A 57671-nucleotide genomic window follows, 5' to 3' on the forward strand; every position below is an offset into this window, starting at 1 on the left:
TTTCATAAAACCCTCCCTTACATTCTCTATAATAATCCATTAATTTTTTTCCGTAATAAAAAATTTCTTTTTTTAAAGAAAATTAATATTATTTACAATATAACAGTAAATTTCCTAAAACATAACTGCTAATAGATCGAAAAACAAAGCCCTTTCTCAATTTTTTTCTAGTAAAAAAAAAGATATTCAAGCCCCCTCGCCTGAATATCTTTTTTATTATTTTTCAGTTATTGCTACCCATTCAGAAGACCATTGTTCAATTGCTTTTAACACCGGAGCAAGTGCATATCCCTTTTCCGTCAGTTCATACTCAATGACGACTGGGGTAGAAGGAATGACCGTGCGTAATACAATTTCCTCGGTCTCTAGCTCCTTTAATCGCTCAGTTAATACGCGGCTGCTTATGTTTAACTGATTTTTAATGACTGAATATCGCTGTGGACCATCTAATAATTGAAATATAAGTAAAGTATTCCAGCGATGATTTAATATTTTTAGCGCCTTTTCAAATCGAGGACAAATTTTTTTTTGATCCACGTTACAAGCCTCCATTGTTAGTAGTTCATATACAACAGTATAACACTTATTTCGACATTCAGTTCTTAAAATACATTTAGTTACTTGACAAAAGTCGTTTTTAAAAATACACTAGGTTACGAAATGTAAGTTAAAGAAAAGGAGATACAATAATATGCAAAACATTGGTTCAACTATTTTACGTGTCGTTCTTGGCATTATTTTTGCAGTACACGGCTTTCAAAAATTCCAAGGAGGTATTAGCTATACGGCAGACTTTTTTGACAGTATAGGTATACCAGGATTTATGGCGTATATCGTTGCGATTATTGAATTAGTGGGAGGTATTGCCCTTATATTAGGTTTAGCAACGAGAATTTTTGGTGCCCTACTAACAATCACTATGATTGTAGCCATTTTCACAGCTAAGCTTAGCATTGGCTTTATTGGGGCTGATGGTTTAGCCGGTTACGAATTAGATTTAGCCTTAGGTGCTATTGCTCTATACTTTACTCTAGCTGGTGCTTCTAGCCTTTCGCTAGACGCCCAACTTTTTGGGAAAGAGTAATGAAAAAACCTGAAGTCTCCTCAAAATGAAGAGATTTCAGGTTTCCTATTTTTATCCAACCAAATATAACTATCTATAATGCTGAAGAAGAGCTTGTGTCCCATTATCACCATAGCCATCTTCCATCAATTTTTCATACATTTCATAGGCTAATGCCAATCCTGGTAAAGTGATTCCCATTTTCTTGGACTCATCCAAAGCTATTTTCATATCCTTCACGAAATGTTTGATATAAAAACCTGGTGCAAAGTCTTCTTTAATCATCCGTGGTGCTAAATTACTTAGAGACCAAGAGCCTGCTGCACCTGATGCAATTGACTGCAATACGGTCGGTAAATCCAGCCCTGCCTTAAGACCATAAGCCAGTGATTCGCATACCCCAATCATACCTGAAGCTATGGCAATTTGATTGCACATCTTTGCATGCTGACCAGCCCCTGCCTCACCCTGATAAACAATATTTTCCCCAAAATGCTTCATCAACGGTAAAACTTTATCGTAGGTTGTTAAATCGCCACCAATCATAATGGACAATGTACCATTTTGCGCACCGATATCACCGCCTGAAACAGGTGCATCTAAAGATTCTACACTAATAGATTGAGCATGCTCATAAATTTTCTTAGCTAAAGAAGGCTCTGAAGTTGTCATATCAATAACAATGTTGCCAGGTTCAACTGTTTTGAAAAGCCCATTATCTCCAAAATAAACCTCTTCCACATCTGATGGGTAACCAACCATTGTAAATGCAATATCTTTATTTTTAAATGCTTCTGCTGGCGAACTAGCCCAAGATGCCCCTAAAGCTACTAGTGGCTCTGCTTTTTCTTTAGTTCGAGTATACACCGTCACCTCATGGTCATTTCTCAATAAGTGTTTAATAATACTTGTCCCCATAACGCCAGTCCCGATAAATGCAATACGTTGCTTTTTCATATGTACATACTCCTTTGTCATAAAGTTAGGATTCCTTCACCTAAGTGACTTGATGTTTTCAGTTTAGGCGAATAAATAAAATAATTCAAACTCTTCCTATAACTTGTACTAAAAAAAGGATGGCCTGCATATATACCGAATAAGCAAAAAAAAGAGAGCAAGTGATTGGGGGATCACTGCTCTAAAGGGGGAAATGAGAATGTTGCTGTGTTCATAGTAAGTTATTCCCCAATGAAATGCATTTTAAACATCTATTTTTATAATGTTATTACTCTGAATACTGGAACAATCTTTTTATTCGTCTTGGTCTTTTTCTTCATCGAATGCTGTCTGTCTATAATAGGTATTCATTAACTGGTCTAATCTGCGACTCAGTTGAATGGTTTTTGCATTTTGTAACCCGTTTTCAACACCAGAGCGAATCATCAACTCACGAGTTTGTTCCATTTGTTTCAAGAGTAGATTGACCATTCATACAACCCTCCACACACAAATAATCATACCATTATTATACATTTATATTTCATTTCTTACAGCATTAACTTACGACAATGTTCGACAAATTAACTCCTTGGTATTTCGTTATAAGTATAGATAATTCGTCCATTTTGCTTGGCCTCACCCCTAAAATGTTTAAATAAAGGATGTCTTACAAGTATTTCCCGAAATTCGTAAAAATCTTCCTTTTGAATTTCGATACTTCCTATTTCCCCATTTTGTAATTGTTTAAGCATATTTTCGTATTTTTCCATTAGTTTTATTCCTTTCTTTTCATCTTTTGTGTACTAAATTATGAATTATTTAAAAAAAGCTTTACGTTTACCATTTTTTCGTGCAAACTGTATATTATTAGTCGATGAAGGAGCTGACTGTCTGTGAAAATAGCTGAAGTTGGAAATATTATCGAGTTTAAAAATGGTCTCCAAGGTATTGTCGAAAAGGTAAATGAAAATTCGGTGATTGTTAACTTAACATATATGGAGAATTTTGATTCCCTTGAAATTGAAGAGAAAACGGTCGTCAATCATAAACGTTATAAAATTTTATATACGAATGAAGCTTAATAGTCTGAATAGTCCCTATTTGTCTTTATAGATGATATGGGGCTTTTTTTTTGATAAAATTAAAGCATGGAGGTCGTATATGCTAACAAATTCAAAACAAACAATACTATTACTCCTTTCTCTATTATTCGTTTATGGCATGCTTGCCTTTACCTTTGCTAACCAAGCAGTATTTTGGTACATGTATGCATTTACTTTACTAGTATGTATTGCCATTGCCATACTAGCCGGTTCTATTGAAGATCAATTACCGACATGGCAATTTTTACTCTTTGGAATTGGATACGGTACCATCACTTATGGTATTATTCGCTTCGGTTATTGGCTTGCTCCCTATATTAATAATAATTTAGTACAATCTGTTCATAAATTTTTAACAAATTATGGACCACAAAATATTTGGCACTATGCATTACTTGTTTTTATTGTTGCCATCGGCGAAGAATTGTTTTGGCGTGGTTACATTCAGCAACAATTAAAACGCTTTATGCGCCCATCTTTGGCTGTCCTAGTTACGGCAGTTTTATGTGCCATTTCCATAGCCCTAAGCGGCTTTATTCTAGGCGTGGTTGCTGCACTTGTGACAAGTATTATTTGGGGCTTCTTGTATGAATGGCGGAAAAGTATGCCACTTGTTATTGTAGCTCATGTTGTTTTTGTACTATTATTATTTTTAGTGTTACCTTTAACATCATAACATTATTATTTGGAAACATTTTAGCTTTACTAACGTTTAATTTAGAAAAGGAGGGTTTTTTATGCAAAAAAAATTAGTTTCAATTCTTGCATTATTATTAACAGCAGTACTAGTTGTAGGTTGTAATACCTCTGAAAAAACAGGGGATTCAGATGCTCAACAAAATGAGCCGTCAAATACTGCTGCCGATCAAAAACCATCTGGTGATGAAACAGCAGGTGAAGCACAAGAGGAAGAGGATACAGATACACCTGCTTCAAATGAAACAAATACAGAGGATGTTTCCAAACAGCCACAACAAGATGTGACTTACAAACAAAATGGTGTAGATAAAACAGAAAAGGCAACTGAATCTAAAAGCGTTGATCAAAGCTATAAACTACAACAACTTTCAGGATTCACATTGACACAAGAAGAGCCTGGTAAAGATATGTTAGTATCTAATGAAGATGATGAAGTGTTTATGCGTATTGAAACAATTGAGGCATCTCAATCAAGCTTTACTGAAGTAAAAACAGCAATGCAAGATTATATGAATGCTGTAGGTGAAACAGTCGCTTTAACTACTGATGAATTAGCTGTATTCAAGGATGTTCAAAATATTGAAGGTTATGTTGTAGACTTTGACACAGAGAAAGTAATTGGGGTTGTTTTTGAAAAAGATGGTCTCATTACAAAATTAACTATTCACGATAATGATAAGCAAGATTTAACAGATGCTATGATGAACATGGCAGCAACTATTTCTAAAAAATAATAATTCATACTAAGGAAGGACGATAGACAACTTGTCTCTATCGTCCTTTTATGTATGTATAAGCTCTTTGTGATATCTTACTTCTTCTAAATGATAAAAAAGTTGTCTCAAATGAATGAGACAACGTTTTAATAAGATAAATCTTTAATAGAAAGGCCCATTTTCTTTAATAATGTAATAGCTTGCTCTTTTTCTTCTGAAGATAATACACTCATTATTTCATGCAAATGCTGCTCGTGTTTTGGGAATAGTTCTCCCATAAATGCTTCGCCCTCATCCGTGATTTCTGCATATGTCACACGGCGATCTGAAGGACAAGACACACGCAATAAGTAGCCTCTTTTTTCAAGCTTATCAATGACATACGTAATAGACCCACTGGCAAGTAAAATTTTATTGCCAATTTGCTGTAATGGCTGTCTTCCTTTATGATAAAGAAGCTCAAGTACAGCAAATTCAGTTGGGTTTAAACCATTATCCTGAAATAATTGATGTGTTGTCTCATTAATAGCCTTAAGTGCACGTGACAATACAATATATAATTTTAAAGATTGTTTTAAGTCTTCTGACGTCATATTCTTTTCCTCTCACTTCGCTCTTTATACTTGACATTATAGCGATATTAGAAAAGCATTGTCAAAAGCATTATCTGATTTAGAAGGTTATATTGTTGTTATTCAACCATTTTTCTCTCTTTATGTGACTAAATAGGCAGAATCTTTTGTGGACACTTCGAGTGTATCCACTTGATTAAATGTATAGATTGGGAACTGCAGATGGAAGCATGTCCCCTTCTGTAATTCACTATTAACACCTATAATTCCATCGTGCTCTTCTATAACTTTTTTCACGAAAGCAAGGCCCAGTCCTGTCCCTGATGATTTTGTCGTGTAAAAAGGCTGGAATAGGTTTTGAAGGGTTGTGCTATCCATTCCAACGCCTTCATCTTTAATTGTAAGTTCAACAATCGCGCAGTCATTTGTAGTCATTTCTACAGTAATCGTACCACCATTGTTCATGGATTCCATCGCATTTTTGATAAGATTCATTAACACTTGCTTTAATCGATTTTCATTTCCGCCGATATAAACTTGATTTGGATTTGAAATGTACTGAATCATAATATTTTTCATGAGTGCATCTGGTAACATGAACTCAATGACTTGCTTCACGATATGATCTAGTTCCAGCAACTCCACTTTCATAGTTGATGGCTTGGACAAAACTAAAAGTTCTGATAAAATTTGCTCCATTCGTTGAAGCTCACTATCAATGACAGAGAGATACATGCGTGATTCATCATCCGCATTTATCTTTAATAAATCAGTAAACCCCTTTAAAGAAGTTAATGGGTTACGAATTTCATGCGCAATACTCGCTGCCATTTGTCCAACAACATTTAAAGCATGTTGATGTTCAACTTTATGTTGAAGTTGCTTCTTCTCTGTTTCATCATTAATAACTGTGACAATAATATTATTGTATTCATCAAAGATACTGGATATTTCATAATAGCAAGTTCTACTTACTTGGGTTTCATCGACAACGTGAAGACTTGCATGTTTTTCACCCATTAATTTAGAAAGATAGGATGTAATCTGCCCTTTTTTCAATGTAAATAAATCAAATATATGCTGATGAGCTTTATGGAGTAACTGCGAGCTTTCTACTTTTAGAAACATTTCTGCATACTTATTAAGCCCAAGAATAATACCGCTAGCATCACTCACAATAACAGCATAAGGTAAGTAATCATATGCATTAAAGGATTGAGATCTTTCATGCTCTTGACTAACGTATAATTTATGGGCAACATCATCATTTAATGTTGAAATTTGCGCAACAATTTCTTCGGCATTTGGGTCGTAGAAACATTTAAAAGATAACATTTCGTACTCATTCCCAACTGTGCGAATGTTGAAAATTTCTTCTGATCGTAAATCCTTTTGTAATTGTTGGACGAATTTCGCCCATTTAAATTTAGACGGCTCGTCCATAGCCAAATTACCAATAAACGTTAAATTAAGATTAAAAAGTTGGATAGCAGCCTCATTGACGTTCAAAATTTTCCCTGCTTTATTGAGTATAAGTGTTGGTGACGAAGTACTTTTCATAAGATTTCCAAAACATTGATTAATATCATTTTGCTTCAACTTTCTCACCGAACCTTTCAAAAGAGTAAGAAACCTCTAAATCGAATTTTGAGCCTTTACTATACATTATGACAGTACGATTCTATTATTACAAAATTTAGTAAATTTAAGTATTTTAAATTATTTCACGAACTGTTCACAAAATAAATAGGTAAAAAGAATTATATTGTACGTCAAATACTTGACTGATACAATTAGAAATTGAAAGGAAGATTATTGTATGAATACTATTTTAACTACTTTAAATGCAAAGTATATACACACAAACTTAGCGTTACGCTATTTAAAAGGTGCCGCTGCGCCCGAATTCAATCCAATTATAGCAGAATATACAATTAAAGACCCTGCTTTTAATATTGTATCAGATTTGTTCCAAAAAAAACCTGATATTATTGGATTTAGTTGTTATATTTGGAATATTGAAGAAACAATTCATGTCATTAAAATGTTAAAAACAGTCTGTCCAAATGTTAAAATTTTGCTTGGAGGCCCTGAAGTTTCTTACGATTCTCACCATTGGCTACGTCGTATACCTGAAGTAGATTTCATCGTGATGGGTGAAGGAGAAATTTCATTTAAACAATTGTTACGTTATTTACACGGAGAAATATTATTGGAGGAAGTTCCTGGGATTTGCTATTTGGAGGACGGGAAAGTCAAAATTCACGCTCAGCCACCTAAGATAGATTTGCGTGAATTAGCAAGTCCGTTTCGCTTTGAAGAGGACCTTCCTCATCTTGGGAAACGCATACAGTACATTGAAACAAGTAGAGGCTGTCCGTTTAGCTGCCAATTCTGTTTATCTTCAATAGAAGTTGGTGTTCGTTACTTTAACCGTGAAAAAATAAAAGAAGATATTCGTTTCTTAATGGATAATGGCGCTAGAACTATAAAATTTGTGGATCGAACGTTTAATATAAGCCGAAGTTACGCTATGGAAATGTTCCAGTTTTTAATTGATGAACATAAACCCGGTGTTGTATTCCAGTTTGAGATTACTGCCGATATTATGCGTCCTGAAGTTATCCAATTTTTAAATGACAATGCACCGAGAGGTCTATTCCGTTTCGAAATCGGTGTTCAATCCACAAACGATTTAACAAATACACTTGTACAACGTCGTCAAAACTTTGAAAAACTAAAACGAACCGTGACAATGGTTAAAGAAGGCGGAAAAATCGATCAACATTTAGATTTAATAGCAGGTTTACCAGAAGAGGATTACGCAAGCTTCCGTCAAACATTCAATGATGTTTTTGCCATGCGACCAGAAGAACTTCAACTTGGTTTTTTAAAACTTTTACGTGGTACAGGCCTTCGAGTGGAGGCTGAAAAGTTTGGTTATACGTACGTTGACCTAGCTCCTTATGAAATCTTTTCTAATAATGTCCTCACATTTGATGATATTGTTCGCATTAAACATGCAGAGGATGTTCTAGAGAAATATTGGAATGATCATCGTATGGACCATACAATCGAATATTTAGTGACAGAGGTCTTCGATACACCTTTTGACTTTTTCCAAAGCTTTGGTACGTATTGGGAAACTAAAGGATGGTCCCGTATTGGCCATCAATTAGAAGATTTATTCCGTCGTTTACTAATGTTCTTAGAAACTGTGGATGGTGCAAATTTAAACATTATTCAGAGCTTAATGCAACTAGATTATCTAACGGCTCAGCAATTCCAACCACGTAAATTATGGTGGAAGGAACGTCCAACAGAAGAGCAACAAAAATTAATCTATCAGACATTACGTGAAAATCCAGCTATCGCAGGTGAGGAATTTGCAGACTTTAAACTCACTGAGAAAGAGCTATTTAAGCATACTTTGGTCATCCCGCATTCTCTCAATTATGATGATTTCCTGAATGGCAAAATTGTACAAAAAGATGGCTATCTCTTAACCTATTTCCGTCATGGTCAAGCTCCTTACTTTGCAACAATCCACACTCTTTAATAAGAAACGCTAGACTGATTTAACGATCAGGACTAGCTTTTTTTATTTGTCTTAAACAATTCTTAAAGATACACTCAAAAGGAAATGTAGAGCTTCTATCGCTTTTCTGCATCCTTAATCTAGTAGTCAAGTATTCACAGCGAATCTAAAAATGATTAGGGCAAATTTCTTAAAGGTAGACGATTTATAGGTTGAAAATATACCCAATTAAAATTTCCATACTCGGGAAATTATTTTTTAAATTTTCCAAAAATTTTGTGACAGTTTACTCATTTAGACATTTTGGTAACGAATGGAGCCCTTATATTCTACGCCAAAAATCTGGTCGTCTTAGAATATCAGCCAATAATTTCACATTTATTAGTATGGTGTTTTTATGTATTTTTTATTTTATTGGAACTACCTAGTCCTTTTCAATAGTTAATTTTCGATTTTAAAAAAAGTATATGATTTATTAATAGATGGTTTTTTAGTGTATAGACATCTGTAATGACAATATTCGACAATTTTATTTCTTTCTTCTATATATAATAGAAGAAAGTCCTTTACCCTTCTATGCTATTACCAGCTACCGATAAGAGGATGGATTCGAATGACAGCTTTAAATATGAATGCACAATCATGCAGCTATGAAGCTCCCTAACATGAACACTAATACTTAATGACTTTGACAAAAAAGGGCAATATCAACATTCCCCCTCAACAGTTTCTTATATATCAACGTTCTGAAGGTGTTATCCTTTAAAACCTCTAATTCATTTAACAGATTTAGTGTAGTTGGCGTATTATAGTGTCATTACATTTGTCTTGACGTATTTCGACAGGAAGTCATTAATTTCACTGACAACACCTACTAGTATTAATACAATTTTATTGTATGGCCTTCATGTATTGGAAAGGTGGAAATTAAAATGTATATTTGAACAAATAAAAGAACATCAAATACCTGTAGGATGATATTAAAAAAAAGGAATTCCTACTAGTTGCTGAGCAATTTACTGATGATGAAATCATAGAAGGATCTGCAGTCTTCCCGCCCCCGCCTGCAACATCATCAATTCCAATTGACGAATTAATAAAAATTAAATGAACTTATGGTTGCCAGTATTTTAATAAAAGAAGATTTGATACGAAGAAGAAACAACTTTTAGGTATCTAGGTTTAAAGCTGCTCTGGCCTTAATACGTATATTAATTGATTATAGGACTTGAAGGTTTAAAGCAACTAATTAATACAAAAGAAAAGGACTTACAAAGTGAATAAACAGAAAAGACCAGATACGAACATTTTATGATCGCCTGGTTGACTATTTTAATGATTTAAAAGCACTGATGAGTACTCTTTACTTTAAACTTCAATGGCTCAAAAACATCAGTTGATGACTTTGCTTCTACTTCCACATACCAGCGCCTTCGCCCCTTCTAGGTATTTTGCATATTCTAATTGATTTTTGATAATGACCTTATGGGGGCAAAAAGGGGGCAATCCCACGATTACCCCTCAACAAATCCTTATATATCAATGTTCTGAAAGTGTTATCCGATTATTACGCGTTCCTTTGGATAATGGAATTTCGATTTCTTACCTCGTCCTCCACCGCCAAGTGTATAAAGGAAGGATATTAAGCCGACTCGACCAATGAACATTAAAATAATAATAATAATTTTACCAATGACTGATAAATCAGAAGTTATTCCTAATGACATACCACAAGTACCGAACGCAGAGGTGATTTCAAAAATAATTTGAATAAGGGAGGCATGTGGCTCTGTAATAAGCAAAATAATCGTTGCAATTAAAACCATGAAAAAGGCTAATAAGATGACAACGAAGGAGCGGAAAACATCAATTAAATGAATTTCTCGCCCAAACACTTGAATATCCTCTCTCCCTCTTGCAAATGTAATTAAAAATAATATGGCTATGGCAAAAGTAGTTGTTCGAATTCCTCCCCCCACTGAACTTGGAGAAGAACCTATGAACATGAGAAAGCTCATAAAAATATCTGTCGCCTCACTAAATGTCGTCACATCATAAGTTGTAAGCCCAGCAGATCTTGTAGATACAGAATGGAACATTGCTGAAAAAAGCGCCTCATGCCAGGACATTTCCTTGAAAGAATGGAAGGATTCGAGAAGTAAAATGACCAGAGCACCTACAACAAATAGAATGGCATAAGTAGACGTAGTGATTTTTGTAAACAAGCTAAATCGAAAATTCGCATGTCGCTTGAGTAAGAAAGTCTTTAGTTCAATTAATACTGGGAAACCGATTGCCCCTAACACAATAAGTACCATTGTCACCAACTGAACAAAATAATCATCATGGAATGGCAATAAGCTCATTCCCGTAATATCAAATCCTCCATTGGTCGTAGCAGAAATTGAAGCAAAGATTCCATGTAAAAATGCTTCTTCTAACGTATCAAAATAATTGGTAAAATGGAGCGTTAAGATAACCGTACCTGCTACCTCGATACCAATTAGTATTTTTAAAATTTCACGTATTAATTTCACAACACCAGACAAATTGTACTGATTATGGTCAATCATAATTAACTGACGCTCGCGCATCCCTATTTTTTTCCCAACTAATAGCCACACAAAGGTACCCAGTGACATAATACCAATTGCGCCTAACTGTAAAATAACAAGAATCATCACAAGTCCAAATTTCGTATACGTTTCGGAAATATTAATGGTTGTTAAACCAGTTACACTTACTGCACTTACCGCCGTAAATAGACTATCTAAAAAGGAAACCTTTACTCCTTCTTGATGAACCCCTGGAAGCCGTAATAACAGGAAGGAAATCGCTATCGCTATGAAATAATAAGATACAAGTACCTGAAATGGTGTGACAAGTCTATTGGAAGTTTTTTTCCAAGGCACTTTAACAACCCCTCTACATATGATGCCCAACTAGATAGATTATAGTATAGAAAAAATACAAGAAAAAAGAAAGAGGAATAGTGATTACTATACTTTTCGACTCGATAAAAGAATAAATATAATTGGATGATTCGAAATACTTTTTTCATTTTGGAGGTGAAGTTTTGAATAAGTGGTTAAAGGCTTGGAGTATTTTTATTTTTACAATTGGAGGCTTATTAGTAGTACTACTAATTGGTTTGATATAGATAGTGGAAATAATAAAAAATGTATAAAGCGGCTTGCGCTCTGAATTCTAAGGACTCAAGCCGTTTAATTGTTTCTGGTAGCGATATTGATTTTAAAATAAATAGCGTCATTTATCGCTGAATCTAACTCTCCATTGAATATAGTCTTCCAAAGCCGCTCATTTTAACTCTTTTGATTAAATTTCACATGAAGTAGCTGCCTGTAATTCATCACGTCCATTTGCCTCATATTTCATTTTCCAGCTATATAAAGTTTGAGGTTGTAATGAAAACCTTTCGTACAATGGCCAGATAGTAAAGTGACCTTCCTCGAACAATTGAAGGATATGTCATTTTAACTCGATTGGATGTTTATTTCATCCAAAAAATGCTCCCCTTAGATAAACAAATTTTATTTTTAATCTGTCTATCTAATAGGGAGCATATCCAATTTTTCGATGGCTTTTGTCTACTGACTAATAGCTATTTTTTATTTCGAACACCTACTATATAGCCGAAAAATGCTATGCCTAGTAAGACAATCCAGAATGTTAACTCCCATGCAGTGGAATGCGGGAATTCTGCAGGTAATATCCCTACTTTTTCGTGGGCTAATGTTAAAACAACGAGCTTTACCCCTACCCAGCCAACGATTAAAAATGCTGCTGTTTCAAGTGAAGGATAATCATTTAATACTTTAACAAACCATTGGGCAGCAAAACGCATCATAATAACCCCGATAAAACCGCCTAGGAGCATAACGATAAATTGTCCACCATTGATGCCACCGATATCAAAATTCCCTAAATGAGGCAACGTGACAGCGATAGCCACTGCTGCCAGCATTGAATCAATAGCAAATGCAATATCTGCTGCTTCTACTTTGAGTACAGTTAACCAGAATCCAGACCCCTTTTTCCCAGCCTTTTCACTCGTATCTTCTTCCTCATCATTTTTATGTTTGCGCAAATCATAAATATTTTTCGCCGACATAAATAGCAGATAAGCCGCACCTACTGCTTGTATTTGCCAATAGTTTACTAAAACAGTAATGACAAAAAGAGCAGCGAATCGAAAAATCAGAGCACCAAATAATCCGTAAAATAACGCTTTTTTTTGTTGTTCTTGCGGTAAATGTTTGACCATTACAGCCATTACTACTGCATTATCAGCCGCTAGTAAACCCTCTAAAACAACTAGGACAATTAAAACCCAGCCGTATTGTAATATTATTGCTTCCATTTATGCTAGTGCCTCCTCTAAGCTCGAAATACCCCAAAATGACTTGTTCCACTAAAGTTACAAAAGAAAAAAACCCCTGCCTTAAGTGGCAAAGGTCTCGCTAAGTAAATTAGTACCTTATCGGTACATCAATCTACACGTCATCAGTCATCATTTTACGTATAGAGCCATTCACTATCACATCCGATGGTAAAACCATGTCTTGACGAATGTGAAACCAGGTACAATTGCAAAACCTGTTAGCTACTCCCCTTTGACAAAGTGTCGAAGGTATCTTCTTTCAAATATTATAGCACTATCATTTACAGCTGACAAAAATATCTAAATGGTTTTTTTCATTACTTAATTTGTATCTGGTAGCTCGTATCTTCTTTATGTGCTAAATAAAAATCAATCATTTTCGGCATCGTTTGAATAAAATCAGGACATGTAATTCCACCTTTTTGTAGAATTTTCTGGGCTTCAGTCGTGTCGAATGTGGCATTCCATGTTAAATAATCTAATGTCTCCTGTTCCACCCCTAACTTTCTCCGAATAAAAGGGATTTGCAGAGATAGTTTTGCCCACGCAAACGGTAAACGCCCCTTCGGATAAGCATTCGTCACTAGTTTCACCATAGTACGATATACTTCCTGTACAGGATGAGGGTTCGGATCTGTTAAATGAAGTGTCTTGCCTTCAGCCTCTTGTTCTGATGCCAAAAAAGTCGAGGCATTTAATATATAATCTACTGGTACTACATTAATTGTAGACGTAGATTGTCCAATATACGGAATAATAGGTAAACATTTTAAGCGTTCTACTAAATTTAAAAAGAAATAGGGTCCATCAAACTTAATAGTTTCACCGGTTTCAGAATGTCCCCTCACAATGCCAGGTCTAATGATTGTTAATGGGATTTCTGATTTTAAATCTTCTACTCGGAGCTCAGCCTCATATTTTGTCTCTTCATAATAATTTTTAAATGCGAATGGTCGGATCAGTTCACTTTCACGCAGTAACCCCTCACGTGTACCAGCCACATATGCCGTACTAAAGTACATATAGCGTTTTAAATTAGGTAAAGAACGCACAAATTCATTCACCATTGTTGTCCCATGAACATTCACTTTCCAAGCAATATCACGTGGTACAGCTAAATCATATATAGCTGCTAAATGCCAAAGTACTTCAATTTGAGGTATGATTTCTTCTATTACTTGATTATCTACACCAAGATTCGGTAGGGTAATATCACCCTCTACAATTCGAATCGAACAGTTAGGAAATTCATTTACTATTTTATTTTTCTCATGATGGGCCTTAATGGTTTCGCCAGTCAATACGATTGCTATAACCTGTTGCGTTTGTTTGTTTCGGAACAATGACCTAATTAATTGACTTGAAATGAAACCAGGAAAACCAGTAAAAAAATGAACTTTCATCTACCATTCCCCCCTTGATTCTAACGCATCTTTCTTGTTTCTTTATCCACTAAACTATAAACAATCGGTACAATATATAGGGTTAGTAACGTGGAAGTCACAAGTCCTCCAATAACAGCTATTCCCATCGGTTGATTCATCTCTGTTCCTTCACCTATGCCAAGTGCAAGTGGCAACAACCCTAATATAGTTGTTAACGCTGTCATTAAGATTGGACGGAGACGATCCTGAGTAGCTAGTAAAATTGCTTCATAAGCAGACATACCATTTGCTTTTTGCTGATTAATATAATCAACTAGCACAATACCATTATTTACAACAATCCCTACAAGTACTAAAATTCCTATTACAGATGTCACACCAATTAAAGTATTTGTAGCAAACATGGCAGCCGCTACCCCTATGATCATTAATGGAACCGTAAACATAATGACAAACGGATATTTGAATGATTCAAATTGAGCAGCCATCACAATATACACTAATATAATGGCAAGAATCACTGCTAATAGCATATCATCGATTGCACTATCATAAAGCTCACGATCACCGCTAAATACGATTTGTGTAGTAGGAGCTAATTGAGCACTCTTTATTGCTTTATCTACTTTTGCCGATATTCCCCCTAAAGATTCCTTCGTTTCATATTCAACAAAAAATGCCACTGCTGCCGCCTGATCTGAACGGCGAATAGAGACGGGTCCCTCTTTTATAGAAACTGTCGCAACATCCTCTAATTTCACAAATACCCCTGCTGGTGAACGCAGTTGCATTGCTTTTAGTGAATCTATACTATCATTGAAGAGCTGACCGAAACCTGTGTAGACAGGTAATACAGCACCATCCTCTGCAATTAATTGGGAGGTTAATTGTCCTCTTGTCATTTGATTGACAGACTGTGCAATTTGCGCGGGTATGAAACCATAGTCTTTTGCCTTTTCTCGGTTTACTTCAATTTGAATTTCTTGAACAGTATTATCTAAATCTGTGGAAACTTTCGTCACCTCTTCAATTGCTTGCAGGTCTTGTTGTACTTTATTGACTGCCTCTTGGAGCCTTTGTTCATCAGAGTCGGTTAATCGAAACGTTAAAGTATGCGGTGATGAGCCAGTTGCTGTCGATACGTTAAATGTCAGTTCAGTCTTCTCCTCTAGCTCTCCCAGTAAGTCTTGCTCTAGCTCTTCAACAAATTCAAAAATTGAACGTTCTCTTTCTGCTAAAGGCACAAGCTTTACATACATCTCTGCTTGGTTCGGGCTAGTTTGTCCACGTGATTGTGATTGTTGTGTACCGCCGATTAAACTAACATAAACATCCACATCTTTTTCCTGCTTTAAACGTTCCTCAATCTTTCTGACTACCTGTTCAGTTTTCGATACAGCTACACCCTTTTCAAGATTGACGCTAATAGTTGTAAAACCTTCATCGGTAGGTGGTAAAAATTCAGTACCTATTCTAGTCAATCCAAATAATGATAGGCCAAAGCAAACTACCGTGAAAATTAGTAGGAGCATGCGATGCTGCAGAACCCACACAATAGACGATTTGTACTGCCTATAAAATAGAGATTTACTACGCTGCTCATAAAAGTTAATACTTTTCATTTTTAATAGCCGACTCGCTAGCATCGGTACTACTGTAAGGGCAACTACTAAAGAGGCAATTAAACTAAATGAAATAGTGAGAGCAAATTCTGTAAAAATTTGTCCAATCAGTCCTTCGATGAACATAACAGGAATAAAGACAGCGATTGTTGTTAGTGTTGAAGCAGTAATCGCAAGAGCAACTTCCCTTGTCCCTTCCTGCGCTGCTGTAATAGGATCTTTTCCTAACCCTAAGTGTCTTTCAATATTTTCAATAACAACGATTGCATTATCCACTAGCATGCCAATACCCAATGCTAGAGCACCTAATGTCATAATATTGAGTGAAAAATCAGCCAAAAACATTAATACAAATGTCACAATAACCGAATAGGGGATGGCAATACCAATAATGATAGGGCTCTTCACACTGCGTAAAAACACAAAAAGAACGACCATCGCAAACAGACCTCCTAAAATTAAGGAAGAGCCTATGTTGCTAATGGCAATATCCACGTAGTTGCCTTGATCTACTAATATGTCTGCTGTAATTCCCCTGTATTGCTCTTTCTCTAGCAATTCATTTAAGGTTTGTTGAAACTCCTTTGACACTTCAGCAGTATTCGCACCCGACTCCTGTAAAACGGACATAAGAACTGCTGCATGCTCATTGGCACGGGTTGTCGTTACAGATGGCTGTTCTGCCCTTTTAACAGAGGCGAGGTTGCCAACTGTTAACGCTTCACCTGTTAAAGGATTCACGGAAACAATTAAATCGGCTATATCCTGAGGTGATGTTAAAGTACTAACAATACGTGTTGTTAACATTTTTCCATCATCAGTTAAAACAGGGTCACCAGGAAGTGATACATTGTTCGCTTGGACTATTTGAATAATATCTGCCTGTGTTAAGCCTTTTTCGACTAACTTTACCTCATCTAACGTTATTTGTATTTCCTCTATAAGCTTCCCAGAAACATTTACACTTGCGACACCCTCTGTCCGTCGAAGCTCCTTTTCTAAATCCTCTGCTAATAAGCGCACATCTACATTTTCATTTTCTGCCCGCAATGAAAGCTGAATAATGGGAAATTGGGATGGATCAAACTTTAAAAAGCTTGGTTTGCCCGCATCATTGGGAAGTGGTGTCATATCAATTCTCTGTAAAATATCAAGCTGGACATCTTCTAGGTTGGTGGACCAATTGAATTCAAGGACGATTAAATTGCTTCCTTCTTGTGAAGTTGATTGTAGTTTCTTAATGCCTGGTAAGGTGGCTAGTGTTGCCTCTAAAGGCTTCGTCACCCTTTCATTCACCTCTGTTGGACTGGCTCCCGGATAAGAGGTGACTACTACACCTATTGGCGGATTTAGCTCAGGTATTAAAGTAATCGGTATTTTTAATAACGATACACCACCTAATAAAATTACAAATAGCATCGTTACAATAGTAAATACTGGTCTTTTAATCGAAAAATTACTGATGTTCATATTAAAAACTCCTTCTTCTACCTCTTCCTTTCTATCATAGCCGAAAAGGGCATTATTTTATAAATGAGCTAATTTCCTATCTTAAGCGCATTTGCGAATTCAAATTTCCTAATACTGTATATATTCTACAATCCGTGTCAAATTTCCTTGTAAAAAAACACGAATCGCAAAATTGTCGATTCGTGTTGACTATTAAAGAAGGCTATAAAGTTTAATGTTTTCATTTTTATCGGCAAACCAACGCATGGCAAACTCATTTTCGAATAAGAACACAAGATTATCAAAACGATCTTTCACCAGCATTGAACGTCCAGAGGACATAGATTCTTTAACATCCTCTTCATTTTCAATCCAACGGGCAATTTTCGAACCAATTGGCTCCATCCTTACTTCCACATTGTATTCATTTTTCATACGATGTTCAAATACTTCAAATTGAAGTTGACCCACTGCTCCAAGAATAACTTCCTCTGTGTGCAGTGTTTTATAATATTGAATGGCACCTTCTTGTACTAATTGTAAAATACCTTTATGGAATTGCTTCGATTTCATTACGTTTTTAGCCGTTACACGGACAAATAACTCTGGAGTAAACTGTGGTAATTTTTCAAATTGGAATGTTTTTTTACCACCCACTACGGTATCTCCAATTTGATAAGTCCCTGTGTCATATAAACCGATAATATCCCCTGCAACAGCTTCATCTACAGTCTCACGATCATCAGCTAGGAATTGTGTAGATTGTGTGACTTTAAAGGATTTGCCAGTACGAGACAAAGTCATATTCATGCCACGCTCAAATTTACCAGACACAATACGGACAAAGGCAATACGGTCACGGTGCGCAGGATTCATATTAGCTTGAATTTTGAATATGAATCCTGAAAATTCCTCTTGTTCAAGCGGATCAATAAACTGCTCATCTTCCGTAATTCTAGGCTGTGGTATTGGTGCAAATTGTAAGTAAGTCTCTAGGAATGTTTGTACCCCAAAATTTGTTAAAGCTGAACCAAAGAACACTGGTGTTAATTCGCCACGACGAATTTTTTCTTCCGAATATTCATTACCAGCCTCGTCCAGTAGTAATATATCATCCATTGCTTGAGAATAATAAGAAGTAACTTTCATCGGATGCTCTACAGCAAGTTCACCATTTTCATCTATTGGCAGAAAGCGTTCAGCTTCATCCGTACGGAACTGCTCAATACGCTTATTGTAACGATCATAAATACCAAGAAACTCTTTCCCCATACCAATCGGCCAGTTCATAGGATATGCATGTATCCCCAGTACTTCCTCAAGCTCTTCTATTAGCTCAAGCGGCTCTTTCCCTTGACGGTCCAATTTATTAATAAAAGTGAAAATCGGAATACCGCGCATTTTACAAACCTTAAATAGCTTTAAAGTTTGCGCCTCTATCCCTTTAGCGGCGTCCACTACCATGACAGCACTATCTACTGCCATTAATGTGCGATAAGTATCTTCTGAGAAGTCTTGGTGCCCAGGGGTATCCAAGATATTCACACGTGAGCCATTATAGTCAAATTGCATCACGGAAGAAGTAACAGAGATACCACGTTGCTTTTCGATTTCCATCCAGTCAGATGTTGCAAACTTACCTGTTTTTTTTCCTTTTACTGTCCCTGCGTCACGAATGGCGCCTCCAAAAAGTAAAAGCTTTTCTGTAATCGTCGTTTTCCCAGCATCAGGGTGACTGATAATGGCAAAAGTACGACGGGATTGTATATCTTTTTCTAAATTTGAATTCATCTCGTCATTCTCCTTTTTTCATACTTAATAATAATAAAAGAAGTCTTGCCTTTCGTACAACCTTTTTACATGAAATCGCCAAAAAGAAAACCCTTTAGTACTATCTAAAAGGGTTTCCTAAATCTTATATTCCATCAAACAAATTTCAAACGGCCAGCTTCTATTGCTATTTCTGCATCACTATGCGGAAATTTTGTATTTTCAATAATTTGATAATCCTCATGGCCTTTACCAGCAAAAATAATCATATCGCCTGGTTCAGCAACCTCAATCGCATGACGAACTGCCTCTGCACGATCTCCGATACAGGCAAAATTGTCATGTAACATCCCTTTTGCCAAATCACCCGTAATACTATTATAGTCCTCATAGCGTGGGTCATCTGTTGTCAAAATAACATACTCTGCTGCCGACGCCTTCTCAGCCATTGCAGGACGTTTTGATTTATCACGGTTACCACCTGTCCCAACTAAGAAAATAAGTTTGCCCTTTTTATATGGTTGTGCTGCCTCAATCGCTTTTTCAATAGCATCAGGTGTATGTGCATAATCAACAAACATTTGTACAGGTAGCTCAGAGCATACTTTTTCCATACGTCCTTTAACTGGTGGAAGTTGCTCGATTTGCTCAATAATGGCCTCCATAGAATAGCCACGACCATAAAATGCCACCATTGCTGCTAACACATTATAAATGTTAAATTCACCTAGTAAATTCATTTTCACACGATAAATTCCTTCTGACATCTCCACATCAAAAGATGTCATATAATCGTGATATTCACAGTTAATGGCACGGAAATCTGCTGTTTCATTTTTTAAACCATATGTCCACACTGGAAATGGTGTCATAGCTGCGTACCGCTCTGACCAAGCATCATCGGCATTTAGCACAACAAATTTATTTTTTTCTAAATCTTGTCCAAGCTGGGAGAATAATAAACCTTTGGCATGCCCATATTCCTCCATCGTACCATGGAAATCAAGATGATCGTGCGTTAGATTTGTAAAAATAGCTACATCATAGTCAACACCTGCTAAACGTCCAAGTGCTAATCCATGGGATGAAACCTCCATCGTCATTAAACGACAGCCTTCCATTTTTGCTCTAAAAATCATTTGTTGTGTTGATAACGCATCACTTGTTGTATTGGCAGATTCATATAAAATTCCATTTAAATTAAAGCCAATTGTGCCAGATAAGGCAGATTTTTCACCCATACCATGCATAATATTTTGAATAATACCTGTTACAGATGTTTTACCATTCGTTCCCGTTACCCCGATCATCGTTATATCTTTGGAAGGATAATCAAAAAACTTTGCGGCTAACAAGCCTACTGCACGGTCTGTGTCTTTTACAATTACTTGAGCAATCGTCTCACCTAGCGGCAATTCCCGCTCTGTTACAACAATCGTAGCACCTCCATCTACAGCCTTTTGAGCATAGTCATGTCCATCCACTGTATAACCTTTAATACAAACAAACATGCTATTTGGCTGTACACTTCTTGAATCTACTACGATATCAGTCACTTGGTCTGGCAACATGCCAATTATTTTTTTCAAAGGTAATGCACTTAACAATTCCTCTGCATACATTTCATAGTCCTCCAATCAATCTCTACACTCATGTCATCATTTTTGATTATTCGACAAAAAACGACAAAATGAATCCCCCCACGCTCTATTGAACTTATTTTACTACTTATTTCGCGATAAATAAAATGTCTCCGTGCTGTTTTTTAACGAAAACGCTTTCATTTGAACAAAAAATACGTTTTCTTCAATTTTTTCATAATTAATGACTAATCGGCATTTTTCGACACGCCTAGGTTGGGATTTTTGGGGATATTTTTCTATACAAAGGAGGGTTTTTTTGAAAGGGGATATCTTCATTTGAAAAAAGATACCCCCATTTTAACTATTTCATAATAGAGCGTACAATTTTCACCTTTTGATTATACGGTGGAAACAGTACATTCGTCTCAAGCTTAGAAGATTTCTTTAAAATGGATTTTGCATGTGTAAAGTTTTCAAAGCTTGCTTTACCATGATATGCTTTCACACCCGATGGACCAACACCTCCAAATGGTAAGTGTAAGTTACCAACATGTGTAATCGTATCATTAATACATCCTCCGCCGAATGGCAATTCCTCTAAAAAGTATTGAGTCGCTTTTTCATGCTCTGAGAAGAAATATGCCGCTAATGGTTTCGGTAATTGGCGTATTTGATGAATTGCCAGTGGTAAATCGCTATACATCATAACAGGTAGGATAGGGCCAAAAAGCTCTTCCTGCATCGAAGGACTTGTCCACTTTACATATTCGATGATTGTTGGCTCAATATATAAATCATCTCGATCTATCCGTCCACCGAATGTTATAGCGTCACGTTCTTCCTTAATAATTTGCTGTAAACGATCAAACTGTCTAAGATTCACGATGCGTCCGTAATCAGGGCTTTTTAATGGGTTCTTCCCATAAAAAGAACGTATCGTCTCTTTTAAAATTTTCATAAAGCGATCATAAACATCTTTGTGAACAAGTAAATAATCTGGTGCCACACATGTTTGCCCAGTATTTGTGAATTTACCCCATACAATCCGCTTCGCTGCTACTTCTAGGTTCGCTGTTTGATCAACAATAGCTGGACTTTTCCCTCCAAGTTCTAAAGCAATTGGAGTTAATCGTTCTGCTGCTGCCTTAGCAACCACTTTGCCAACTGCTACACTTCCTGTAAAAAAGATATAGTCAAAGGAAGCATGGATTAAGGCAGTAACCTCATCTTTTTCCCCTTCCACTACACGTATATAGGATGGGTGAAAAGTTTCTTCAATTACCTTTTTTATAATGGCTGCAGTGTGTACAGATGTTTCTGACGGTTTAACGATTGCTGTATTACCGCCAACAATAGCACCTACCAATGGTTCCATGACCAATTGAAATGGGTAATTAAATGGACCAATAATTAATGTTACACCATACGGTTCACGAACAATAAAGCTCTTACCCATCTGATATTGAATAGGTGTTTTGACTGCTTCTGGCTCCATCCATTCTTCCACATGCTTCACCATGTAAGAAATACTATCTAAGACAATGCCAATTTCAGTTGCATACGCTTCGAACTCACTTTTCCGGAGGTCTAAGTATAGTGCGTTCAGTATTTCCTTCTCATATTTCAAAATGGATTTCTTTAGTTTTTTTAATTGCTCTTTTCGAAATTTGACACTTTTAGTGGCACGAGAAAAATAAAATTGACGCTGCTCTGTTATCATATTTTCCACATCTTTAGACGTAAAATTCATCAATAAAGCACCCCTTTTCAAAAATGGCATACATAGTTTTTTCATTTCGAAACAAACTATCATTGTCTATACGATACAACATCAGGAGGAAAAATTCCTCTTTCTACATCAGGGGGGAAGAAATTTGAGTATGTAAAATGTTTTAATTTTTTCATCTTGGGAAATATACAACTACACAACTACATACTAAACGAAACGGGGGCGTAGATGAATGACAACAACAACGACATGGTGGGAGTCTATTTTTTCTGGACCATTATCACATGGGATTTGTGAAGAAAAATTATTGCTTTTGCAAGATGAGGCTTTCTTATATCTTTCTACAGCACCGGTAGAAAACGAAGAAAATCTTGAAGTAAATTAAATGAAAGCGCATTATAGGATACCCCTTTAATGCGCTTTTATCATGTTTAATTAGCGATTAATAATTGCCGTAACTGCTCTAACTCTGCTTCTAGTCTACTGATTGATTCTTCCTCTATGGCAAAACCTCCTTCATCTAACCGAATAATTTGTTTATCTACAATATAAACAGAGTGTGATATTGAGGTCGCCCCTAGTACAGCTAAAACAGGCTTCAAAGCATACTCTAATGCTAATAAATGACCAATAGAACCCCCAACAGCGATAGGTAGAATGACCTTCCCATGCAGTGCTTTTTGGGGTAGTAAATCTAAATAAGTTTTCAATATTCCCGTAAACGATGCTTTGTATATAGGGGTTAAAATGACGACTATTTGTACTTCCTCAATCCATTTATTCTCTAGCTGTATACTTTCACTTGCAAAATTGGCTGTTATTAGATCTACAGCCGGTAGTTCATGAATATAATTGGAATGGACTTCTACACCCTGTGCCATTAAATAATTTTTAACCTTTTCATGGATTGCCATAACTCTAGAGCTTTTTGAGTTACTGCCATTAATGATTACTGCTTTTGTCAATTTACCAGCTCCTCTTAATTTTTTAAAAGCCATTAAAAAAAGCCCCTATTTTACAATCAAACGAAAACCGCCTTGTAAAATAGAAGCCTCTAGCTGCCTAGTCAACTCCAAAACCAAGTATTCTTATAAAATTAATCTAACATATATTTCTTTAATGTCAATAGCTTTTCAATTATTGGTGAATGGCTTTTCCAAAAACAGCTTTGGCAGTATCTCCAATATGCTCAGATACAGTCGGATGTGGGAAAATCATTTGTGCTAAAGAAAGAGCTGTACCACCTGAGTTTTTTGCCGCCAATATAGCATTCAGCATTTCTGTTGCACCATCCCCTACAACACAAGCACCTAGAATTTGACCGCTGCCCTCTTTTGTTATTAGCTTCACAAAGCCTTCAGTATTTCCCTCCATTAAAGCCTTTGGATTTGTTTGTAATGGCATTTTTGTCATCGTGTAAGGTACTTTTACCTGTTCTTCTAGTAAACCAAATGTGGCAATCTCAGGGTGTGTATATACACAACGCGGGATTGATGCTTGGTCAATTAATGCTGGTTGATTACCCATAATATAATCCACAGCATAGATTCCTTCCGCACTCGCAGAATGTGCAAGCTGATAACCACCGACTAAATCACCAATTGCATAAATATGAGGCTGACTCGTCTGTAAATGCTCATTCACGGCAATTAAACGGCCTTCAAAAGCTAACTCCAAATGCTGAGCGATTTCTGTATTAGGACGACGCCCTGTCGCAAACAGAAGATTTTCATATGTATATATACCTTTTGTCGTATGAATAGTATGGCCTTCAAATTTTTCGAATTGGAAATCTGTTATAAGCTCAATACCAAGTTTCTTCATCTTTTCTCGAATAAGGGGTCTTGCCTCTGGTTCTTCCGTTTGTAAAATATCCTCACTATGATTAAGCATTGTAATTCTCGTTCCTAGGGGGGCTAAACTAAAGGCCATTTCTACTGCAATCACACCACCACCGATAATCGTTAACTGTGCTGGTAGCTCTTTAAGATTGAAAAATGTATCTGTTGTAAAGTAGGTAGCGGACTCTAACCCTTCAAATGGTGGAACATATGGTTTACTGCCTGTTGCCAATATAATATCTGACGCCGTCAAAGTTTCATTTCCTACTGTTATCAGTAAGTCTTTAGTTAATGTGGCCTCACCACGATATAAAGTTATATGGTTGTTGATAATATAGTGCTCAATATTTGTTAGAAGCTCTTGAATAATTGTATCTTTACGTTGCATTAATCGAGGAAAATTTATTTTAACATTGTCTGTTTCTATTCCCCAACTATTTCCTCGATTTATTGCCTGCACTAGTTTACTATGCTCCAATAAAATTTTAGATGGAATGCATCCAACATTATAGCAAGCTCCTCCTAATTTATCTCGTTCAATCAACGCAACCTTTTTGCCATTTTTGGCAGCATGAATGGCCGCTACATACCCTCCTGGCCCTGCACCAATAATTGCTATATCAAATTTTTCCATATTTTTCACCTCATGTATCACCTTATCATTTGCAAAAATTGAATGCAATATTACCAGTAAGGTCATTGAAAGGGTTCCTTCAGAAATTTAAAGCTTAAAGATGAAAAATAATAAAAGCAATTGAGAGGTATTCTCTCAATTGCTTTTGTCTCCAGTCTGGCCTCGACTTTACTTTCATTACGCGTATATTTTTCCCAACTAATAGGCTTAATAAATATTCCGTTGCCAAAATCTTTGTTGTGCAATGGCGTCTACAAATTTTTTAGAAAAATCCTTATTCCCAGTTGCTAAAACAATACCTGGCCCTACATTGGCATTCGACATATTGAAAAACGTTGTACCTGTAACGGCAAATCCAATCGGTTTGTAATGACGATATGCCTCATTAATGTAATTTACGATATGTGTATTAAATTTAGCTTGATTACTTGCCTTTACACCCACCACATATAACGAGTCAAATAATACGGCATCGGTTGTAATAAAGGTGTCGCTTGCCGTTAATTGAACACCATTATTTCCAGTCACAACTCCTAGTCGATCAGAAATAATGCTGTAGCGCACCCCCTGCCTTGTTAAATATTTTAATACCTCCCCTACCTCATTCGCATCGAATCCATCACCAATTAAAACACCTACCCTAAGTGTATAAGGTAATTTAATGGTATTGGCTTGACTAAGTGCGGGTGAAGAGGCTGTTACCTTGGACTGTTCGCCACTAGGAGGGTTAACACCCACATTTTCAGCAACAGTTGTAGCCATTGCTTTATCTACGTGAACAAACATATCTACAACTTGTTGTCGCACAGATTTACTCTTGACTTTTCCAACCTCAAAGCTAAAAGCATCTATAATGTGCTGTTTTTCAGGAGGGGACATACTGTTCCAAAAGAGTCTAGCTTGTGAAAAGTGATCGTCAAAGGATTTACTACGTGCCCTTGTGATTCGCCCTTCAACCTTTTCTTCATAATGAACATATCCTCCCTCCCTTGCAGTGGATGTTGCAGGTGTATTATTGGCTAATGAATTTTTATGATAGCTTACTCTTCCTAGATTAATTGCCTGTCGACTAAAACCATTACGTTGATTATTATGCACAGGACAAAGAGGGCGATTTATAGGGATTTCTGTAAAGTTTGGACCCCCTAAACGTATTAACTGTGTATCTAAATAGGAGAAGAGTCGACCTTGTAATAGTGGATCATTGGTAAAGTCAATGCCTGGTACAACATTTCCTGGATGGAAGGCAACTTGCTCAGTTTCAGCAAATACATTATCCACATTGCGATTTAAGGTCATTTTTCCAATTATTTTTACGGGTATCAGTTCTTCTGGCCAAAGTTTTGTGGCATCTAAAATATCGAAATCGAATTTAAATTCGTCTTCTGGCTCAAGTATTTGCACCCCTAACTCAAACTCTGGATAATCTCCAATTTCAATGGCCTCCCATAAATCCCGTCGCTGAAAATCTGTGTCCTTCCCAGCTATTATCTGAGCTTCATCCCAAACTAGTGAATGCACACCTAGTACAGGCTTCCAATGAAACTTCACAAATCTTGATCTTCCTCTATCATTAACAAAACGGAATGTATGCACCCCGAAACCCTCCATCATACGGAAGCTTCTAGGTATTGTTCGATCTGACATATGCCACATAATCATATGTGCAATCTCCTGATTGTTCGCCACAAAATCCCAAAACGTATCATGGGCAGAGGCAGCTTGTGGCATCTCATTATGCGGCTCAGGCTTTACTGCATGAATTAAATCTGGGAACTTAATGGCATCCTGAATAAAAAAGACTGGAATATTATTGCCTACTAAATCATAATTTCCTTCATCCGTGTAAAATTTAGTTGCAAATCCCCGTACATCACGAGCCGTATCCATTGAACCTAAACTACCTACCACTGTCGAAAACCTGACAAACACTGGCGTTTTCTTTTTCGGGTCTTGCAAAAATTTCGCCTTCGTATACTCTCTCATCGACTCATACAATTCGAATTCACCATGTGCAGCAAAACCTCTAGCATGCACGACACGTTCCGGAATTCGTTCGTGGTCAAAATGTGTAATTTTTTCTCGAAGATGAAAATCCTCCATAATTGTCGGACCACGGACTCCTGCTTTTAAGGAATCCTCATCGTTTGACACTCTAAGACCCTGATTCGTAGTCATTTTTGTGCCTTCGTTCTCTACACGAAATGGCTCTAGTTGCTGATCCTTGGCATTTTCCTCTATATTTTTGCGTTGATTCGAATTTGGCTTATCCACGCAATCCCCTTTCATACTATTACTGATTTCGCTCAATAGACACTATATGTTTGTTTGGATTAAACATGCATTTATTTGACAATCTATTTCCACTAAAGTAAAGAGTAGGACCCCTACGTCACAAAAAGAACCTACCGTTTTTAAAATATGTATCGTATCATTTCATGTATGTTACAGTAAGGGTTGTCACGGCTCTCCGAACTACGAAGAGCCATCATGTCTGTACAATTTTTAATCGCTACTTCATGACGTAATGCAATGGGGGCAATAATCGTCTCATCAGCCTTATGACGGAAATATCGGCTCACACCAAGGTGTTGTTCCATTTTGTCATTTAAGACGGCACGTGGATATTTTTCCGAGCTATCCACTTCCTCAAAATGCAAAAGTAACCACAATTCAAAAGCCTCATTAGAATAGGCAATTTGAATCTCTTTTTCCTCACAAAATTGATTTACTTCCTCCAATTGCTTTTCTGTTAAATCATCCTTATCAAAAACAATCCAGACCTCATCAAAATATTGATAACTAGAATCCCGATAAGCATGTTGAGCAAGCTTGATGGCAGATCGTTTAACATTTTTTATTTTGACACTCACCATTTTAGAGCGCTTCAAAATACGTAGCTGTTCAAAATAAATACGCTCCGTTTCACCTTCACAATAAATTAAAATAGTTTTCCGCAGTGTTCGGTTCCCTTGTTGACGTACTCTCACTGCTCAGATACCTCCGCTTCTTCTAAATATTGTTCAGATAAATATTCATTAATAACGGGCGTTGCGCCAAATTCTCCTTTTAAATAACGTTTTGCATAAGAAAGGTCGCCACGCTTTTTTTGCAAGTCTGCAAAATCAAATAAAGAATAGAGCTCAGATTCATTTTTAAAGGTTTTATTAACAAACCAAATTTGATCAGAACGCAATGGCTGATCCAATAACTCTACTTCATGACTCGTCACGACAAATTGATTACTCGTATTACGTTTACTATTCATGATTGCCATTAGAAATTCGCAAATTGATACATGAAAAGCTGTATCGAATTCATCAATAAAAATAGTTTTTCCTTTATTATAAGCATCTACCATCACACAAGCTAAATGCAACATGCGCACTGTACCTTTAGAATCCATCGTCCAATTGATCGTCTCGTTTCCGATGGGCACACCCGATTCATCAAATGATAAATAATGTAGGTCAATATCAACTTCTTGAATGACCTCAGGGCTGTCAAATTCGTAGCCAATGGTATTTTTTTCTCTGCGCTCCACACGTCTTGCCGTGACATCTTGAATTGAAAAATCGGCAATTTTAAGAAGTTTGATGACCTCTTTTTTAAAGGGCTCCTCTTCAAGTTTACGAATTAGAGGATGACTTGATAACCGATTCGCTTCATCTAGAAACAGCATTTTATGTAAAAACCAATCGAATACCTTTAACGCGTCTGAATCATTAAAAACATGTAGCACTGATATAAAGGCTGTATTATTCCGCGTATATTTTGTTAATTCCTGTGCAGTCGAATGAGCTGTTTCATACGAATAATCCACACCATCCCATCGTCGGACAAAAAGCTCTTCCTTCAAATTATGAGTTGTCTTGTGAAGACGCTCATATAGAATGATGTAAGCATTGTACTGAATTTCATACTCATACAAAGCACCGTCCAAAAATAATGAAATCATAAATTCTGTTGGTTGGCCCTGCTGACTTCCTAGCTTGAATGGTTGATAAGGCAGGCGTAATTGTTTAACATTGTTTAAATTCTCAAAATTAAAGAGTAAGGTTCTCAAAACTTTAAGCGCGGTAAATAGATTGGATTTACCACTTCCATTCGGCCCAAAAATAAATGCACTTTTCACGACACGAAGTGAATCATCCAACGGTATGGTATGGGTATCCTTCCATTTTCGTAGACGACTTCCTGCTACCATTGAAAATAATGTATCCTCTTTATAGCTTAGACAATTGTTCACTCTAAAATCTACAAGCATATGTAAGCCTCCGTCCACATCCATTTCTTTAATGAATTATTATACTATAGACATAGAAAAAGACATATTACACTGTGTAATATGCCGAATCCTCTATATAGTTAAATTTCCGCCAATTTATCAACTTGTAAAGCATTCAACGTACGTTCAATTCCCTCTGCAAAAGAAATTTTGGGTCTCCAACCAATTGCATTGGCTAATTTGTCATTATTTAAAAATGAATGTTCAATATCTCCTTCTCGTGCGGGTGCATATTGAATTTCAAGTGGATGATTTAAATGCTGAAGCAACAAAATCACTTGATGAAGAGACCACGCTTCATTTGTGGACACATTATAGATACCTTGTAATCTTGAATGGACACCGGCATAAATGGCATCTGCAATATCATCGACGTAAATAAAGTCACGTGTCTGTTCACCATCACCATAAATTGTAAAGGGTCTTCCCTCCATGCTACTCTTTAACATACTTGGGATGACAGCAGCTTCACCTTGCATTTGTTGTCTTGGACCGAAAACATTGGCGAATCTGTAAATAAGGATAGGTAACCGATAATCCTTTTGCCATTTTTCACAATAGGTTTCCCCTATGCTCTTGTTTAGCCCATACATTGATATAGGTTCGCACACATCTGTTTCTTCTAGTGGCGGATAGTGACTATTTCCATACACAGCCGCTGAGGAGGCAAAAACAAAATGCTTTACCTTATATTTAGATGATAAAAAGAGCATTTGACTTAGCCCAACAATATTCGTCAAAATATCCTTTACTGGCTCCTGTAAGGATTGTTGAACACTCGTTTGTGCTGCACAATGAATGACCACATCGAAATGTGTCTCTTTAAAAAGGTGCTCACAAACCTCATCCTCCACATTTAAAAGATAAGATTTATGCTCAAAATCAACATTCCGTAAGTGACCTGTACTTAAATTATCAATAATATAAACAGATGCACCTTCTTCAAAAAAACGCCTACCTACTGCACTGCCAATAAAACCATAGCCACCTGTCACTAATACATTCATCCTATCGCCCCCAAAAACAATATGATGATTTATATGCAGAATTTGCTAAAAATATGCAAAAAACATACTCAATGGAATTAATTTACAAAATATCATTACTAGAATATTTCTTAAGAACATACCTTTTTTTGGACATATAAAAAGCATGCTTGAATATACCTTCAAGCATGCAGGAAAATCTCTTTATTAAGCTGGGTTAATTTCTAACTCAACTGATACTTTAATATCTTTACCTACAAGTACTCCACCAGTTTCTAAGGCTGCATTCCAAGTTAAACCAAAGTCTTCGCGATTGATAGTTGTTTCAGCTTCAAAACCATATACTTCTTGCCCCCAAGGATTAGTACCCTTGCCATTAAATTCTGTATCAAATGTTACTGATTTTGTTACACCTTTAATAGTTAAGTCTCCTGTTACTGAATATTCATCGCTAGATTTTTTAGTAATGTCTGTTGATTTAAACGTAATTGTTGGATATTGTTCAGCATCAAAAAAATCCGCTGCTTTTAAATGGTTATCACGATCTTCACTACGTGTATTAATACTTGCTGGATCAATAGTAAAGCTAATGTTAGCAGTTGTTAAGTCTGCAAGATCTGCCGCCTCAATGTCCGCTGTGTATTTATCAAATACACCTTTCACTTTTGATACCATCATGTGTTTTACTTGAAAGTTAATTGCTGAGTGCCCTAAATCAATATTCCATTTTGCCATTTTAAAATTCCTCCAATAAGTTGATTTTATCTCGATTTCGAGATATATTTTAAAATATGAAGCAACTACATGAATTATGTTACCCAACATTGATTAGGCTAAACATTTGTAGTTACTTATCTTTTTGTACTACTTTGGTTATGAAAAGTAATTGATTACTTTATGTAACTTACTATATATTAATAATTAAATTACGTCAAGTAATTTAATTATTTTTTGTTAAAAGTTCTTTTTGAAATTTGAAATATTCAATTTACGATTTCGAACAAGCATAGGTTTGTCCACATTAGCCATAAATAAAGCATAACGTTAAAGAGTTTTTATGTATCATCCTTTGTCTATCAAAATTCATGATCGTATCAGGATTTTTTTTCATCCATTTGTTATATAATTCTGCGAAGAGGACTTGGAGGTATGAGGTATGAAAATCAATAGAATGGATCATGTGAGCATAAACGTGAATGATCTTTCAGAGGCTAAAGCATTTTTTCTTGAGCTAGGGCTTGAAGTGAAAGCAGAATGGGAATTACAAGGAGAACTGCTGAGCCGAATTGTAGGGCTTAATTATGCAAAAACGGCATGTGTAGGATTGGGGATGCCTGATGGTCAGACATGGATAGAGCTAGTGAAATTTTACTCGCCTTCTGATGAAAAAGGTATACAGCCAACTTTTGCAAATACGCTTGGAATCCGACATATTTGCTTTAATGTTGAAAATATTGAAGGTATTATTGCTAAATTGAAAAAAAGTGGTACAAAAATTTTTAGTGAGATACAGCAATATGAAGAAAGTTATAAATTATGTTACGTGCGTGGTCCTGAGGGCATTATTTTAGAGTTGGCGGAGAAAATCCAATAAAAAAGGCTAAAAAGATGGAGAACCTTGACAGTGAAGGTTCTCCTCAATAAAAAGAAAGTCAAGCTCTATTTATTCACCACGTTTTACTAATTTACCCTGAACAACAAAGCGGTGATCGTCACTCATCACTGAATCCTTACAGGTAGACAATGTCAGGATTTTATCACCGGGACTTATAGCGACATCCATTTGTATGGATGATCGCTTTTGAATTTCCTCTAGAAATTGCTTATAAGCTCCGTCACTTGTAAAATCCGTTTCAATATAGTAGAAATCAATAGTTGTCTCATATGCTGCAAATACCTCGATATCATACCCTTCATATAAGGTATCTAAATAAATAATGGGATGGTCATTCGCGTAGTCTTGCTTTAAGTAATTTTTTAGACTGCCAAACATCGTATTGTTTTTCATAGCATGACCATATAAAACTGTATTTTGACTCATAGAAACAATATTATTTCGATAATCCATAAAGACACTGCCTGCACGACTTTCCTCGTCTCTAAAATTATGATTTAAATAAAAATCATTATTGTCAGCTTGTAGTACTGGATTATTTAACTTTGTTCCATCCACTGAAATCCATCCTACAATTTGACGGTTCATTGCTAATAAATCTTGGAATTGAGGTCTTATCGTTGAAGGAGCTTGAGTTTCTTCCTCTTGATTTACAGGCTGATCTTCAATAGTGCTTAATGTAGCTTGATATATATCCTGCACTTCCTTCAGCGATTTTGATGTCTCATAGTACGTATATAGATACTTTGCAAGGGAAAATGCAGAAAATAAAAATATTGCTACATATAGAAATGTGACAAACTTTGACGCCTTCTTTTTCATCCCATCACCATTCATATCCCCATTGGCATCATATAATAGCCAAGTTGTTGATCTTCATTAAATACCGCGTTAACCCCATATACCTCTTTAATAACATCTTTCGTAATTACATCACGTGGGGTACCTTCTGCAAATATTTTACCATCCTTCATTAAAATAATATGGTTACTATAGCGAATAGCTTGATTAATATCGTGTAGCACCATGATAATCGTTAAGCCGTGCTGCTCGTTTAATCTTTTGACAAGCTCTAATAATTCTAGCTGATAATAAATATCCAAATATGTTGTCGGCTCGTCCAAGCATAGTATTTCTGATTGTTGTGCCAAAGCCATAGCAATCCAGACACGTTGCCGCTCCCCACCTGATAACGCCTCTAAATTTGTTGAACTCTTTTGTTGTAAATTTGTACAAGCCAGTGCCCATTCAATGGCTTTTGCATCTCCCTCATTGTCCTTTTTCAGCAATGTTTGGTGGGGAAGACGACCAAAACCGACTAATTTTTCAATTGTTAAATCTTTCGGTATATCGTTTTGCTGATATACTATGGCTAGTTTTTTAGCAAATTCCTTAGGCTTATAATCTAGTAAGTCTTTATTTTCTAACAGGACATTTCCTGATTTAGGTGAATGCAGACGAGAGATGACACTTAATAAAGTTGATTTCCCACAGCCGTTCGGACCAATTATTGTTGTAATTTTGCCTTTTGTAATTGATGTGGAAACACCATTTAAATGATTACGTGTATTATCATGCGATACAATAATGTCTTGTATATTCATGCTTGTCACTCTTTTCGTAATAAGAATATTAGGAAGGGTCCACCGATAATGGCCATAATGGTGGACGCCGGGATTTCAAGTGGTGCAACAATTGTACGTCCAATTGTATCTGCTAATAAAATTAGTAATGCTCCTGCCAATGCTGTAAACGGAATAAGCACAGCATGATCATGGCCAACTAATCTGCGAGCAATATGAGGTACTAAAAGACCCACAAATGAAATAACTCCTGCAACAACAACTGAAACAGCTGCTAGTAAGACAGCCACTGCTGCAATTAATAACCGTGCTCGCACAACTTGAAATCCTAAGCTTTTAACAGTTTTGTCTTGTAATACGAGTAAATTACACCAACTATATAAAGCAAGAGAACCTATTAATCCGATTGAACCATATGTCACAATTGTTGAAACATCTTTCCATGTTCGCATGGTTAGATTAGAACCAATAACACTGGATGCGGACATATTTAAGGAGCCGCCTAAGCTAATCATAGCCTCGGTTAAGCCTGTAAACATAGCGTTAATCGCTATCCCTACTAAAATCAATTTGAGCGGGCTTAAGCCAGATTTCCAAGATAATGCAAAGACAAGCGTACAGGCTAAGGCTCCACCCATAAATGCTAACACGGGTGTCATAAAAAATAATGTGGGGAAAAAGGCAACAATAAACAATTGGACAAATGCTGCACCCGAAGATATTCCGATAATCCCTGCATCTGCCAATGGGTTACGCATCACCGATTGTAAAAGCACCCCAGAAACTGAAAGGGCGGCACCTGCAAATAATGCCACAATGATACGTGGGAAGCGTAAATCACGAATAGCCTCCATTTGACTATTCCCCTCATTAAATAATGCCCCTATAAACTCAAAAAAGCCCATTTTAATGCTACCTGTTGATGCTGAATAAATCACTGTCACCAGTAATAAAAAAATTACAAGTAAAAAACTGACGATTCTTTTTGTCATATCGGACTTCCTTTTTCTTTTTTTATTCCATATAGGATAAGAAAAACGCTCTATGACGAGTAAAAATACTGATCATACGAGCGACATTCGAGTTACTATTTACGATAGAAAATTTCCATCAGCTGTCCTAAAGCCTGTGGTACCTGTAAGGAGGATGTCGTCCCGAATAATTCTTCCTCTAAATCATAGACTTTACCGTTTTTCACTGCATCGAAATGTTTCCAAATATCATTAGTTTTAAATTCTTCATCAAACATTTCCACAACCTCATCGGGCATGCCATGTGATAAGCGCAAAATAATATCCGGATTGCTATTATGAAGATATTCCGTATTAGAAGATAGATATTCTGCATCTTGCCCTTCCATTACATTGATACCCCCTGCTCGTTTGACAAGATCCCCGGCATAGGAATTTTCTGTTGCTACTAGATAACTCCCTGGTATACCTAGTAAAATTAATACGCGAGGACCTTCTTTATTCGCAGCTACGTTTTGGACTGCCTCGATATTCTTCTGTAGATCTTTTACTAATGCATCGGCTTGAGCTTCACGATCATAGCGTTTTCCTAGAGATGTTATCTCCTTTAGCATGGCATCAACGCTTTGGAAATTAAGAAAATCAACAGGAATATTAAGTTGTTTAAATTTATCCTGTAAATCGTATTCTAAAGTGGAAACGGATAATACTTCTGTTGGATTTAATGACTTAACAATTTCCATATCTGGCTCCATCGCATTACCGATTGTTGGCAGACCATCAAAACGCTTTGCTAATTGCTTTTCTGTTTCAGGTACAGCGATTGCATCAAGCTCCAGCTTATCAAGGATATCCGCTACCACTACAGTCCCAGCAATAATACGTTGCTCACTATCTTCTGTTACCTGTTCTTTATCAGTAACTGTCTCTTTTTTTTCTGTTTGATCGCTGCTACTACATGCAGCAAGAATTAGTGATAGTAATGTCAGCAACAGTACCTTCATTTTCCAATCTTTTTTCATTGTGTCATCCCCCACTTATTTCTGCTCAGTCAACTAAATTTTTGGTTTTCCTAATACGCTTAATCAGTAACCATCCTGATACAAGACAAATAACGATTAGCCCAATAATTTTTACGAAGTTTAACGGCTCCATTTGCTGATCTGCAGTCGATTTTTTTACTACTTTTGTTTCCGTAGTTTCCTCATTTGTTTTGCTGTCCTCTAATGCTTCTTCTAAAGCTTCATCAGTTGGTTCATCAAGTGTACGATCAAATGTTAATTTTTCTTCCTTTGGTATAAGCAAGGGTGTTTGAATAGCTGGTAATGTCTGTGTGGCATTGCTAGAAACATTCTCTTTACTTATTTGTATTGGTGGCTTTTGTACCTGCTCCTGTTGCTCCGTTTCCACCGACTTGTCACGTACGACTTGCGTAGTAGGTTTTTCGTTCGTGGGTTTTTGTAAAAGCAATGAAACCTGCTTTTGATTGAATACTAGCTGAACATAATATTGATGATGATAAGAAATGTCAGGAATATCAATCTTTACCCACATTCTTAACGGCTGTGTTAAGTCCTCAACCTCAAATTCCACCATGCGTACATTATCTAAAAGAGAAACTTGCTTTGGTTCAATCTGATTTCCCTTATCATCTATCTGTAGACCTGTCACCCAAGCTGATTGTAAAATAGTCATTTGCGCATAGTATCTACCATCCTTTTCAATAACCTTTGCGATTGGCTTCACATAGTTATTCATAATAGAAGGTTCATTTTTACCATCCGCTAATAATACATAGTCCACTGCCCATTCTTGGCCTTTTGTTTCTTCTACAACTAAGTTTTCAGCTTCATCCGTTTTGTTTTCTTCCTGAGGAACATTCGGAGTAAGTCCCGCTATCTCTATTCGCAGCTCTTGAGTGAACGAAAAATAAGATTCTTCAGCTGCAAGCTCCACATTGCCCTTTATAACAATCGGGTCTTGTAATGCCAAAACATCAAACTGAACTAAATTTTCTATATCTTGAGTCAAAGAAATTTCATTGCCAAGCTGTTCGATATGTATGTCGCGTACAGAATATGATTGTTCAAGTGCCAAAGTTAATTGATACTGACCATCCTTTACGGTGAGAGTTGCTTTATGTTTAAAAAGATTTCCTTCAAACCCTTCAATAGGAGAAAAACTTAGTTCAACTTGATAACTACCATCTATTATGCCAAGGTTCTCAGCTTTTGCTTGCATAAGAATGGATGGAGGGAAAACAAGCAATAAAACTGCCAAAACAGCCGAAATACAAATGTGCTTTTTTATGATTGTCATTGCATGGTCTCCTCCCATTTTAAACACATAGGAACTTCCTTCCCCATAAAATATGAGAAAGGAAGTTGCTGTAAAAATCCTTATTATTTATTCATGTATTGCAATGAGCCATTTAAAATTTTCGCCATATGTGAACGTTTTAATGGACTGTTGGCATCAATAACTGTTTTGCCATCAGCAGTTGGAGAACCAGTCATTACTTTACCTGCATATAGAAGTGCAAAGGCTTTTTTTGCTTCTTCGTCTTTCACTTTTGCTCCATCAGCATAGTAAGAAAGACCTGTGTCACCAAAGCTCATTTCTTTTCCTGCTACATGTGTTATTGTGCGATAGATCATGACAGCTGCTTGTTGACGAGTAAGTGTATCATTTGGATTGAAGTTTGTCGCTTTTTTAACAATGCCTGCTTCAGCTAATGCATTAATAGCTTGAACAGCTTCCGCACTAAGCTTACCTGTATCTTTAAATCCAGCATCTTTTGTAGAAGATACGTTCAATGAACGTGCCACCATTAAAGCAAATTGAGAACGTGTAATGTTGTCATTTGGTCTAAAATTGTCTTGTGCCTTCACAATTCCTAAGCTGTAAAGTGATAGGATGGCATCTTTATTCGCATCTTTACTAATGTCCTTAAATGGATTGATAACTGGTTTCACTGCACCTTCCACAGCAAAGCTAAATTGTACTGTATGATTCGAATCATACTTCACACCTTGGGCTGGTTCATTTACAACGATGTGTAATTGAGCACTTACCAGTTTCTTCAAATCTTTAACTTCAAATGAATATGTGCGTGAATTTGTTGCATCGTCTTCTTTCACTAAAGTTGCTTCTTTCCCCTCTACAGTGAAACCTTTTACATATTGACCTTGAGGGAATGTCATTGTCACAACATTTTTACCGTCTTTTACAGTAACTCCTACTTTTGGTGCGATATATTGTTTCATCATCGACTCTTCTGTTGTACCATCTTTGTAAACAGTGACAGCAACTTCATTCACTTTCACTTCTTCTTTTACTTCTTTCACTGCTTTTAGATCAAAATCATACCATTTATCCATATTTGCGGAAGGAACAACTACATGGATTTTTGCTGATTTAACTTCATCAACAACCACAGGGAAACTGTATGTAATAGTACCGTCGTTATTTTTTACTTCTTTAGCATCTAAAAATGTATCGCCTTGTTTTGTTTGTAGACCTGCAATCATTGGTGCAGATTTAGCAGTGATTGTTAATTGAGCTTCAAATTTACCGTCTTTTTCAACGATTGTTCCTTGTGGTACTAAATGAGAACTAATTGCAGGCTGTGCTTCTGTCGTACCTGTTTTAAAAATTTGGAAATTAATAACTGAATCCGTTTTAGCAGCTTTCGTTGTTTCTGCCTTCACTTCTGTATTTGTTGTTACTAATTCTGCCGCAGATGCAAAGGAAGGAACTGTAAGAGATGCTGCTAACAATGAAGCTAGTACTATTTTAGTTGCACGTGATTGACGTTTTTTAGCCATTTTATTGACCCTCCGTTTTTGTTTGTAGTTTTTTTCTATAAAGTAAAAATGCTGACCCCACTAACGCAACGATTAATAGATAAGGTGTTGCATCATCTGTTTGTGGATTGGGCACTTGACTTCCAGTTGTAGTTGCTGAAGAAGTAGGTTGAGATTTACTGGATTCTGTCTGTTGAGTAGAAGCAGTCGCTGTATTTGCAATTGATGTGGCATCAAATACAAGTGATACACTGTATTCATGATGATAATTGATATCATCAATATCAATTTTCATCGCTGTTACTACAGGTTTTGTTAGGTCTTTAACAGTGAATTGTACCGTTCGTGTATCTGCAGCTTGATCTTCACTTACTACAGTTGCTCCACCTGGTGGTTGAAATTTCGTAATCCATGCACTGTTTTTTAATGTAATTTGTACTACAGCAGTACCATTCTTCACCGTCACTTTAGCCGGTTTTACAAAATAATCATTAGCAATGGATGCGGAATTACTTTCAGGTTTATTGACCTGATATTTTATCGAATGAGTGCCATCAGCCAGCTGAGCAGATGCTTGCGTTAACCCGAAGTTAACGAAAAAAATACTAACAAGCATGATCAACATGAGCATTTTCTTCATGTGTTGCACGCCTCCCTTAGTCATAATAAAACATCCTAATTGATAGATTCACTTCCATGTAAACGAAAATAATTCTCAATTACGATTCTACTCCCAAGAATAATCGTTACTGCCAGTCAATGTCAACTATTAATCCAAATTCGTCCTCAATATGTCAAATTTTCCTCCTAATAAAAAGAATATCACCAAAATTTGGTGATACTCTCGCTCATCATTTTATTTAGCAAACATCTCTAAAATACCAATCAATAATAATAACCATCCTGAAATAGCTGTTGAATGCCTGCCAATAAACGTTTTGGCGAGCAACGCCCCACATTGACTGCCTACTCCCACCGTAACAAAAGAAAAGACACCGATGGAAATTACTGTCCATATTGCAGAGATGCCATTTGCTCCAATGGCAATGCCCCCTGCCAAGCAATTAGCTGACAATACAAAACCGAGTGCCATTGCCTCTCGAGTTGAGATCACTAAATTTTTATCTTCATCAAAAAGCTCAGGGTTCCCTGCTATCCGCTGTTTAGAAAAGTTATTGGACATCAAGGTCCATATGCCTATAACGCATAATAGTAAACTTCCTAATAAATTGGCAGTATGCGGTGAAATGTATTCAACAACAGTGCTGCCAGCTGTTACAGCGACATATGTGACAATCATTGACATGCCAGCGATCACTGCATTCGATAAAATAGGGATTTTAACTTGCTTGACACCATAAGCAAGCCCAATCCCCAAATTGTCTAGATTTGCAGCAATCCCTATTAGAATAATAGTAATCCAGTGCATACTAAGCCTCCTCAAAACCCAGTCTCCATTTTCACCTATCATATGTAATCGAGTTAAAAATCTATGGGCTTCTTAGTCCCTTATTCAGCACCTTTTCCATGATTCATTCTTCATTTTATTGCATGAGTTACAGGAAACCTCTATTTGACAAAAGTAACAACTTGTATATAAAATTAAGTTGTTACTTATTGATATTTATTAATTTTCACTAAGAGTTAAGGAATTATTGAAAGGGGAATATGATGAGATATTCAAAAGTATGGAAGATAGGATTTGTTTTTTCATGCCTACTACTATTAGCTGCATGTGGTTCTGCAGATGCTGGTACGAAAGATAAAAAAGAAATTAACTTGGCGTATGTTGAATGGGATACAGAGGTTGCTTCTACTCATGTGGTAGGACAAGTATTAGAAAATTTAGGATATGATGTAACACTAACACCATTAGACAATGGCATCATGTGGGAGGCACTTGCGAACGGTGAGGTTGACGGTATGGTATCTGCCTGGTTACCGCAAACACATGCTCCTCAAGTAGAGAAATACAAAGATAAAATTGAGAATTTAGGCGAAAACCTTACTGGTGCTAAAATTGGCTTAGTCGTTCCAAGTTATATGGATGTTAATTCAATTGAAGACTTAACAACTCAAGCCAATAAAACAATTACAGGCATTGAACCAGGGGCTAATATGATGGCTACAACCGAAAATGCCTATAAGGAATATCCCAATTTAGAAGGTTGGAATGTTTTAACCTCTTCAGCCGGTGCCATGACCGCAGCCCTTAGTCAAGCCATTTCAAACCATGATGAAATCATTATTACAGGTTGGTCACCCCACTGGATCTTTAATGCCTACGATTTAAAATATTTAGAAGACCCTAAAGGTTTATATGGTACAGAAGAATATATTGGTACATTCGCTCGTAAAGGATTAAAAGAAGATGCATCTGAGGCGTATGATGTCCTAGATCGTTTCTATTGGACTGCCGAAGATATTGAAAGTGTGATGTTTGATATTATGGAAGGTATGAGTGCTACGGAAGCAGCCAAGAAATGGATTAACGACAATCAAGATAAAGTAGCTGACTGGACAAAAGACGGGAAGTCATCATAAATGAAAAAATCCATTTACTAATCACTAGTAAATGGATTTTCTAATTATAATGGACTACTTACAACTGTAATCCTCCTTTTAGAAGTGATCACCTTGAAACTAGTTTTAAATTGTGACCCCTGTGCTGTCGATCAAGTGCAAGTTCATTCCACCAATAACTAACACTCCTTTACAATCAATACTAAATGGGGAAAAGTTGATGGGAACGAAGGGGAACTTCTGCGGAAAACACAACTAAAACTTTTTAAAGTTTGTCTACGGTATTGAAACATTAGGCTATTCTACTATCTTTACTCTTTTTTGAACAGGGGGCCCTAATGAATAAGAATTAACCATTCTTATTCACCATCTTCATGGCTATGAATTTATTTACACTTCTTAACTTTTTTCACCCTAACATTTATTATTACTAGTAATGGTAGAAAATTTTAAAGCACGCTTGATTATATATTTTTACGAATTTTTCCCGTATGACTTTTCAGTTAAATGTTTTACTATATATAGAAAGAAAAGGAGTCTTTCATGAACTTAAATCTCAAAGCATTGTTTCCTTCCTATCGTTATTATCGTTCCAAGCCAACTCAACTATCAAATGACTGTCATATTTTTTACCATCACGAAACTAAGGAATGGTTCTCTATCTCAAAGCATGAGGTTTCACACCGGGACTACGAATGGCTGACGGTTTTTTATACTGAAGTTACTTCGTCACTATTTCAAGCCTCGGATATATGGTATGAATTTATTTACTCAAATGGTGACATGCCATCCAAATTAACCTTTAAAAAAGCACGTGTTATTCAAATAACTTTTATAAACGAAAACCCTCCTTTAGAAGCATTAAAAGAAGCGCTATACAATTTTTTTCAGGAAAATACGATATTCATTCAAGTTGCTACTAATCACTTTTTACTTATTGAACCTGAAAACTGTTCCATAAATGAGAGGGAAGATTTACTTGCCCTTATTCGTACGATTGAAGTAGATTTTTATGTCCGCATCCATTTATATGTAGGAGAATTTTATGTAATCGATCAAAGTTTTCCAGTTAAATTCCAAAGAGAAGCACAATGGTTCAAAGAATGCTTACATTTAAGAACTGCTGAACCTTATTATTCATTTCAAACAATATTCCCTATTTTATTAACAGAACAATTGCCCACTTCTATTCTTAAATTTATTGAAGAGCAGATTATTCTACCTTTAAAGTCAGACAAGGAATTATTGGAAACAATTAAAACTTTTTGTGAATGTGGTTTCAATATTTCGTCGACATCCAAAAAATTACATATACATCGTAATACGCTTACCTATCGATTATTAAAGTTTCAAGAAATCACCAATATTACTATCAAAAATTTAGATGGTGTTATTCTTGTTTACTTTGCTAGTTATCTTTGGTCCTTTTTACAAAATGCACAAAATTAATTAACTGAAAATTATGCACATTAAACATTGGTTTTCTTCCTTACTTTATTTACACTGAATAAAAGAACAAAGGGGATTAAATATGGAGAAAATTGTACTTAATCATATTTATAAAATATACGATGGTGGTGTAACAGCTGTATCTGATTTTAATTTAACAGTTCAGGATCGAGAGTTTATTGTACTTGTTGGTCCTTCAGGTTGTGGAAAGTCAACAACATTACGTATGATAGCAGGGTTAGAGGAAATTTCGGAAGGCGATTTTTTAATTGATAACAGGAAAATGAATGATGTGCCATCTAAGGAACGTGATATAGCGATGGTGTTTCAAAACTATGCACTCTATCCACATATGACAGTATATGACAACATGGCATTTGGCTTAAAGCTTCGAAAATTTTCAAAACAAGAAATTAAAGAACGTGTTCACAACGCAGCAGCCATACTCGATTTAGAAAAGTATTTAGATCGTAAGCCTAAAGCTCTATCGGGTGGTCAGAGACAACGAGTTGCCCTTGGTCGAGCAATCGTCCGAGATGCAAATATTTTCTTAATGGACGAGCCATTGTCCAATTTAGATGCAAAGCTACGCGTGCAAATGCGTGCAGAAATTACTAAGCTTCATCGACGATTAAAAACAACGACAATTTACGTAACACATGACCAAACTGAAGCAATGACAATGGCAACACGCCTTGTTGTCATGAAGGATGGTATTGTTCAACAAATTGGTACGCCTGAAGAAGTATACAGATTACCTGAAAATAAATTTGTTGGTGGTTTTATAGGCTCACCATCAATGAACTTTTTTAAAGGGGTTTTCTATGAGGAAGGGATTCAATTAGGACCTATTACATTAACCATTCCAGCAGAAAAATCCAAATTATTATTAGAGCAAGGATACTTACAAAAAGAATTGATTCTTGGCATTCGTCCTGAACATATATATGAAAAATCTTCTGTCATTTCTGAGCCATTCTTCTCAGCTATTGAAGCAAATGTTGATGTATCCGAATTAACAGGTGCTGAGCTTATGCTACATGCACAGTTAAATGGACAGCCTTATATTGCACGTGTAAACTCTGATACCAAAATTACTCAGGGCCAATTAGCACACCTACTTTTTGATATGTCACGAGCTCATTTCTTTGACTTAGAAACAGAGCAACGCATTCGTTAGAATAATAGACAAGTATAAGCCTCATTGAAAAGGAAACAGACTACAACAAGTCTGTTTCTCTTTTTACAGTTTAATGTGCAATCAACCTCACTAATTTCAGATTAACCGTTCTATTTGACAGTTAGTTATTCTCCTCTACCATTCATGACATTTACGTACTAAAAACATACAAATGTAAAAGACCCAATTTCTCTATATAGGGGATAGAAAGAAGTTGGGTCTTTTTATGAAATTTTTATCGATGTAATTTCCCATTTTACTAATCGCACCACTGTTTTTTATTACTTCATTGATGCACCATACAGACCTGCCTCAGCTTTCCGAATACTACTCTCTATAATTTGCTCTTTCCCTTCAAAAGGCGTACGTAACAAACGTTGCTGAATGACCTCTTTAATCTGCTCGATGATTTTCGTCTGATGATTAAAAAAACCTCCGCCTAATACGATGCAGTGTGGATCAAGCATTAAAATCATTTGGTGTAACTGTTTTTCCATGCAATCAATAATTTGCTGCAACACCTTCTCCATGATAGGGTCACCCTTGTAATAGAGCTCCATCATATCTTTTAATCGAATAGCTGAATTTCCTAGTAATACTCTTCCCAGCTTTTCTATAGCTGGCCCAGCGACACTTTCCTCTAACGTTTCACCAGCATGACCGACAATATTAAACCCTATTTCACCAGCTAATCCTGTTCCTCGTAAAAATTCACCATTAACGATGGTACAACAAGATATCCCTGTACTTAATGTTACGTATACCATCGTTTCCTTCTGAAATCTTCTAGCATTATACTCTCCCCAGGCTGCCATATGCACATCGTTATCCATCATAATCTGTGCATGGGGAAAAAATTCAACTAAGCGTTCACAAATCGGAAAGTTACGCCACGGTATATTATTTTGATAGATGGCTAGACCTTTTTGAACATCAACAATACCAGGTAAACCAATGCTTACCTTAGAGATATCTTTAAAAGAGAGCTTCTTCTCCATACAGAGCAACTCAAAGCTGTTGATTAAACAATGGAATAAAGCGTCTCTAGTTGAAATATCACTTGGTACCTCTCTTTTAATTAAGAGCTGCTGGTGTTGGCTGAATAAAGCTGTGGCTAACTTTGTCCCACCAACATCGGCTACTAAAATATGACTCATCTTTTCATCACCAGTTTTCCACACAGGATTCACTTAAATTCAAAATTATCAGAAAATAAAAGATAGAAATATATCTATTACCTATGGAAGAGTCTACTATTATCAAAGTTTGACGACTTGTGTTAAATTACGTGGTTTATCGGGATTACGCCCTTTAAATATGGCATGCTGATAAGCTAAAAGTTGGAAGTAAGGAACCGCTTCAACAAGGCGATTTACATCATCTACTTCTGCAGATAGCTTAAAAATTAAATCTGCTTCTAATTCTTCAGAAGCTATACCGATAATAACAACGAAGCCTCCAAGCTTTTGAATATCCTTCACTAATGCCTGATCATATTCCTTCGTTTCATTTTGTGTAAATATAATAACAACCGTTTCCTGATCGACAATAGAAATTGGACCATGTCGGAATTCTAAATTTGAGTAACTTTCACATTCCGTTTGGGTCATTTCCTTCAGCTTTAATGTTGCTTCTTTAGCCAACCCATTAAAAACACCTGACCCTAAAAAAATAAAGCGCTTTATGGAAGCATCTTCAGTCACCTGCGTTAACTGCTGTCCATTGCCTAATGCTGAATGCACAAGAGCGGGGATTTTCTCTAATTGTTCCAGCATATCCGCTCTTCCACTAATTTTCGTAGCATATAATTGCAAGGCATATAGCATATTAGAAAATGATTGTGTCATGACCACGCTTTTTTCTGATATATGATTTAAAGCAATCAATTCATCTGTTAATTTTGCCATAGGTGTGTCACCATTACATGTTACTGCCATAGTACGTATATTTTTAGCATCCTTCAAATGCTCTAAGGACATAATGATTTCCGAAGTTGTCCCCGATCGTGAAATTCCAATAATAAGATACTTTTTATTCTTTAATATAAAAGTGTCTGTGTGTAAAAATAACTCAGATGCTGGTACCGCAATGGCAAATTCTCCCGTAACGGCTTGATAATACCGCGCTGCTGCAATGGCTAAATAATAGGATGTTCCACATCCAGTGAAAAGCACTACATCTACAGCTTTTTCATTGAAAGTAATTAATTGAACAGTGTCCTTTGTTCTTTCTAACTTTTGTCCTTGTGCCATAATCTCATTGTATGTGTACATAACCAAATCCCTACTTCTCTTATATTTTAGTTATTTGTATCTCATCGATAAGCTTTTCCACATTTTTTCTTTGGACTTTTGCAATTTCATTATGTGCTGCATTCGCTGAGCCACAGGCAACAGCCCATTTGTATGCCTCTGTATGGTCTGCACCATGTGAGAGCTTATAAATAAGTCCTCCTAAAAAGGCATCACCACTTCCTACTGTATTGACCACATTTATCGATGGTGCATTCACTTTGTAAACCCCTGACGGATGAACAAATAGAGCGCCTTGCTCGCCCAATGAAAAACATACATGCTCAATGCCCATTTTTTGTAATTTTATACCAGTATGAACTAAGTCTTCCTGAGTCAAAGCAGACCTACCGATTAATTGAGCAATTTCATCCTTATTAGGCTTAATGATGAAAGGTATTGCCGTAATACCCTTTTTCAAAGCATCGCCACTTGTATCAAGTGCGACTCTAATACCTTTTTCCTTTAATAATTTGATAATCGTTGCATATGCCGTTTTCTGTATACCTTGGGGTAGGCTTCCTGACAATACAAAATAGGTAGCATGTTCCGCTTGTGTTTCAATCCAGCTTAACATTTTTATCCACTCTTGTTCATGAATTGTAGGTCCTACCTCTAACAACTCGCTCATTTCCTTCGTTTGCTGATTAATAATCGTTAAACAAATCCGGCTTTCCTCCACTATTTGTACGAAATCAGTTTGGAGATTTTCCTCCTGTAAAAGCTCGGCTATTTTACTACCATTTAATCCACCAACGAAACCGCCAATACTCACTTCACCACCAAGTGATGCAATAACACGAGCTACGTTAACCCCTTTTCCACCACCTTGTTGTGACTTCTGTAACACACGATTTGTCTGACCAATCATTAAAGAGTCCAGCTCATATACTTGGTCAATGGCTGCGTTTAAGGTTAAAGTAGTAATCATTTTTGTAACATCACAATCTTTTGCTCTACTAATTTAATTAAAGATTCCCGTGCTGGAAGGAAATACTTTCTTGGATCATTTTCTGTTGGATAATCCTTAAAATAAGCTCTTAATTCTTCAGCAAATAAGTCTTTAAGCTCCGTAGAAAAATTTACTTTCGCAATTCCATATTTCAAAGATTTACGCACATCCTCTTCTGGCACCCCCGAGGCTCCATGCATAACTAATGGAATATTAGTAGAACAATGGATTTCCTGTAAAAGCTCAAATAACAATTTTGGCTTTTCCCGGTACTTACCATGTGCCGTACCGAAAGCGGGGGCAAACGAATGGATTCCCGTAACCTTCACAAAATGCTCAGCTTGCTTAGGGTCAGTAAAGAATGCATTCTCTTCCTTTACGCTTACACTATCCTCGACACCACCAATTGTTCCAAGCTCTGCCTCAACTGGCACATTTACCGCACTTGCAGCTTCAACTACTTTTTTTACTAATAAAATATTTTCCTCATAAGGTAAGGAAGATCCATCAATCATCACAGAGGTGTAGCCTGCCCGTAAACATTCCATCACAATATGATAAGATTCGCCATGATCCAAATGTAATGCCACCGGTACTTTTGCCTGTTCCGCTGCTGTTTTTGCTAGCGCAATTAGATAAGGCATCTCTACATATTTATAAGTACTTGAAGTTGTTTGCAAAATTACAGGTGCACCCACTTTTTCTGCCCCAGCTATTACAGCTTTAATCACTTCTAAATTATGTGCCCCAAAAGCACCGATTGCATAATTATTTTTATAAGCATCTTCCAACATATCTTTAGTTGTCACTAATGGCATAATAGAATTCCTCCCTCAATGGGTTGTTGGTATAATCTATAACAAAAATAAATCAAGCAAACTATTAAATTTTAATTTAATTCCGTATAAAAACGGCAACGATCTCCTCTAACAATCGAAATACAGAACTCCACTGGTTTCCCTGAAGTGTCAAACGCAGTCCGCTCCAGTAATAAAGCTGGTTTTCCAGCCTCTGTTTTCAATAAAGATGCTTCATCTTTCTTGATAAGGACAGGTTCAAAGGCTTCTCTCGCCCTTACAACAATAATGTTAAAACGTTCGGCTAATAAACTGTATAAGGACGAAGACGTTACTTCTCGTAATATTTCAATATCCTTAATTAGGCTTAATGGTAAAAAAGATGATTCCAAAATAATCGGCTCATTATCTGCAAATCGTAAACGCTTCATTTCTACAACTTGTTCGTTTTCCTCTAATGCTAAATTAGTTCTAACCTTCATTGATGGATATACCTTCTGTATTTCTAATACTTCATCTTTTTGATTAAATCCCTTTTCTTGAATCATGCGACTAAAGCTATAAAACCCTCCAAGAGATTGTTCAAGTCTAGGCTTGCAAACAAAGGTCCCTTTCCCTTGAATCCGATATAATTTCTCTTCCTTTACTAATTCCTCTATTGCCTTTTTTACTGTATTTCGACTAACACGGAACATCTCCATCAATTGATTTTCCGAGTCAATTTTATCTCCTGGTTTCCATTCACCTGATTGAATTTTCCCAAATAAAATTTGTTTCAGTTGATGATATAATGGGATTACACTAGATTGATCTAATAAATGCATCTTTTTTCCTTCCTTCTCTAGGTTTTGTAATCAATATACCATCTATATAATAGGATGCCTATTGATATATCAATCCTTTTCAAAGGCAAGAATCCCTAAGCAAAAAGTTTTCTCTACTTCCCCTTCCTCATTCAACCAAACAATATCTGCGTCTTTTCCTAGTGCAATAGACCCTTTACGATTGTCCATGCCTAAATGCTCTGCTTGATTTAAGGAAACAACACGTAATTGCTCAGCAAGTGAAAGTGTAAGCCATTCTTCTATGTTCTTTCTTGCCGCATTCATATTCAATACACTTCCTGCTAAGGAACCTGTTTTACGTTGAATACATTGATTATTCATTACTTCTACTTCATTACCACCTAAATGATACATACCATCTGGCATCCCCTTTGCACGCATACCATCTGTAATGACGAGCAAACGATTCAAGCCTGTCAGTTTATAAACCATTGGTAGTAAATCTTTATGAACATGTATATTATCTGGAATTATTTCCACATACACATCTTCTGATAAAAGTACTGCTCCAACAACACCTGGATCACGATGATGCAGTCCACTCATGCCATTAAATAGGTGTGTTGCATGATTAATACCAGCTTTTAATGCATGTTGTGCTGTATCATAGTCAGCATTAGAGTGACCAATAGATGCAATAACCCCTTTACTAGTTAATTCGTGTAGTAATTCAAAACTGCTGTCTTCCTCTGGCGCAAATGTGACAATACGAATCGAATGATGAGACTTATTATACAGGTCATTAAATTGTTGCACATTTGGTTTTAAAATATATGCTTCGGATTGTGCCCCTTTTTTTAATTGACTAATAAATGGACCTTCTAAATGAATTCCTAACATCTCAGGTACTGCTGTCGGTTGGTTTTTATAATAATAGGCAAGTGCCTCAACAGCAGCTTCAATCTCCGTCATAGAGCCTGTCATCGTTGTGGCTAAAAAAGCAGTTATTCCCTCACTGGCTAAATACTTTGCAATTCTCGAATAACAAATATAGTCCGCATCCATAAAATCATGGCCTACAGCACCATGTATATGGATATCGATCATTCCAGGGATAATATAGCCTCTTTGCTGACAGTCAATTACATTCTCTATTAAAGCGAGGGTAGGGCAATTAGCCATATGATCAATTACTGTAATTTTCCCTTCCGACATTACTAGGAATCCGTTATTGATAATTTGATTTTCCATCACGATATTCGCATTAATAATCCATATTTTATTCATGAGGTTATCCCTCTCTCAACAGAGTAATGTGGTAGATTAGTATGTTTCTCTACTTCGCTCTCATTCTTAAATATATGGGATGACATCCACGTTAAAAATAATGCAGCTAAACTAACACCGAAAAACGGTATTAAGCCAGGCAACCAGCTATACACTTTATAAAGAATTACAAGCCCTACAATATTGCTAATCATTTGTAATGGATACGCAATACTAAATATGATTGAAGCAGCAAAGTAGCGTAGTGTTGGCAAATTATAATGGGAGAATAGTTGAAATATATTTACGACAATCATACCGAAAAGTATACAAATAGAAATAAACGCTGTTAGTAACAGTAGACCTTGTAAGCCATGAAACGTTAAAATGATTTGAAAATTAATCGTTAAAAAGTAGCCAACACACAGTAGAATCATACCTATTTTATTGGATGGAATAAATTCAGCTTTATATGTATTCCAATAGATTTTGACTAATCGTTTTAAATCATCTTCTCCTTGTAGCCTTTTACGTAAAGTAGTAAACATGGCAACAGTCGCTGGGGCTACTCCAAATAACAACAATCCTAATAAAGCTAAGCCTGTCCATAGTAACTGTAACACCGCTAACAATGTGATCCACTCTACAAACCAGTATAGTTTACCTTTCCACCCTTCCAATTCCATGTCCATTACCTCCCTACGATAACGCATTCCTAAATATTTTCTTTTTATACACTCCCTACATCCATCATTGAAGGTCGAACAAGAGAGTGTCACATAAGCCCAGTTATGCAAGATAAACTTATAGCCTATGTGACCTTTTCTTGTTAAGTTTGAGGGAGAATCTGAACCTCCTTATTTAGAACGGTCATATGCCCCTTGTGCCACTTCCATATAGTCCTGCAAGCCCATCTTCTCTATTGTTTTCTTATAGTCATTCCATTTATCGAAGCTTTCTTTTCCTGTAATAAAGCTTGCTGTCATTTCATTTACATAGGTTTGTATGTCTGTTAAAACAGCGGACACTCGATCATTTTCTTCCACAGTGTAATTTAACCCTGGAATAATTTCATCATCTTTCAAAGCATATGGCATAACTTGCTTAGCATTGTTAAGAGAATTTTCCTTAGCCTCTGCACCTTGGAAATACTTTTGCGTAACAATCCCAGGGTAATAACCACCTGGCCATGTTAGATAATCACTTATTGCTTGGTCTAAGTTTTTGCCATCTGGATTATTCGTAATACTGTCGATATATTGAATAGTTCCATCCTCATTTTCTTCGTAAGTGACACCTTCAAAGCCCATAAAGAACATTTTAGCCCCTTCATCACCATATAAATGATCAATCCAACGAACCATAGCTTCAGGATTTTTCGCTTTATCTGTTACGACAAACATTCCTAGATTCCCAAGACCATTAGTCATTGCAGTATATTGTCGATCCCCATTAGGTCCTTCTAAAACTTGGGCACCCGTATAACCATCTAGTTTAAATAACTCTTTAGGGTCTACTTCACTAAGCATACCAAACGTTCCTTTTGCTGCTTCTGCCGCAAATTTCTGTGGCTCAGTCGTAAACACATCCTTATTAATTAAACCTTCTTTATAAAGCTTATTTAAATATTCAAGTAATTGTTTATATTCGTCAGTTGTTGGCACGAATCGGAATTCCTCAGTTCCTTCTTTAAAATCTAAATTCAGATTCATCGTTCCTTGCTTATTCAAGCCAAACGATCCTCTTAAGTAAGAAATAATTTGTTCAATACCATAACCAGTTCCCCAGCCTTGTTCATCTTGTAAACCATTACCATTTGGATCATTCTCTTTAAAAGCTTTTAATACTTTGTATAAATCTTTTGTTGTTTCTGGTGATTGTAAGCCTAGGTTATCAAGCCATGTTTGGTTAATCCATGGCGCTCCAACACGAAGTGATGAAAATTTTGGATCGTAAATTGTTGGAAAGCCATAGATATTTCCATCTGCCATTGTCACACCTTGCTTGACAGATGGGTATTCTTCTAATAGCTTTTTAAAATTTGGTGCATATTGATCGATGTATTCATTCAACGGTAAGAATACACCTTGTTGACCGTACTTGATTAAATCTGTTTTGGAAAATGCTGATGCAAAAAATATTTCCGGATAGTTTCCTGAAGCTAAAAGTAAGTTCTTTTTGTCTGCTAATACTTCTGTCTGAACCGTTGTCCAATTCATATGGATGTTAGACATTTTCTCGTATTCTTCCCATAACATTAGATGATTCCAATCCTGTGATGCAAAAAACTTTGCTGCAAAACCATCGACTTCAATTTTCTCCTTTGCAATCGGCATACCCGTCACATTCAAATTATCGATATTATCACTTTTTACTCCACCAGCTTCTTTATTATCCGAACATGCTCCTAATAAACTTGCAGCTAACATCAGGCTTGTTACAAAACCATAAACATGCTTTTTTTTCATTTTCACTTAAAATCGCCCCTATTCTTTAACCTTTTAATGAACCAATCATGACACCTTTTACAAAATATCTTTGTAAGAATGGATAAAGCATTAACATTGGTAGGTTAGCAACGATTAAAACTGCGTATTTTAACCCTTCAACGCTAAGTTTTTGAGCTAAAAAGCTTTCTGACGTCGCTTTAATCATATCGTCAGCTTGTCCTTGAATTAATATTTGCCTCAGAATAAGTTGTAATGGAAACTTATCTTGGTCTTGCAAGTAAATCAATGCCTGGAAATAAGAGTTCCAATGTCCTACAGCGTAAAATAAAACCATGACTGCCATAACAGGTAATGATAATGGAAGTACGATACTCCATAAAATACGGAAGTTCCCTGCACCATCAATCATGGCCGATTCCTCTAATTCATATGGAATGGATTGAAAAAATGTCCGCATAATAATGATGTTCCATACAGCTACTGCATTCGGAATAATCATGACCCAAAATGTATTTATCATGCCCAAATCACGGATTAATAGATAGGTAGGAATTAATCCCCCACTGAAAAACATGGTGAATACCATAAATGCCATAATAAAGCCCTTTCCTTTCAAATGTCTACGAGAGAGAGGGTAGGCTGCACAAATGGTCATTACGATATTAAGTAACGTTCCAAAGAATGTGTATTTCAACGTGTTAATAAATCCATTAATAATATCTGGATTTTGGAATACTTTTTCGTAAGCCTCCACTGTAAATTCCTTTGGCCATAGCCATAGATCCCCTGAAATGACATACTCAGGATTACTAAGAGAAGCACTCAAAACAAAAATAAGTGGATACAAAACAACAACTGCTACAATGGCTAAAAAAATATAATTAAAGATAGTAAACGCACGATCGCCCTTTGATTCTTTCATGTCAATCTCTCCTTTACCATAAACTTGTATCACTCACTTTTTTAGCTATTCTATTAACCATAATAAGGAGGATAAAATTAATGATAGAGTTGAATAAACCAACTGCTGCCGAAAAGCTATATTGTGCCTCTAAAATTCCGCTACGATAAACAAAAGTGGATATAACATCTGATGCCGACATATTTAAATCATTTTGCATTAAAAATACTTTTTCAAATCCAATGGCCATGACAGATCCTACATTTAAGATAAATAAAATGATAATCGTCGGCAAAATCGCAGGAATATTGATATGAATAATCCTTTGAAATTTTGATGCTCCGTCTATCATTGCTGCCTCATGCTGTGCTGGATCTACGGCAGCCAAAGCTGCAATATAGATGATGGAACTCCATCCCATCGTTTGCCAAACATCAGACAGTACATATATGGATTTAAACCATGTAGGTTCTGAAATAAAATCTACGGGTGTACCCCCAAACAACATAATCATTTGGTTAATCATCCCATCCGATTTTAAGAATAGTAATAGCATCCCAACAACTACTACTGTGGATAAAAAATGTGGGGCATAAATGACTGTCTGTACAAATTTTTTAAAACGAAGACTCTTCACTTCATTTAGTAGCAAGGCGATAATGATGGGTATTGGAAAAGAAATAAGTAGCGTAAATACGCCAATCCCAATTGTGTTTCTGATTAAACGCCAAAAATAGTAGCTATCAAAAAAGCGTTCAAAATGCTTTAATCCTACCCACGGACTCCCCATAATTCCCTTAGTAGCAATAAAATCTTTAAAGGCAATTTGCAAACCATATAGTGGGTAATAATGGAAAACTAGAAAGTAAAGGATAACAGGGGCTAGTAATAAATAGAGCTCCCAATTTTTTTTGATAGATTTTTTCCACTCAACCAGGTGATTTTTCTTTACCTTTGATTGCTTTTTGAAAAAACGTTTTGTTTTAAATGGCTTTTCCTCAACAGTTGTTTTATCTAAAAGCGTCATGACTACACCCCCTATTTATCAATGTTGCAGAATGGTAGATTCCTTCTGAATCTCAATAACCTTACCTCCGCTACGAATGGATTCTGTAGCCGCGCAACCCACTGCTACACTCATTCGTCCGGCAAATGGCGTTGTTAAAGGTTTCTTATCGTAGAGGATGAGTTCTACAAAATCTTGGGCAATTTTTGGATCAGCACCACCATGGCTTCCTTCCTCAGGCTTCATTTCGTAAACAACATTACTTAGTTCCTCCCAAGAATTTGATTTTCGTGTTTTTAAATAAATTTTATTATTGATATCATCATTTTCAATACGCCCCTTCGTACCAATAAATGTATAATTCCGCGAATAATCTGGTGTGAAGTGACATTGTAAATAAGAAGCCTTTATGCCACCTTCTAATTCCATCATGACCATATTATTATCCTCCACATCAATTTCTTCACGGAACGCACATTCTGTAAATGTATGGGCAACATATTCTGGACAAGTTTTTTTCTGATCGCAGGTAGGACATGTTAATGTATTTGGCTGATTTCCACCATAATAATCTAAGCTACCAAACGCAGATACTTTCTGCGTATATTTCCCTGAAATCCAATGAATGACATCTAAATCATGTGAGCCTTTTTGAAGTAGTAAAGAGGTTGTATTTTTTGAATTACCATGCCAATCGTGGTAGTAGAAATAACCACCGAATCCAACAAAATGTCGCACCCATATTGCCTTTAGTTCTCCAATGGCACCTGAATCAATTAGGCCTTTCATCGTTTGATACATACTCATATAGCGCATATTAAAGCCCACCATGAGATGCTTTCCTGATTTTTCCCATGCATCTAATATTCGATCGCAACCTTCTACCGTTATGGCTAATGGTTTTTCCGCATACACATGCTTACCCGCTTTTAAACAAGTAATAATATGTTCCTCATGTAAATAATCTGGCGATAAAACCGCAATTGCATCGATGTCATCTCTTGTTAATAACTCTTTATAGTCCTTTGTTAAAAATAAAGGTGTATCAAATTTCTCCTGAAATTTTTCTAAACGTTCTTGAGAAATATCGGCTAACGCTACTATTTCTGATTCCCCGGTAGGCTTATGCCAGTATTGTGCCAAGCCCCCTCTTAAACCAGCTCCAATAACACCTATTCTTATTTTTTTCATTTTTTTCCCCCTCGTTTCATCCTTATGGCCCTGTATTCATAAACGTAAATAACCTCAATTATCCATAACAACACAACTACACGTCAACACGTTGTAGGTACAAGTTAATATATAATGAATATTCAAAAAATTTAACTGGGATAAATATATAATTCCTATACTTAGTATGTCAATACCTAAATGATGGTTGCTTGTATGCATCAAATGCTATTCACATGAGTTGACTCATCCTAAAATTTAGAAAATATAACGCTTCCTTAAAAGCTCAATCTACTACTCTTTTCATTTAAATTTTTTTCGGATATACCAAGTTCTTCAACAGTACGCTAGCTATTTTAGACTCAATCACCCATGTTGATCAAAAAAAATATCTGAGCACAGGGGTTACCTGACTCAGATATTTTATAGGAGCAGAAATACTTGATTTTATTGCTTAGCTGGAATAAACCCAGCGGCTTCTGCTTCTTCTTCAGTGCAGAACATCTCCTCAGCTACTGTATTATCATAGTCCCGTTGCCCTGGCATATGATAAATTTTGTTACCTTTGGAATTAATATTTCCTTTGATTTCGCACCTGTCCTTCTTAGTATTGGTATTCGATTTATCCTCAGCTATGTTAGACTGGTTTCCTTCTTTTATGGCAGCATCGTATACATCTTTATCGTATCCACGATTTGTTACATAGTCTTCAACCGACCATATCCCAATAGCTGATTGTTGTGCAATTTTTTGAATCGATTTAAACCAATCTACATGCTTAGTATTTGGATCATATATATATGCTACACGTGCTAATCCATTTTTTAACAACTGCTCCTGAACACTTATACCTTCTTTGGTATAAATATAGGCAAGTAGTCTTTTATATTTATCACGATAAGAAACGTCAAACTCTAAATAGACTGTATCTTGACCAGCTAATAGTTGTTTAGTAAATTCTTTAGCTTCTGGTCCATATGGTTGCTCTCCTAGTGTCTCATGATTAGTTTCCGGGGTATCAACAAGTAAAAAACGAACTTTTTCAGAGCTTCCATTATATTTTATTCGTATTGTGTCGCCGTCAATGACACTTTCTAGTTCATATTCTTCAAACTGACTTACATCGTGTTTCTCTGCATTTTCTATCGTTGAAGATATTAGATCTTCTATATCGTCAGTCTTAATGATATTCGTACTAGTTTCTTCTGTGCATGCATTCAAAACCAATGTAGAAATGAATAAAGCAAAAATAATTTTCTTCAAATTTACACGCTACTTTCTAATTAATATCCCCTATTAAAATTAAAAAATCTCCTCCGTTAACTAATTTTCCTATAAATAGCTTCCTTCCTACCTTTTATAATACTCCTGTATTGAAATTAAAAGCCTTCAGTCATTGTAACAACTGAAGACTTTTATACATATATTTATTTAAATATTAAATATAAAACAACAGCCAAAATAATTGTTCCACTAGTTATTAGCGTTTTAATATCTGATTGTTTCACTTTTATCTCCCTCAGCTATTTATTTACACTAATAATAACATGTCCTAGCCCTTTTTATATAGATTCAAAATTATTCTAAATCAAAAAGATTATGTACAGTCACTACATAATCCCCTTGTAACAAATATATATTTTTCTATAATTCTTTGAATGTATTAAAGAATTTCCATTATATGCAACTACATTTTATTTATGCAAATAAATATGTACATGTAATGTAGATATTCCATCCTATGCTTTAATATAGTTTAATTAAAGGTTGTTCATTTCAGTAGAAACCTGCTACCTGTCTCTATTGTCCTATAATATGACAGCCATCATGTTGAAACGGCTACCCAATGATTTGGAGAAACCTCTACCAGCTGGCTATTTTCTACCTCGTAGTGAACTTTCACGTCGTCTGTATTTTCAGCATCACTATATTTCTGCTTTTCAATCGCTGGATCGGGAATTGGAATGGATTGTAATAGTGCACGTGTATAGGGATGCTGTGGGTTTGCATATAGCTCTTCACTTTCAGCCAATTCTACAATTTTCCCCGCATACATAACTGCTACCCGATCACTAATATGCTTCACCATCGATAAATCATGTGCAATAAATAAATACGTCAACCCAAGCTTTTGTTGTAATTCCTTTAGTAAATCCACAATTTGTTTTTGAATGGATACGTCTAGGGCCGATAATGGTTCATCACAAACTATAAAATTGGGCTCGACCGCTAATGCTCTCGCAATCCCAATCCGTTGTCGTTGACCTCCAGAAAATTCATGTGGATAGCGCATAGCATGTTCTTTCTTCAAACCAACAAGCTCAAGCAGTTCCTCCACTCGTCCTAGTCTTTCATCATGTGACTTCACTAGGCCATGAATATCAAGAGCTTCCCCAATAATATCTAAGATTTTTTTTCGAGGATTTAACGATGAATAGGGGTCTTGAAAAATAATTTGCATATGGCGACGCATCGCCTTCAATTGCTTTTTCGTTAGTCTCGTGACAGGAATCCCCTGGTATAAAACTTCTCCATTAGTAGGTTGATGAAGCTGTAGAATAGTTCGGCCTGTGGTAGATTTACCTGATCCTGATTCGCCTACTAAGC

General features: G+C 36.2%; 52 protein-coding genes (2 of these 52 running past the window's edge). 10 read left to right on the top strand and 42 right to left on the bottom strand.

Annotated features, from left to right (window positions below; translation table 11 throughout):
• Window positions 1-6, bottom strand: the 5' portion of a protein-coding gene (locus ACP3VS_RS02530) for an MFS transporter (RefSeq protein WP_012293033.1). It extends 1317 nt beyond the left edge of the window; 6 of the gene's 1323 nt are visible here — the first part of the coding sequence; it begins with the start codon at window positions 4-6; its stop codon lies off the left edge, out of view.
• A 210-nt stretch (window positions 7-216) separates the two neighbouring features.
• Complete coding sequence (locus ACP3VS_RS02535; RefSeq protein WP_012293032.1) at window positions 217-537, bottom strand: winged helix-turn-helix transcriptional regulator; 321 nt, start codon at window positions 535-537, stop codon at window positions 217-219.
• A 154-nt stretch (window positions 538-691) separates the two neighbouring features.
• Here ACP3VS_RS02535 and ACP3VS_RS02540 point away from each other — a divergent pair, with 154 nt between their 5' ends.
• Window positions 692-1084 carry a DoxX family protein gene (locus tag ACP3VS_RS02540; protein WP_012293031.1) on the top strand — a complete coding sequence of 131 codons (393 nt, stop codon included), beginning with the start codon at window positions 692-694 and terminating at the stop codon, window positions 1082-1084.
• A 69-nt stretch (window positions 1085-1153) separates the two neighbouring features.
• Here ACP3VS_RS02540 and ACP3VS_RS02545 read toward each other — a convergent pair whose 3' ends face one another.
• The 3 genes from ACP3VS_RS02545 to ACP3VS_RS02555 all read right to left on the bottom strand — a co-directional run bounded on the left by ACP3VS_RS02545 (window position 1154) and on the right by ACP3VS_RS02555 (window position 2772).
• Entirely contained in the window at window positions 1154-2020 is an 867-nt protein-coding gene (locus ACP3VS_RS02545; protein WP_031418822.1) for an NAD(P)-dependent oxidoreductase, read from the bottom strand.
• Between the two features lie 294 nt (window positions 2021-2314).
• Window positions 2315-2491, bottom strand: a complete 177-nt coding sequence (locus tag ACP3VS_RS02550) for an aspartyl-phosphate phosphatase Spo0E family protein (RefSeq protein ID WP_008174142.1) — start codon at window positions 2489-2491, stop codon at window positions 2315-2317.
• Between the two features lie 92 nt (window positions 2492-2583).
• Window positions 2584-2772: a hypothetical protein gene (locus tag ACP3VS_RS02555; RefSeq protein ID WP_012293028.1), complete on the bottom strand. Its 189-nt coding sequence runs from the start codon at window positions 2770-2772 to the stop codon at window positions 2584-2586.
• Between the two features lie 123 nt (window positions 2773-2895).
• Here ACP3VS_RS02555 and ACP3VS_RS02560 point away from each other — a divergent pair, with 123 nt between their 5' ends.
• The 3 genes from ACP3VS_RS02560 (at window position 2896) to ACP3VS_RS02570 (ending at window position 4538) form a co-directional block, all read left to right on the top strand.
• Entirely contained in the window at window positions 2896-3084 is a 189-nt protein-coding gene (locus tag ACP3VS_RS02560) for a YkvS family protein (RefSeq protein ID WP_004224583.1), read from the top strand.
• A 79-nt stretch (window positions 3085-3163) separates the two neighbouring features.
• Complete coding sequence (locus ACP3VS_RS02565; protein WP_012293027.1) at window positions 3164-3781, top strand: CPBP family intramembrane glutamic endopeptidase; 618 nt, start codon at window positions 3164-3166, stop codon at window positions 3779-3781.
• Window positions 3782-3842: 61 nt separating this feature from the next.
• Window positions 3843-4538: a hypothetical protein gene (locus tag ACP3VS_RS02570; protein ID WP_031418820.1), complete on the top strand. Its 696-nt coding sequence runs from the start codon at window positions 3843-3845 to the stop codon at window positions 4536-4538.
• Window positions 4539-4666: 128 nt separating this feature from the next.
• On the opposite strand, the gene ACP3VS_RS02575 is transcribed toward ACP3VS_RS02570, so the two are convergent.
• Window positions 4667-5113, bottom strand: coding sequence for a MarR family winged helix-turn-helix transcriptional regulator (locus tag ACP3VS_RS02575; protein ID WP_008174146.1), 447 nt, complete (start codon window positions 5111-5113; stop codon window positions 4667-4669).
• A gap of 120 nt (window positions 5114-5233) precedes the next feature.
• On the bottom strand, window positions 5234-6601 hold the full coding sequence (locus ACP3VS_RS02580) for an ATP-binding protein (protein ID WP_230584346.1): 1368 nt from the start codon (window positions 6599-6601) through the stop codon (window positions 5234-5236).
• Between the two features lie 310 nt (window positions 6602-6911).
• On the opposite strand from ACP3VS_RS02580, the gene ACP3VS_RS02585 reads away from it, so the two are divergent.
• Window positions 6912-8651 (top strand): B12-binding domain-containing radical SAM protein, encoded by a 1740-nt coding sequence (locus tag ACP3VS_RS02585; RefSeq protein WP_012293022.1) that lies wholly within the window; start codon window positions 6912-6914, stop codon window positions 8649-8651.
• A 1535-nt stretch (window positions 8652-10186) separates the two neighbouring features.
• On the opposite strand, the gene ACP3VS_RS02590 is transcribed toward ACP3VS_RS02585, so the two are convergent.
• The 7 genes from ACP3VS_RS02590 to ACP3VS_RS02620 form a co-directional block, all read right to left on the bottom strand.
• Window positions 10187-11542: a TrkH family potassium uptake protein gene (locus tag ACP3VS_RS02590; RefSeq protein WP_012293021.1), complete on the bottom strand. Its 1356-nt coding sequence runs from the start codon at window positions 11540-11542 to the stop codon at window positions 10187-10189.
• Between the two features lie 710 nt (window positions 11543-12252).
• Entirely contained in the window at window positions 12253-13011 is a 759-nt protein-coding gene (locus ACP3VS_RS02595; protein WP_012293018.1) for a TerC family protein, read from the bottom strand.
• Between the two features lie 338 nt (window positions 13012-13349).
• Window positions 13350-14435, bottom strand: coding sequence for an SDR family oxidoreductase (locus ACP3VS_RS02600; RefSeq protein ID WP_036160873.1), 1086 nt, complete (start codon window positions 14433-14435; stop codon window positions 13350-13352).
• A 20-nt stretch (window positions 14436-14455) separates the two neighbouring features.
• The gene (locus ACP3VS_RS02605) at window positions 14456-17509 is read right to left on the bottom strand and encodes an efflux RND transporter permease subunit (protein ID WP_012293016.1); all 3054 of its coding nucleotides are present in this window, start codon (window positions 17507-17509) and stop codon (window positions 14456-14458) included.
• Between the two features lie 192 nt (window positions 17510-17701).
• Window positions 17702-19279 carry a peptide chain release factor 3 gene (locus ACP3VS_RS02610; RefSeq protein ID WP_012293015.1) on the bottom strand — a complete coding sequence of 526 codons (1578 nt, stop codon included), beginning with the start codon at window positions 19277-19279 and terminating at the stop codon, window positions 17702-17704.
• A 134-nt stretch (window positions 19280-19413) separates the two neighbouring features.
• Window positions 19414-20880: a UDP-N-acetylmuramoyl-L-alanyl-D-glutamate--2,6-diaminopimelate ligase gene (locus tag ACP3VS_RS02615; RefSeq protein WP_099805013.1), complete on the bottom strand. Its 1467-nt coding sequence runs from the start codon at window positions 20878-20880 to the stop codon at window positions 19414-19416.
• Between the two features lie 322 nt (window positions 20881-21202).
• Complete coding sequence (locus tag ACP3VS_RS02620) at window positions 21203-22591, bottom strand: aldehyde dehydrogenase (protein ID WP_099805012.1); 1389 nt, start codon at window positions 22589-22591, stop codon at window positions 21203-21205.
• Between the two features lie 211 nt (window positions 22592-22802).
• On the opposite strand from ACP3VS_RS02620, the gene ACP3VS_RS02625 reads away from it, so the two are divergent.
• Window positions 22803-22955 carry a hypothetical protein gene (locus tag ACP3VS_RS02625; protein WP_012293012.1) on the top strand — a complete coding sequence of 51 codons (153 nt, stop codon included), beginning with the start codon at window positions 22803-22805 and terminating at the stop codon, window positions 22953-22955.
• A gap of 46 nt (window positions 22956-23001) precedes the next feature.
• Here ACP3VS_RS02625 and ssuE read toward each other — a convergent pair whose 3' ends face one another.
• From ssuE to ACP3VS_RS02660, 7 genes are all read right to left on the bottom strand, one after another.
• Complete coding sequence (gene ssuE / locus ACP3VS_RS02630) at window positions 23002-23568, bottom strand: NADPH-dependent FMN reductase (protein ID WP_426388345.1); 567 nt, start codon at window positions 23566-23568, stop codon at window positions 23002-23004.
• Window positions 23569-23707: 139 nt separating this feature from the next.
• Window positions 23708-25045: a dihydrolipoyl dehydrogenase gene (gene lpdA / locus ACP3VS_RS02635; RefSeq protein ID WP_197223816.1), complete on the bottom strand. Its 1338-nt coding sequence runs from the start codon at window positions 25043-25045 to the stop codon at window positions 23708-23710.
• Between the two features lie 207 nt (window positions 25046-25252).
• Complete coding sequence (locus ACP3VS_RS02640; RefSeq protein WP_012293009.1) at window positions 25253-27334, bottom strand: catalase; 2082 nt, start codon at window positions 27332-27334, stop codon at window positions 25253-25255.
• 125 nt (window positions 27335-27459) lie between these two features.
• Window positions 27460-28035, bottom strand: a complete 576-nt coding sequence (locus ACP3VS_RS02645; RefSeq protein WP_012293008.1) for an RloB family protein — start codon at window positions 28033-28035, stop codon at window positions 27460-27462.
• Window positions 28032-29312, bottom strand: a complete 1281-nt coding sequence (locus ACP3VS_RS02650) for an AAA family ATPase (RefSeq protein ID WP_426388346.1) — start codon at window positions 29310-29312, stop codon at window positions 28032-28034. Before ACP3VS_RS02650 ends, ACP3VS_RS02645 begins: the two co-directional genes overlap by 4 nt.
• A 101-nt stretch (window positions 29313-29413) precedes the next feature.
• Complete coding sequence (locus tag ACP3VS_RS02655; RefSeq protein WP_012293006.1) at window positions 29414-30340, bottom strand: NAD-dependent epimerase/dehydratase family protein; 927 nt, start codon at window positions 30338-30340, stop codon at window positions 29414-29416.
• 186 nt (window positions 30341-30526) lie between these two features.
• A complete protein-coding gene (locus ACP3VS_RS02660) occupies window positions 30527-31054 on the bottom strand; it encodes a YceI family protein (protein WP_025113709.1) in 528 nt (175 codons plus the stop codon).
• 421 nt (window positions 31055-31475) lie between these two features.
• On the opposite strand from ACP3VS_RS02660, the gene ACP3VS_RS02665 reads away from it, so the two are divergent.
• Window positions 31476-31913 carry a VOC family protein gene (locus ACP3VS_RS02665; RefSeq protein WP_281486721.1) on the top strand — a complete coding sequence of 146 codons (438 nt, stop codon included), beginning with the start codon at window positions 31476-31478 and terminating at the stop codon, window positions 31911-31913.
• A gap of 69 nt (window positions 31914-31982) precedes the next feature.
• Here ACP3VS_RS02665 and srtB read toward each other — a convergent pair whose 3' ends face one another.
• The 8 genes from srtB to ACP3VS_RS02705 form a co-directional block, all read right to left on the bottom strand.
• On the bottom strand, window positions 31983-32771 hold the full coding sequence (gene srtB, locus ACP3VS_RS02670; protein ID WP_197223815.1) for a class B sortase: 789 nt from the start codon (window positions 32769-32771) through the stop codon (window positions 31983-31985).
• Window positions 32768-33538 carry an ABC transporter ATP-binding protein gene (locus tag ACP3VS_RS02675; protein ID WP_426388347.1) on the bottom strand — a complete coding sequence of 257 codons (771 nt, stop codon included), beginning with the start codon at window positions 33536-33538 and terminating at the stop codon, window positions 32768-32770. The genes srtB and ACP3VS_RS02675 overlap by 4 nt, the downstream gene beginning before the upstream one ends.
• A gap of 5 nt (window positions 33539-33543) precedes the next feature.
• Window positions 33544-34509: a FecCD family ABC transporter permease gene (locus tag ACP3VS_RS02680; RefSeq protein WP_012293001.1), complete on the bottom strand. Its 966-nt coding sequence runs from the start codon at window positions 34507-34509 to the stop codon at window positions 33544-33546.
• A gap of 95 nt (window positions 34510-34604) precedes the next feature.
• The gene (gene isdE, locus ACP3VS_RS02685) at window positions 34605-35510 is read right to left on the bottom strand and encodes a heme ABC transporter substrate-binding protein IsdE (protein ID WP_289449361.1); all 906 of its coding nucleotides are present in this window, start codon (window positions 35508-35510) and stop codon (window positions 34605-34607) included.
• Window positions 35511-35535: 25 nt separating this feature from the next.
• Window positions 35536-36807, bottom strand: a complete 1272-nt coding sequence (locus tag ACP3VS_RS02690) for an NEAT domain-containing protein (RefSeq protein WP_236249605.1) — start codon at window positions 36805-36807, stop codon at window positions 35536-35538.
• A gap of 83 nt (window positions 36808-36890) precedes the next feature.
• Entirely contained in the window at window positions 36891-38315 is a 1425-nt protein-coding gene (locus ACP3VS_RS02695) for an NEAT domain-containing protein (protein WP_099805007.1), read from the bottom strand.
• Window position 38316: 1 nt separating this feature from the next.
• A complete protein-coding gene (gene isdC / locus ACP3VS_RS02700; RefSeq protein ID WP_031418787.1) occupies window positions 38317-38934 on the bottom strand; it encodes a heme uptake protein IsdC in 618 nt (205 codons plus the stop codon).
• A 216-nt stretch (window positions 38935-39150) separates the two neighbouring features.
• Window positions 39151-39723 carry a manganese efflux pump gene (locus tag ACP3VS_RS02705; RefSeq protein WP_012292996.1) on the bottom strand — a complete coding sequence of 191 codons (573 nt, stop codon included), beginning with the start codon at window positions 39721-39723 and terminating at the stop codon, window positions 39151-39153.
• 242 nt (window positions 39724-39965) lie between these two features.
• On the opposite strand from ACP3VS_RS02705, the gene ACP3VS_RS02710 reads away from it, so the two are divergent.
• The 3 genes from ACP3VS_RS02710 (at window position 39966) to ACP3VS_RS02720 (ending at window position 43446) form a co-directional block, all read left to right on the top strand.
• On the top strand, window positions 39966-40838 hold the full coding sequence (locus tag ACP3VS_RS02710; RefSeq protein WP_031418785.1) for a glycine betaine ABC transporter substrate-binding protein: 873 nt from the start codon (window positions 39966-39968) through the stop codon (window positions 40836-40838).
• Between the two features lie 522 nt (window positions 40839-41360).
• Window positions 41361-42266 carry a PucR family transcriptional regulator gene (locus ACP3VS_RS02715; RefSeq protein WP_036167274.1) on the top strand — a complete coding sequence of 302 codons (906 nt, stop codon included), beginning with the start codon at window positions 41361-41363 and terminating at the stop codon, window positions 42264-42266.
• An 82-nt stretch (window positions 42267-42348) separates the two neighbouring features.
• Entirely contained in the window at window positions 42349-43446 is a 1098-nt protein-coding gene (locus ACP3VS_RS02720) for an ABC transporter ATP-binding protein (protein WP_012292993.1), read from the top strand.
• A 281-nt stretch (window positions 43447-43727) separates the two neighbouring features.
• Here ACP3VS_RS02720 and ACP3VS_RS02725 read toward each other — a convergent pair whose 3' ends face one another.
• From ACP3VS_RS02725 to ACP3VS_RS02785, 13 genes are all read right to left on the bottom strand, one after another.
• On the bottom strand, window positions 43728-44603 hold the full coding sequence (locus tag ACP3VS_RS02725; protein WP_426388348.1) for an ROK family protein: 876 nt from the start codon (window positions 44601-44603) through the stop codon (window positions 43728-43730).
• Between the two features lie 102 nt (window positions 44604-44705).
• On the bottom strand, window positions 44706-45719 hold the full coding sequence (locus tag ACP3VS_RS02730; RefSeq protein ID WP_426388350.1) for an SIS domain-containing protein: 1014 nt from the start codon (window positions 45717-45719) through the stop codon (window positions 44706-44708).
• Between the two features lie 19 nt (window positions 45720-45738).
• Window positions 45739-46668: a 1-phosphofructokinase gene (gene pfkB, locus ACP3VS_RS02735; protein WP_426388351.1), complete on the bottom strand. Its 930-nt coding sequence runs from the start codon at window positions 46666-46668 to the stop codon at window positions 45739-45741.
• Window positions 46665-47507, bottom strand: a complete 843-nt coding sequence (locus ACP3VS_RS02740; RefSeq protein ID WP_012292989.1) for a class II fructose-bisphosphate aldolase — start codon at window positions 47505-47507, stop codon at window positions 46665-46667. Before ACP3VS_RS02740 ends, pfkB begins: the two co-directional genes overlap by 4 nt.
• 71 nt (window positions 47508-47578) lie before the next feature.
• On the bottom strand, window positions 47579-48310 hold the full coding sequence (locus ACP3VS_RS02745) for a GntR family transcriptional regulator (RefSeq protein ID WP_031418781.1): 732 nt from the start codon (window positions 48308-48310) through the stop codon (window positions 47579-47581).
• 69 nt (window positions 48311-48379) lie between these two features.
• Complete coding sequence (gene nagA / locus ACP3VS_RS02750; RefSeq protein ID WP_012292987.1) at window positions 48380-49558, bottom strand: N-acetylglucosamine-6-phosphate deacetylase; 1179 nt, start codon at window positions 49556-49558, stop codon at window positions 48380-48382.
• Entirely contained in the window at window positions 49555-50223 is a 669-nt protein-coding gene (locus tag ACP3VS_RS02755) for a YesL family protein (protein WP_012292986.1), read from the bottom strand. Before ACP3VS_RS02755 ends, nagA begins: the two co-directional genes overlap by 4 nt.
• 171 nt (window positions 50224-50394) lie before the next feature.
• Window positions 50395-52005: an extracellular solute-binding protein gene (locus ACP3VS_RS02760; RefSeq protein ID WP_031418777.1), complete on the bottom strand. Its 1611-nt coding sequence runs from the start codon at window positions 52003-52005 to the stop codon at window positions 50395-50397.
• Between the two features lie 25 nt (window positions 52006-52030).
• The gene (locus tag ACP3VS_RS02765) at window positions 52031-52909 is read right to left on the bottom strand and encodes a carbohydrate ABC transporter permease (protein ID WP_031418776.1); all 879 of its coding nucleotides are present in this window, start codon (window positions 52907-52909) and stop codon (window positions 52031-52033) included.
• A 13-nt stretch (window positions 52910-52922) separates the two neighbouring features.
• Complete coding sequence (locus ACP3VS_RS02770) at window positions 52923-53915, bottom strand: ABC transporter permease (protein ID WP_012292983.1); 993 nt, start codon at window positions 53913-53915, stop codon at window positions 52923-52925.
• Window positions 53916-53933: 18 nt separating this feature from the next.
• Complete coding sequence (locus tag ACP3VS_RS02775; RefSeq protein ID WP_012292982.1) at window positions 53934-55085, bottom strand: Gfo/Idh/MocA family protein; 1152 nt, start codon at window positions 55083-55085, stop codon at window positions 53934-53936.
• 426 nt (window positions 55086-55511) lie between these two features.
• Entirely contained in the window at window positions 55512-56327 is an 816-nt protein-coding gene (locus ACP3VS_RS02780) for a thermonuclease family protein (RefSeq protein ID WP_289449362.1), read from the bottom strand.
• A 562-nt stretch (window positions 56328-56889) separates the two neighbouring features.
• On the bottom strand, window positions 56890-57671 hold the end of the coding sequence (locus tag ACP3VS_RS02785; RefSeq protein ID WP_031418773.1) for an ABC transporter ATP-binding protein. The gene runs 958 nt beyond the window's last position; only the last 782 of its 1740 coding nucleotides appear in the window; its start codon lies off the right edge, out of view; the stop codon is at window positions 56890-56892.

The organism is Lysinibacillus sp. VIII_CA, assembly GCF_049943995.1.
In the GTDB taxonomy this organism is placed as follows: Bacteria; Bacillota; Bacilli; order Bacillales_A; family Planococcaceae; genus Lysinibacillus; species Lysinibacillus pinottii.

Bases quoted from the DNA above. Each gene is read 5' to 3' on its own strand.
- ACP3VS_RS02540 (WP_012293031.1), top strand. From the start codon at position 692: ATGCAAAACATTGGTTCAACTATTTTACGTGTCGTTCTTGGCATTATT.
- ACP3VS_RS02545 (WP_031418822.1), bottom strand. From the start codon at position 2,020: ATGAAAAAGCAACGTATTGCATTTATCGGGACTGGCGTTATGGGGACA.
- ACP3VS_RS02550 (WP_008174142.1), bottom strand. From the start codon at position 2,491: ATGGTCAATCTACTCTTGAAACAAATGGAACAAACTCGTGAGTTGATG.
- ACP3VS_RS02555 (WP_012293028.1), bottom strand. From the start codon at position 2,772: ATGGAAAAATACGAAAATATGCTTAAACAATTACAAAATGGGGAAATA.
- ACP3VS_RS02565 (WP_012293027.1), top strand. From the start codon at position 3,164: ATGCTAACAAATTCAAAACAAACAATACTATTACTCCTTTCTCTATTA.
- ACP3VS_RS02570 (WP_031418820.1), top strand. From the start codon at position 3,843: ATGCAAAAAAAATTAGTTTCAATTCTTGCATTATTATTAACAGCAGTA.
- ACP3VS_RS02575 (WP_008174146.1), bottom strand. From the start codon at position 5,113: ATGACGTCAGAAGACTTAAAACAATCTTTAAAATTATATATTGTATTG.
- ACP3VS_RS02585 (WP_012293022.1), top strand. From the start codon at position 6,912: ATGAATACTATTTTAACTACTTTAAATGCAAAGTATATACACACAAAC.
- ACP3VS_RS02595 (WP_012293018.1), bottom strand. From the start codon at position 13,011: ATGGAAGCAATAATATTACAATACGGCTGGGTTTTAATTGTCCTAGTT.
- ACP3VS_RS02600 (WP_036160873.1), bottom strand. From the start codon at position 14,435: ATGAAAGTTCATTTTTTTACTGGTTTTCCTGGTTTCATTTCAAGTCAA.
- ACP3VS_RS02605 (WP_012293016.1), bottom strand. From the start codon at position 17,509: ATGAACATCAGTAATTTTTCGATTAAAAGACCAGTATTTACTATTGTA.
- ACP3VS_RS02610 (WP_012293015.1), bottom strand. From the start codon at position 19,279: ATGAATTCAAATTTAGAAAAAGATATACAATCCCGTCGTACTTTTGCC.
- ACP3VS_RS02615 (WP_099805013.1), bottom strand. From the start codon at position 20,880: ATGTATGCAGAGGAATTGTTAAGTGCATTACCTTTGAAAAAAATAATT.
- ACP3VS_RS02620 (WP_099805012.1), bottom strand. From the start codon at position 22,591: ATGAATTTTACGTCTAAAGATGTGGAAAATATGATAACAGAGCAGCGT.
- ACP3VS_RS02625 (WP_012293012.1), top strand. From the start codon at position 22,803: ATGACAACAACAACGACATGGTGGGAGTCTATTTTTTCTGGACCATTA.
- ssuE (WP_426388345.1), bottom strand. From the start codon at position 23,568: ATGGCTTTTAAAAAATTAAGAGGAGCTGGTAAATTGACAAAAGCAGTA.
- lpdA (WP_197223816.1), bottom strand. From the start codon at position 25,045: ATGGAAAAATTTGATATAGCAATTATTGGTGCAGGGCCAGGAGGGTAT.
- ACP3VS_RS02640 (WP_012293009.1), bottom strand. From the start codon at position 27,334: ATGAAAGGGGATTGCGTGGATAAGCCAAATTCGAATCAACGCAAAAAT.
- ACP3VS_RS02650 (WP_426388346.1), bottom strand. From the start codon at position 29,312: ATGCTTGTAGATTTTAGAGTGAACAATTGTCTAAGCTATAAAGAGGAT.
- ACP3VS_RS02655 (WP_012293006.1), bottom strand. From the start codon at position 30,340: ATGAATGTATTAGTGACAGGTGGCTATGGTTTTATTGGCAGTGCAGTA.
- ACP3VS_RS02660 (WP_025113709.1), bottom strand. From the start codon at position 31,054: ATGGCAAAATGGAATATTGATTTAGGGCACTCAGCAATTAACTTTCAA.
- ACP3VS_RS02665 (WP_281486721.1), top strand. From the start codon at position 31,476: ATGAAAATCAATAGAATGGATCATGTGAGCATAAACGTGAATGATCTT.
- srtB (WP_197223815.1), bottom strand. From the start codon at position 32,771: ATGAATGGTGATGGGATGAAAAAGAAGGCGTCAAAGTTTGTCACATTT.
- ACP3VS_RS02675 (WP_426388347.1), bottom strand. From the start codon at position 33,538: ATGAATATACAAGACATTATTGTATCGCATGATAATACACGTAATCAT.
- ACP3VS_RS02680 (WP_012293001.1), bottom strand. From the start codon at position 34,509: ATGACAAAAAGAATCGTCAGTTTTTTACTTGTAATTTTTTTATTACTG.
- isdE (WP_289449361.1), bottom strand. From the start codon at position 35,510: ATGAAAAAAGATTGGAAAATGAAGGTACTGTTGCTGACATTACTATCA.
- ACP3VS_RS02690 (WP_236249605.1), bottom strand. From the start codon at position 36,807: ATGACAATCATAAAAAAGCACATTTGTATTTCGGCTGTTTTGGCAGTT.
- ACP3VS_RS02695 (WP_099805007.1), bottom strand. From the start codon at position 38,315: ATGGCTAAAAAACGTCAATCACGTGCAACTAAAATAGTACTAGCTTCA.
- isdC (WP_031418787.1), bottom strand. From the start codon at position 38,934: ATGAAGAAAATGCTCATGTTGATCATGCTTGTTAGTATTTTTTTCGTT.
- ACP3VS_RS02705 (WP_012292996.1), bottom strand. From the start codon at position 39,723: ATGCACTGGATTACTATTATTCTAATAGGGATTGCTGCAAATCTAGAC.
- ACP3VS_RS02710 (WP_031418785.1), top strand. From the start codon at position 39,966: ATGAGATATTCAAAAGTATGGAAGATAGGATTTGTTTTTTCATGCCTA.
- ACP3VS_RS02715 (WP_036167274.1), top strand. From the start codon at position 41,361: ATGAACTTAAATCTCAAAGCATTGTTTCCTTCCTATCGTTATTATCGT.
- ACP3VS_RS02720 (WP_012292993.1), top strand. From the start codon at position 42,349: ATGGAGAAAATTGTACTTAATCATATTTATAAAATATACGATGGTGGT.
- ACP3VS_RS02725 (WP_426388348.1), bottom strand. From the start codon at position 44,603: ATGAGTCATATTTTAGTAGCCGATGTTGGTGGGACAAAGTTAGCCACA.
- ACP3VS_RS02730 (WP_426388350.1), bottom strand. From the start codon at position 45,719: ATGTACACATACAATGAGATTATGGCACAAGGACAAAAGTTAGAAAGA.
- pfkB (WP_426388351.1), bottom strand. From the start codon at position 46,668: ATGATTACTACTTTAACCTTAAACGCAGCCATTGACCAAGTATATGAG.
- ACP3VS_RS02740 (WP_012292989.1), bottom strand. From the start codon at position 47,507: ATGCCATTAGTGACAACTAAAGATATGTTGGAAGATGCTTATAAAAAT.
- ACP3VS_RS02745 (WP_031418781.1), bottom strand. From the start codon at position 48,310: ATGCATTTATTAGATCAATCTAGTGTAATCCCATTATATCATCAACTG.
- nagA (WP_012292987.1), bottom strand. From the start codon at position 49,558: ATGAATAAAATATGGATTATTAATGCGAATATCGTGATGGAAAATCAA.
- ACP3VS_RS02755 (WP_012292986.1), bottom strand. From the start codon at position 50,223: ATGGAATTGGAAGGGTGGAAAGGTAAACTATACTGGTTTGTAGAGTGG.
- ACP3VS_RS02760 (WP_031418777.1), bottom strand. From the start codon at position 52,005: ATGAAAAAAAAGCATGTTTATGGTTTTGTAACAAGCCTGATGTTAGCT.
- ACP3VS_RS02765 (WP_031418776.1), bottom strand. From the start codon at position 52,909: ATGAAAGAATCAAAGGGCGATCGTGCGTTTACTATCTTTAATTATATT.
- ACP3VS_RS02770 (WP_012292983.1), bottom strand. From the start codon at position 53,915: ATGACGCTTTTAGATAAAACAACTGTTGAGGAAAAGCCATTTAAAACA.
- ACP3VS_RS02775 (WP_012292982.1), bottom strand. From the start codon at position 55,085: ATGAAAAAAATAAGAATAGGTGTTATTGGAGCTGGTTTAAGAGGGGGC.